This is a genomic window from Rhodosalinus sp. FB01, from assembly GCF_041365715.1.
GTDB lineage: Bacteria > Pseudomonadota > Alphaproteobacteria > Rhodobacterales > Rhodobacteraceae > Rhodosalinus.
Window position 1 is genome coordinate 272,555 of sequence record NZ_JBGFSH010000005.1, and the last position, 55,200, is coordinate 327,754.

Annotated in this window: 51 protein-coding genes and 2 pseudogenes (1 of these 53 running past the window's edge); 32 read left to right on the plus strand and 21 right to left on the minus strand. The window is 70.3% G+C overall.

Annotated features, from left to right (window positions below; translation table 11 throughout):
• Positions 1–25: 25 nt before the first annotated feature.
• Together AB6A65_RS10115 and AB6A65_RS10120 are read left to right on the plus strand one after the other, a co-directional pair.
• Entirely contained in the window at positions 26–676 is a 651-nt protein-coding gene (locus AB6A65_RS10115) for an LON peptidase substrate-binding domain-containing protein (RefSeq protein WP_371038248.1), read from the plus strand.
• Positions 673–876 (plus strand): Trm112 family protein, encoded by a 204-nt coding sequence (locus tag AB6A65_RS10120; protein ID WP_371038249.1) that lies wholly within the window; start codon positions 673–675, stop codon positions 874–876. Before AB6A65_RS10115 ends, AB6A65_RS10120 begins: the two co-directional genes overlap by 4 nt.
• A 46-nt stretch (positions 877–922) precedes the next feature.
• Here the strand turns inward: AB6A65_RS10120 and AB6A65_RS10125 are convergent, their stop codons facing one another.
• Positions 923–2,173, minus strand: a complete 1,251-nt coding sequence (locus tag AB6A65_RS10125; protein ID WP_371038250.1) for an FAD-dependent monooxygenase — start codon at positions 2,171–2,173, stop codon at positions 923–925.
• A gap of 49 nt (positions 2,174–2,222) precedes the next feature.
• Between AB6A65_RS10125 and AB6A65_RS10130 the strand changes: the two genes are divergently transcribed.
• From AB6A65_RS10130 to AB6A65_RS10145, 4 genes and pseudogenes are all read left to right on the plus strand, one after another.
• Entirely contained in the window at positions 2,223–3,554 is a 1,332-nt protein-coding gene (locus AB6A65_RS10130) for an amidase (protein ID WP_371038304.1), read from the plus strand.
• Positions 3,555–3,694: 140 nt separating this feature from the next.
• Entirely contained in the window at positions 3,695–4,873 is a 1,179-nt protein-coding gene (locus AB6A65_RS10135; protein WP_371038251.1) for an aminotransferase class I/II-fold pyridoxal phosphate-dependent enzyme, read from the plus strand.
• Between the two features lie 14 nt (positions 4,874–4,887).
• Positions 4,888–7,743, plus strand: a pseudogene (locus tag AB6A65_RS10140) (DNA translocase FtsK 4TM domain-containing protein).
• Positions 7,744–7,835: 92 nt separating this feature from the next.
• On the plus strand, positions 7,836–8,432 hold the full coding sequence (locus tag AB6A65_RS10145) for an outer membrane lipoprotein carrier protein LolA (RefSeq protein ID WP_371038252.1): 597 nt from the start codon (positions 7,836–7,838) through the stop codon (positions 8,430–8,432).
• On the opposite strand, the gene AB6A65_RS10150 is transcribed toward AB6A65_RS10145, so the two are convergent.
• Positions 8,429–9,019, minus strand: a complete 591-nt coding sequence (locus AB6A65_RS10150; protein WP_371038253.1) for a lytic transglycosylase — start codon at positions 9,017–9,019, stop codon at positions 8,429–8,431. The genes AB6A65_RS10145 and AB6A65_RS10150 overlap by 4 nt on opposite strands.
• A 196-nt stretch (positions 9,020–9,215) precedes the next feature.
• Between AB6A65_RS10150 and hspQ the strand changes: the two genes are divergently transcribed.
• Positions 9,216–9,542, plus strand: coding sequence for a heat shock protein HspQ (gene hspQ / locus AB6A65_RS10155; protein ID WP_371038254.1), 327 nt, complete (start codon positions 9,216–9,218; stop codon positions 9,540–9,542).
• A 36-nt stretch (positions 9,543–9,578) separates the two neighbouring features.
• On the opposite strand, the gene AB6A65_RS10160 is transcribed toward hspQ, so the two are convergent.
• From AB6A65_RS10160 to AB6A65_RS10170, 3 genes are all read right to left on the minus strand, one after another.
• Positions 9,579–11,156: a gamma-glutamyltransferase family protein gene (locus AB6A65_RS10160; RefSeq protein WP_371038255.1), complete on the minus strand. Its 1,578-nt coding sequence runs from the start codon at positions 11,154–11,156 to the stop codon at positions 9,579–9,581.
• A gap of 190 nt (positions 11,157–11,346) precedes the next feature.
• A complete protein-coding gene (locus tag AB6A65_RS10165) occupies positions 11,347–11,856 on the minus strand; it encodes an ATP-binding protein (protein WP_371038256.1) in 510 nt (169 codons plus the stop codon).
• Between the two features lie 28 nt (positions 11,857–11,884).
• A complete protein-coding gene (locus AB6A65_RS10170) occupies positions 11,885–12,238 on the minus strand; it encodes an STAS domain-containing protein (RefSeq protein WP_371038305.1) in 354 nt (117 codons plus the stop codon).
• A gap of 103 nt (positions 12,239–12,341) precedes the next feature.
• Here AB6A65_RS10170 and AB6A65_RS10175 point away from each other — a divergent pair, with 103 nt between their 5' ends.
• Together AB6A65_RS10175 and AB6A65_RS10180 are read left to right on the plus strand one after the other, a co-directional pair.
• A complete protein-coding gene (locus tag AB6A65_RS10175) occupies positions 12,342–13,514 on the plus strand; it encodes an acetyl-CoA C-acyltransferase (RefSeq protein ID WP_371038257.1) in 1,173 nt (390 codons plus the stop codon).
• A gap of 32 nt (positions 13,515–13,546) precedes the next feature.
• Positions 13,547–14,002 carry a GAF domain-containing protein gene (locus tag AB6A65_RS10180; RefSeq protein WP_371038258.1) on the plus strand — a complete coding sequence of 152 codons (456 nt, stop codon included), beginning with the start codon at positions 13,547–13,549 and terminating at the stop codon, positions 14,000–14,002.
• Positions 14,003–14,021: 19 nt separating this feature from the next.
• Here AB6A65_RS10180 and AB6A65_RS10185 read toward each other — a convergent pair whose 3' ends face one another.
• Together AB6A65_RS10185 and AB6A65_RS10190 are read right to left on the minus strand one after the other, a co-directional pair.
• Positions 14,022–14,840 (minus strand): phosphate ABC transporter ATP-binding protein, encoded by an 819-nt coding sequence (locus AB6A65_RS10185; RefSeq protein ID WP_371038259.1) that lies wholly within the window; start codon positions 14,838–14,840, stop codon positions 14,022–14,024.
• A 125-nt stretch (positions 14,841–14,965) separates the two neighbouring features.
• Positions 14,966–15,784: a sulfotransferase family protein gene (locus tag AB6A65_RS10190; protein ID WP_371038306.1), complete on the minus strand. Its 819-nt coding sequence runs from the start codon at positions 15,782–15,784 to the stop codon at positions 14,966–14,968.
• 177 nt (positions 15,785–15,961) lie between these two features.
• Here AB6A65_RS10190 and AB6A65_RS10195 point away from each other — a divergent pair, with 177 nt between their 5' ends.
• Both AB6A65_RS10195 and AB6A65_RS10200 read left to right on the plus strand, forming a co-directional pair.
• Entirely contained in the window at positions 15,962–17,539 is a 1,578-nt protein-coding gene (locus AB6A65_RS10195; RefSeq protein WP_371038260.1) for a DUF5928 domain-containing protein, read from the plus strand.
• A 10-nt stretch (positions 17,540–17,549) separates the two neighbouring features.
• On the plus strand, positions 17,550–17,921 hold the full coding sequence (locus AB6A65_RS10200; RefSeq protein WP_371038261.1) for a histidine triad nucleotide-binding protein: 372 nt from the start codon (positions 17,550–17,552) through the stop codon (positions 17,919–17,921).
• A gap of 12 nt (positions 17,922–17,933) precedes the next feature.
• Here the strand turns inward: AB6A65_RS10200 and AB6A65_RS10205 are convergent, their stop codons facing one another.
• Entirely contained in the window at positions 17,934–18,869 is a 936-nt protein-coding gene (locus tag AB6A65_RS10205) for an ABC transporter ATP-binding protein (RefSeq protein ID WP_371038262.1), read from the minus strand.
• Positions 18,870–18,957: 88 nt separating this feature from the next.
• Here AB6A65_RS10205 and AB6A65_RS10210 point away from each other — a divergent pair, with 88 nt between their 5' ends.
• From AB6A65_RS10210 to AB6A65_RS10225, 4 genes are all read left to right on the plus strand, one after another.
• Positions 18,958–19,146 (plus strand): zinc-finger domain-containing protein, encoded by a 189-nt coding sequence (locus AB6A65_RS10210; protein WP_371038307.1) that lies wholly within the window; start codon positions 18,958–18,960, stop codon positions 19,144–19,146.
• A gap of 124 nt (positions 19,147–19,270) precedes the next feature.
• The gene (polA, locus tag AB6A65_RS10215; RefSeq protein WP_371038263.1) at positions 19,271–22,078 is read left to right on the plus strand and encodes a DNA polymerase I; all 2,808 of its coding nucleotides are present in this window, start codon (positions 19,271–19,273) and stop codon (positions 22,076–22,078) included.
• Positions 22,079–22,163: 85 nt separating this feature from the next.
• On the plus strand, positions 22,164–22,583 hold the full coding sequence (locus tag AB6A65_RS10220) for a universal stress protein (protein ID WP_371038264.1): 420 nt from the start codon (positions 22,164–22,166) through the stop codon (positions 22,581–22,583).
• Positions 22,584–22,590: 7 nt separating this feature from the next.
• Complete coding sequence (locus AB6A65_RS10225) at positions 22,591–23,508, plus strand: cation diffusion facilitator family transporter (RefSeq protein WP_371038265.1); 918 nt, start codon at positions 22,591–22,593, stop codon at positions 23,506–23,508.
• A 39-nt stretch (positions 23,509–23,547) separates the two neighbouring features.
• Here AB6A65_RS10225 and AB6A65_RS10230 read toward each other — a convergent pair whose 3' ends face one another.
• A complete protein-coding gene (locus AB6A65_RS10230; protein ID WP_371038266.1) occupies positions 23,548–24,141 on the minus strand; it encodes a DUF1285 domain-containing protein in 594 nt (197 codons plus the stop codon).
• Positions 24,142–24,210: 69 nt separating this feature from the next.
• On the opposite strand from AB6A65_RS10230, the gene AB6A65_RS10235 reads away from it, so the two are divergent.
• The 4 genes from AB6A65_RS10235 to AB6A65_RS10250 are packed head-to-tail and all read left to right on the plus strand — an operon-like array spanning position 24,211 to position 30,891.
• Positions 24,211–25,218: an AAA family ATPase gene (locus AB6A65_RS10235; RefSeq protein WP_371038267.1), complete on the plus strand. Its 1,008-nt coding sequence runs from the start codon at positions 24,211–24,213 to the stop codon at positions 25,216–25,218.
• Positions 25,215–26,090, plus strand: a complete 876-nt coding sequence (locus AB6A65_RS10240; RefSeq protein ID WP_371038268.1) for a DUF58 domain-containing protein — start codon at positions 25,215–25,217, stop codon at positions 26,088–26,090. The genes AB6A65_RS10235 and AB6A65_RS10240 overlap by 4 nt, the downstream gene beginning before the upstream one ends.
• Positions 26,087–28,852 carry a DUF4159 domain-containing protein gene (locus AB6A65_RS10245; RefSeq protein ID WP_371038269.1) on the plus strand — a complete coding sequence of 922 codons (2,766 nt, stop codon included), beginning with the start codon at positions 26,087–26,089 and terminating at the stop codon, positions 28,850–28,852. The genes AB6A65_RS10240 and AB6A65_RS10245 overlap by 4 nt, the downstream gene beginning before the upstream one ends.
• Positions 28,849–30,891 carry a hypothetical protein gene (locus tag AB6A65_RS10250; RefSeq protein WP_371038270.1) on the plus strand — a complete coding sequence of 681 codons (2,043 nt, stop codon included), beginning with the start codon at positions 28,849–28,851 and terminating at the stop codon, positions 30,889–30,891. Before AB6A65_RS10245 ends, AB6A65_RS10250 begins: the two co-directional genes overlap by 4 nt.
• Before the next feature lie 10 nt (positions 30,892–30,901).
• Here the strand turns inward: AB6A65_RS10250 and AB6A65_RS10255 are convergent, their stop codons facing one another.
• The gene (locus AB6A65_RS10255) at positions 30,902–31,270 is read right to left on the minus strand and encodes a hypothetical protein (protein WP_371038271.1); all 369 of its coding nucleotides are present in this window, start codon (positions 31,268–31,270) and stop codon (positions 30,902–30,904) included.
• A 165-nt stretch (positions 31,271–31,435) separates the two neighbouring features.
• On the opposite strand from AB6A65_RS10255, the gene AB6A65_RS10260 reads away from it, so the two are divergent.
• The 6 genes from AB6A65_RS10260 (at position 31,436) to AB6A65_RS10285 (ending at position 37,663) form a co-directional block, all read left to right on the plus strand.
• Positions 31,436–32,884, plus strand: a complete 1,449-nt coding sequence (locus AB6A65_RS10260) for an FAD-linked oxidase C-terminal domain-containing protein (RefSeq protein ID WP_371038272.1) — start codon at positions 31,436–31,438, stop codon at positions 32,882–32,884.
• Between the two features lie 41 nt (positions 32,885–32,925).
• Positions 32,926–34,032, plus strand: coding sequence for an FAD-binding protein (locus AB6A65_RS10265; RefSeq protein ID WP_371038308.1), 1,107 nt, complete (start codon positions 32,926–32,928; stop codon positions 34,030–34,032).
• Positions 34,033–34,037: 5 nt separating this feature from the next.
• On the plus strand, positions 34,038–35,345 hold the full coding sequence (gene glcF / locus AB6A65_RS10270) for a glycolate oxidase subunit GlcF (RefSeq protein ID WP_371038273.1): 1,308 nt from the start codon (positions 34,038–34,040) through the stop codon (positions 35,343–35,345).
• 69 nt (positions 35,346–35,414) lie between these two features.
• Complete coding sequence (locus AB6A65_RS10275) at positions 35,415–36,227, plus strand: serine protease (protein ID WP_371038274.1); 813 nt, start codon at positions 35,415–35,417, stop codon at positions 36,225–36,227.
• Positions 36,224–37,051, plus strand: a complete 828-nt coding sequence (locus tag AB6A65_RS10280) for a serine protease (protein WP_371038275.1) — start codon at positions 36,224–36,226, stop codon at positions 37,049–37,051. Before AB6A65_RS10275 ends, AB6A65_RS10280 begins: the two co-directional genes overlap by 4 nt.
• A 132-nt stretch (positions 37,052–37,183) precedes the next feature.
• Positions 37,184–37,663, plus strand: coding sequence for an Hsp20 family protein (locus AB6A65_RS10285; protein ID WP_371038276.1), 480 nt, complete (start codon positions 37,184–37,186; stop codon positions 37,661–37,663).
• A gap of 81 nt (positions 37,664–37,744) precedes the next feature.
• Here the strand turns inward: AB6A65_RS10285 and truB are convergent, their stop codons facing one another.
• On the minus strand, positions 37,745–38,656 hold the full coding sequence (gene truB / locus AB6A65_RS10290; protein ID WP_371038277.1) for a tRNA pseudouridine(55) synthase TruB: 912 nt from the start codon (positions 38,654–38,656) through the stop codon (positions 37,745–37,747).
• Positions 38,657–38,773: 117 nt separating this feature from the next.
• Between truB and AB6A65_RS10295 the strand changes: the two genes are divergently transcribed.
• Complete coding sequence (locus tag AB6A65_RS10295) at positions 38,774–39,421, plus strand: pseudouridine synthase (protein ID WP_371038278.1); 648 nt, start codon at positions 38,774–38,776, stop codon at positions 39,419–39,421.
• Between the two features lie 10 nt (positions 39,422–39,431).
• On the opposite strand, the gene AB6A65_RS10300 is transcribed toward AB6A65_RS10295, so the two are convergent.
• Positions 39,432–40,376: a ring-cleaving dioxygenase gene (locus AB6A65_RS10300; protein WP_371038279.1), complete on the minus strand. Its 945-nt coding sequence runs from the start codon at positions 40,374–40,376 to the stop codon at positions 39,432–39,434.
• 99 nt (positions 40,377–40,475) lie between these two features.
• Positions 40,476–41,921 carry an aldehyde dehydrogenase family protein gene (locus AB6A65_RS10305; RefSeq protein ID WP_371038280.1) on the minus strand — a complete coding sequence of 482 codons (1,446 nt, stop codon included), beginning with the start codon at positions 41,919–41,921 and terminating at the stop codon, positions 40,476–40,478.
• 162 nt (positions 41,922–42,083) lie between these two features.
• Here AB6A65_RS10305 and AB6A65_RS10310 point away from each other — a divergent pair, with 162 nt between their 5' ends.
• Entirely contained in the window at positions 42,084–42,737 is a 654-nt protein-coding gene (locus AB6A65_RS10310; RefSeq protein WP_371038281.1) for a peroxiredoxin, read from the plus strand.
• Positions 42,738–42,898: 161 nt separating this feature from the next.
• A complete protein-coding gene (locus AB6A65_RS10315; RefSeq protein WP_371038282.1) occupies positions 42,899–43,945 on the plus strand; it encodes a succinylglutamate desuccinylase/aspartoacylase family protein in 1,047 nt (348 codons plus the stop codon).
• 99 nt (positions 43,946–44,044) lie between these two features.
• On the opposite strand, the pseudogene pnp reads toward AB6A65_RS10315, so the two are convergent.
• The 5 genes and pseudogenes from pnp to AB6A65_RS10340 form a co-directional block, all read right to left on the minus strand.
• Positions 44,045–46,182 (minus strand): annotated as a pseudogene (pnp, locus tag AB6A65_RS10320) (polyribonucleotide nucleotidyltransferase).
• A 208-nt stretch (positions 46,183–46,390) separates the two neighbouring features.
• On the minus strand, positions 46,391–46,660 hold the full coding sequence (gene rpsO / locus AB6A65_RS10325) for a 30S ribosomal protein S15 (protein WP_371038283.1): 270 nt from the start codon (positions 46,658–46,660) through the stop codon (positions 46,391–46,393).
• Positions 46,661–46,813: 153 nt separating this feature from the next.
• Positions 46,814–47,122: a DUF5665 domain-containing protein gene (locus AB6A65_RS10330; protein WP_371038284.1), complete on the minus strand. Its 309-nt coding sequence runs from the start codon at positions 47,120–47,122 to the stop codon at positions 46,814–46,816.
• Entirely contained in the window at positions 47,115–47,648 is a 534-nt protein-coding gene (locus AB6A65_RS10335; RefSeq protein ID WP_371038309.1) for a DUF1643 domain-containing protein, read from the minus strand. The genes AB6A65_RS10330 and AB6A65_RS10335 overlap by 8 nt, the downstream gene beginning before the upstream one ends.
• 178 nt (positions 47,649–47,826) lie before the next feature.
• A complete protein-coding gene (locus AB6A65_RS10340) occupies positions 47,827–49,305 on the minus strand; it encodes an NAD-dependent succinate-semialdehyde dehydrogenase (protein ID WP_371038285.1) in 1,479 nt (492 codons plus the stop codon).
• 87 nt (positions 49,306–49,392) lie between these two features.
• Between AB6A65_RS10340 and AB6A65_RS10345 the strand changes: the two genes are divergently transcribed.
• The 4 genes from AB6A65_RS10345 (at position 49,393) to AB6A65_RS10360 (ending at position 52,532) form a co-directional block, all read left to right on the plus strand.
• Positions 49,393–50,175 carry an alpha/beta hydrolase gene (locus AB6A65_RS10345; RefSeq protein WP_371038286.1) on the plus strand — a complete coding sequence of 261 codons (783 nt, stop codon included), beginning with the start codon at positions 49,393–49,395 and terminating at the stop codon, positions 50,173–50,175.
• 146 nt (positions 50,176–50,321) lie between these two features.
• Entirely contained in the window at positions 50,322–51,530 is a 1,209-nt protein-coding gene (locus AB6A65_RS10350; protein WP_371038287.1) for an aminopeptidase P family protein, read from the plus strand.
• Positions 51,531–51,632: 102 nt separating this feature from the next.
• The gene (locus AB6A65_RS10355; protein ID WP_371038288.1) at positions 51,633–51,899 is read left to right on the plus strand and encodes a hypothetical protein; all 267 of its coding nucleotides are present in this window, start codon (positions 51,633–51,635) and stop codon (positions 51,897–51,899) included.
• 12 nt (positions 51,900–51,911) lie between these two features.
• Positions 51,912–52,532 (plus strand): DUF1523 family protein, encoded by a 621-nt coding sequence (locus tag AB6A65_RS10360; RefSeq protein ID WP_371038289.1) that lies wholly within the window; start codon positions 51,912–51,914, stop codon positions 52,530–52,532.
• Positions 52,533–52,545: 13 nt separating this feature from the next.
• On the opposite strand, the gene AB6A65_RS10365 is transcribed toward AB6A65_RS10360, so the two are convergent.
• From AB6A65_RS10365 to AB6A65_RS10375, 3 genes are all read right to left on the minus strand, one after another.
• Positions 52,546–53,412: a dimethyl sulfoxide reductase anchor subunit family protein gene (locus AB6A65_RS10365; RefSeq protein WP_371038290.1), complete on the minus strand. Its 867-nt coding sequence runs from the start codon at positions 53,410–53,412 to the stop codon at positions 52,546–52,548.
• Positions 53,412–54,167 (minus strand): 4Fe-4S dicluster domain-containing protein, encoded by a 756-nt coding sequence (locus AB6A65_RS10370; protein WP_371038291.1) that lies wholly within the window; start codon positions 54,165–54,167, stop codon positions 53,412–53,414. The genes AB6A65_RS10365 and AB6A65_RS10370 overlap by 1 nt, the downstream gene beginning before the upstream one ends.
• A gap of 73 nt (positions 54,168–54,240) precedes the next feature.
• Positions 54,241–55,200, minus strand: the 3' portion of a protein-coding gene (locus AB6A65_RS10375) for a molybdopterin oxidoreductase family protein (protein WP_371038292.1). The gene runs 1,863 nt beyond the window's last position; only the last 960 of its 2,823 coding nucleotides appear in the window; its start codon lies off the right edge, out of view; its stop codon occupies positions 54,241–54,243.

Below are 55,200 nucleotides of genomic sequence, written 5' to 3' on the forward strand. Positions count from 1 at the left end.
CATGGGGCGGGCTAGCTCGATACGCATGACAAAGCCAGCCGATCTTCCGGATACGATTCCGGTCTTTCCATTGCCGGGCGCGCTGCTTGTGCCGCGCGCGCGCCTGCCGCTGCACATATTCGAGCCGCGCTACCTCGCGATGGTGGAGGACTGCCTCAAGACGCCGGAGCGGCTGATCGGCATGGTGCAACCATGCCCGGGCCCGGGAAAGCAGGATCCCGCGCCGCTGCAGAGGATCGGGTGCGCCGGGCGCCTCACCCAGTTCTCCGAAACCGAGGACGGGCGCTACATGATCACGCTGTCGGGAATGTCCCGCTACCGCGTGCTGGAAGAGGTGGAGGGCTTCACCCCCTACCGCCGCGCGCGCGTCAGCTGGACGGGGTTCGACAACGATCTCGGCAAGACGGAGCATGATCCGAACTTCGACCGCAGTCGCTTTCTCGACCTTCTGGGGCGCTACTTCGCGGCGCGGAACCTGTCGACCGCTTGGGACTCGCTCAAGGAAGCCGAGGACGAGTTGCGCGTGAACTCGCTTTCGATGCTTCTCGACTTCGAGCCAGAGGACAAGCAGGCGCTGCTGGAGGCGCCGAGTCTCAGCACCCGGCGCGAGACGCTCGTGACGCTGATCGAGTACACGCTGCGTGGCGGCGAGGGTGGCGGAGAACTGATGCAATGACCGAACCGACGCCCGCCACCGAGCGCAGCCGGGATTTCGATCGCCACATGCTGGAGGCGCTGATCTGCCCGGTGAGCCATGGCCGCCTGTCCTACGACGCCTCGCGACAGAAGCTGGTATCGGAGGCCGCGGGGCTGGCTTTCCCGATCCGCGACGGCATCCCGGTGATGCTGGTGGACGAGGCCCGCAAACTCGACTGAGCGGGCCGGGGCAGTGCTGCCGGAAGCGCGGGCCCTCCTTCCCCTCTCAGCGCATGAGGGCCGGTAACTCTCCGGTCAGGCCGGCCGCCTCCCGGATGAAGGCCCGACGCAGGCCCGGCACCGCGTTCACCGCGCCCAGCCCGAGGTCGCGGCCCAGCCGCAGGATCGGGTTGTCGTTCGAGAAGAGCCGGTTGAAGCCGTCCGTAGCCAGCGCGAGGGTCGCGGTGTCCCAGCGCCGCCAGCGCTGGTAGCGCAGCAGAACCTGGGTGCTGCCGATGTCCTCTCCGCGCCGCCGCGCCTCGGCCAGCACATGGGCCAGTGCGCCCACGTCGCGCAGCCCGGCGTTGAGGCCCTGGCCCGCGATGGGATGCACCCGGTGCGCCGCGTCGCCGGCAAGCGCCACACGCGCCGCCACGAAACTCTGCGCAAGGCTGAGTGTCAGGGGATAGGTATAGCGATCCCCGGCCAGCGCGATCTCTCCCAGGAAATCCCCGAAGCGGGGGCGAAGGACCGAAAGATATCCCTCGTCGTCCATCGACTGGATCTCGCGCGCCGTGGCGTCCTCCTCCGTCCAGACGATCGAAGAACGCCGCCCCTTCAGCGGAAGGATCGCGAGCGGCCCGGGGGGCATGAAGAACTGGTGCGCGCAGCCGCCGTGGTCGCGTTCATGGGCGATCGCGCAGACGAGCGCGGTCTGGCCGTAGCGCCAGCCGGTACGCCGGATCCCCGCCCGGGTCGCGGTCCCGCTCGCCATTCCGTCGCAGCCCACGAGCAAGGCGCCCGAGAGCGTGCGTCCCGACGCGAGCGTGACCGTCACCCCGGCCGGGCCGGACGCCTGCGCCGTGACGCTGTCCCCCTCGACATGGGCGATGCGCGGATCGGCCGCCACGGCGGCCAGCAACGCGGGCCGCAGGTGGCGATCCTCCACCATGTGGCCCATCGGGCCTTCCTCGATCTCGGCATGGTCGAAGATCAGGTGAAGGGGCGAGGCGCCCTCGCCCGCGCGCCCGTCGCTCACGGCGATTCGCTCGATGGGTTGCGCGTCCTCGGCCACCGCGTCCCAGACGCCGAGGGCCGCCAGAAGCCGCCGCGAGGCGAGGGCGAGCGCGTAGGACCGGCCGTCGAAACCGGGCGTGGCGCGCGCTTTAGCGGGGGCGGGGTCGATCAGCGCGACGGAGTGCCCGCCGCGGGCCAGCGCGAGCGCCAGCGCCGTGCCCGTGAGGCCGCCGCCGGCAACGAGGATATCCGCATCATGTGTCATGGGGGGAAATATGACCGGGCGCCCGGGATTGTCCATGCGCCGTGCCGCCGCTAGCCTCGCCTCCGAGCGCAACGGAGGGATGGCGATGGACGAGGGGCGGGGGATGAGCGCGGCGTCGCTCGGGCGTGGCATCGGGGCAGGCGAAATCGACCCCGTGGCGCTGACCGAGGTCTTTCTGGACGCGATCGAAGCGCATCCCGACAGCGGGCGCATCTATGCGCGGCTCACGACCCGTCGCGCCCGCGCCGAGGCGCAGGCCGCATCGGGGCGCGCGGCGGCGGGTCTGCGACGCTCGCCGCTCGACGGTGTGCCCGTAAGCTGGAAGGATCTCTTCGACACGGCCGGCACGGCCACGGAGGCGGGAAGCGCGCTTCTTGCCGGGCGCGTGCCCGACCGCGACGCCGAGGTGCTGGAAAACGCGACCGCGCTGGGCCTCGTCTGCCTCGGCAAGACCCACATGTCGGAATTCGCCTTCTCCGGGCTGGGCTACAACCCGGTGACCGGGACGCCGCCCTGCGTGAACGACCCCGGGGCGGCGCCGGGCGGCTCCTCTTCGGGGGCCGCGGCGTCGGTCGCCTTCGGCCTGGCGGCGGCCGCGGTGGGCTCGGACACCGGCGGCTCGGTGCGGGTTCCCGCGGCGTGGAACGACCTCGTCGGACTGAAGACGACCTCGGGGCGGCTTTCGCTTTCGGGCGTCGTGCCGCTCGCCCCGCGCTTCGACACGGTGGGGCCGCTGACGCGCACGGTGGAGGACGCGGCGCTGATGCTTGCCGCGCTCGAGGGCGGGGCGCCCGCGGACCTTGCCGGCGCTGACCTGTCGGGGCGCCGCTTCGCCGCGCTGAGCACGGTCGCGCTCGACGAGCTGCGCGAGGGGCCGGCCGCGGCCCACGCCGATGCGCTGGCCCGGCTGGAGGGCGCCGGCGCCGAGATCGTCGAGCTTGCGGTGCCGGAGCTCGAGGAGGCGATGGCGCTCTCCGGCATCCTCTACACGTCCGAGGCCTACGGCGTCCGGCGCGAGACCATAGAGGCGCGTCCCGAGGCGATGTTTCCCGAGATCCTCGCGCGGTTCCGCGGCGGGGCCGAGCACGGCGCCGCGGACTACGTCGCCGCCTGGCGGACGCTGGAGCGTCTGCGCGGGGTCTGGGCGCGCGCCACGGCGGGCTTCGACGCGGTGCTGGCGCCGACCGTACCGATCATGCCGCCCGAACTGGCGCGGCTCGAGACCGAGGACGCCTATTACCGCACCGAAAACCTGATGACGCTGCGCAACACGCGCATCGGCAACCTGATGGGGCTTGCCGCGCTCACCCTGCCCACCGGCCATCCGTCCTGCGGGCTGCAACTCCTGGCGCCGCCGACGGCCGAGCGCAGGCTCCTGCGGCTCGGCTCCGCGGCGGAGGTCGTTCTGGCCGCCTGAGCCACTCGTTTCGCGCCGCTATGGCCGCGAGGCCACAAGCCCCCGTCGTGCGGGGCTTTGGCTGGACGGGGCAGGGGGGATTTCGTATCGTGACCCGCAAACGGGGCGTCAACGATCCCGTAGCCCGAGGCAGCAAGAGCATGTTTTCCGAGAGGTTCTCGACCCTCCCTCCCTACGCGTTCCCGCGTCTGCGGGCGCTGCTCGACGGCCATGTGCCGGGCGGGGAGGTCGTGAACATGTCGATCGGGGAGCCGCAGCACCCGTTCCCGCCCTTCGTGACGGAGATCGTCGCGCGCGAGTCGGCCGGTTTCGGCCGCTACCCGCCGAACGACGGCACGCCGGAACTGCGCGCGGCCTACGCCGACTGGCTGGCGCGGCGCTTCGGCGTGCGCGCGGACCCGGAGACGCAGGTCATGCCGCTCAACGGCACGCGCGAGGGGCTTTTCGACGCCGCGCTCGCGCTGGTGCCCGAGACGAAGGCGGGCCGGCGCGCGGCGGTGCTGATCCCGAACCCCTTCTACCAGGTCTACCTGGCGGCGGCGCTGGGGGCGGGGGCCGAGCCCGTGCTCGTTCCCGCGACGCGGGAGACCGGCCATCTGCCCGACATCGCCTCGCTGCCGGCCGAGACGCTCGACCGCGCGGCGGCGGCCTATCTCTGCTCGCCCGCGAACCCCCAGGGCGCGGTGGCCGGGCGCGACGACTGGCGCGCGCTGCTGGCGCTCGCCGAACGGCACGATTTCCGCATCCTGTCGGACGAATGCTATTCCGAGATCTACCGCGACGCGCCGCCGCCCGGCGGGCTCGAGATGGCGGCGGAGATGGGCGTCGACCCCGAGCGTGTGGTCGCCTTCCACTCGCTGTCGAAGCGATCGAACCTGCCGGGGCTGCGGTCGGGGATGCTGGCCGGCGGGCCCCGGGCCGTGGCGCGGATGAAACAGCTGCGCGCCTATGGCGGCGCGCCCCTGCCGCTGCCGCTACAACGCGCCGCCGAGGCGGTCTGGGCCGACGAGACGCATGTCGAGGAGAATCGCGCCCGCTACCGCGCGAAATACGCGGTGGCCGACGAGATCCTCGGCGACATCCCCGGCTACGAAAGCCCCGCGGCGGGCTTCTTCCTGTGGCTTCCGGTGGAAGACGGCGAGGCGGCCGCGGTGAAACTCTGGCGCGAGGCGGGGCTGCGCGTCCTGCCGGGCGCCTATCTCGCGCGGGACACCGGCGCGGGCAACCCGGGGGCGGGCTTCATCCGGGTGGCGATGGTCGCCCCCGAGGATGATCTGCGGCGCGGTCTGAAAAGCCTGCGCCGGGTTCTGTGGACGTGAGGACGAGGGGTAGAATGGCGTATCAGACACGCGGACGCGATCCGTTCTTCGACAGCGACACGGCCATGGCGATCGAGCGCCGGGGCAAGGAACTTCTGGGCCTCGCCCTGGTTCTGCTCGGCGCCGCCGCGGCGGCGATGATCCTGTCCTACACGCCCGACGACCCGAGCTGGATGAGCGCGACCGACGCGCCGGTGCAGAACTGGCTGGGCCGCGTCGGCGCCACCCTCGCCGCGCCGCTGTTCATGATCGTGGGGTGGGGCAGCCTGGGCATCGCGGTGGTGCTGGGCACCTGGGGGATTCGCTTCGCGCTTCATCGCGGCGAGGACCGTGCGATCGGGCGGCTCGTCTTCGCGCCGATCTGGATCGCCTTCGCCTCGGTCCACGCCTCCACGCTGGTGCCGGGCGAGGGCTGGGCCCACCCGTTCGGCATGGGCGGCCTTTTCGGCGACACCGTGCTCGCCGCGATCCTCACGGTCGCGCCCGTTGCCGCGGGCGCGGGGCTGAAGGTCGCCTCGGCCGTGATGGCGTTGCTGCTGCTGGCGATGGGCGCCTTCGTGCTGGGCTTCACCCGCGCCGAGGTCCGTGCCGCCTTGCGCTTCCTGCTCTTCGGGCTCGTGATGACCTACGCGGCGCTCGTGGCGCTGCTGGGACGCGCGGCGCGCGGCCTGGTCGCCACGGGGCGGCAGCTGCGCGGCGCGCAGGAAGGGTGGCGCGCGCGCCGTGCCGAGACGGCGGCGCGTCGCGCGGCCGACGATCTCGTGGCGTGCGACGACGCGGAGGATCCCGCCCCGCCGCCGCGTGCGCCCGCGGGCGGGTTGCTCTCGCGGGTGCCGGCGCTGGTGCGCCGGGCCGAACCGATGCCGGAGCCCGAGCTGGTCGAGACCATGCTTCCCGGCGACGACGACGAGCCCATGCCGGGAGAGGACCGCATCCGCGCGCGTATCGCGGACGCGATCCGCGCCCGCACGCGCAAGCCCATGACGATCGCGCCCGAGGCGTCGCTCACGGGCGGGCGCGGGCGTGGCCCGGACCCGCTCGTGCTGGACACGAGCCTCCCGCGGGCGGCCCGGGCAGAGCCGCCGCTGACCTCGGGCATGCCCGTCCCGCCCGCCGAGCCGCCCCTGACGGCGCGGCCCGATCGGCATGAGACGCCGCGCACCGCCTTCGAGGACGAGCCCGATGACGGGGACGAGGCACAGGAGATGGCGGCATTCCGGTCCGAGCCCATGCAGATCCCGGCCGCGCAGCCGTCGCGGCCGAAGGTGGAGCAGCCGGTGCGCCGCGCGCCCGCCCCCTCGCGCCGCGCGCGGGAAGAGGCGCAGCCCTCGTTGCAGTTCGACGAGGCGCAAGGCTCGTCCTACGAGCTGCCGCCGCTGGGGCTGCTGGCCAACCCCGCCGCGATCGAGCGGCTCCACCTGTCCGAGGACGCGCTCGAACAGAACGCGCGGATGCTCGAAAGCGTGCTCGACGACTATGGCGTGAAGGGCGAGATCGTGAGCGTCCGCCCGGGCCCGGTCGTCACCATGTACGAGCTCGAGCCCGCGCCGGGGCTGAAGGCGAGCCGCGTGATCAACCTGGCCGACGACATCGCGCGCTCGATGTCCGCGCTGTCGGCGCGGGTCTCCACCGTGCCGGGCCGCTCGGTCATCGGCATCGAGCTTCCCAACGAGAAGCGCGAGATGGTGCTTCTGCGCGAGATCCTCGCCTCGCGCGAGTTCGGGGACGGCACGCAGAAACTGCCGCTCGCGCTGGGCAAGGACATCGGCGGCGCGTCGGTGGTGGCGAACCTGTCGAAGATGCCGCATCTGCTGATCGCGGGCACCACAGGTTCGGGCAAGTCGGTGGCGATCAACACGATGATCCTGAGCCTTCTCTACAAGCTCACGCCCGAGGATTGCCGTCTCATCATGATCGACCCGAAGATGCTGGAACTTTCCGTCTATGACGGCATTCCGCATCTGCTCTCGCCCGTGGTCACCGATCCCAAGAAGGCGGTCGTGGCGCTCAAGTGGGTCGTGGGCGAGATGGAGGAACGCTACCGCAAGATGTCCAAGATGGGCGTGCGCAACATCGACGGCTACAACTCCCGCGTGGCCGATGCACTGGCCAAGGGCGAGATGTTCTCGCGCACCGTCCAGACGGGCTTCGACGACGAGACCGGAGAGCCCGTCTTCGAGACGGAGGAGTTCGCCCCCGAGAAGATGCCTTACATCGTCGTGATCGTGGACGAGATGGCCGACCTGATGATGGTCGCGGGCAAGGAGATCGAGGCCTGTATCCAGCGGCTCGCGCAGATGGCGCGCGCGAGCGGGATCCATCTCATCATGGCCACGCAGCGCCCGTCGGTGGACGTGATCACCGGCACCATCAAGGCGAACTTTCCCACGCGCATCAGCTTCCAGGTGACCTCCAAGATCGACAGCCGCACGATCCTGGGCGAGATGGGCGCCGAGCAGCTTCTGGGCCAGGGCGACATGCTCTACATGGCCGGCGGCGCCCGCATCACGCGTTGCCACGGCCCCTTCGTTTCCGACGAGGAAGTGGAGGAAATCGTCCGCCATCTGAAATCCTACGGCGCGCCCGACTACGTCTCGGGGGTGGTCGAGGGGCCCGACGACGAAAAGTCCGGCGACATCGATGCGGTTCTCGGACTTGGCGGGCACACGGACGGGGACGACTCGCTTTACGATCAGGCCGTGCCGATCGTGGCGCGCGACAGGAAGTGCTCGACCTCCTAGGTCCAGCGCAAGCTCGGCATCGGCTACAACAAGGCCGCCCGGCTCGTGGAGCAGATGGAGGACGCGGGCGTCGTCACGGCGGCCAACCACGTCGGCAAGCGCGAGATCCTGTTGCCCGAGCCGCAGTAGCGGCCGCGGGCGACAGGCGGCGCGGCGCCGCTCGCGGCAAAGTGAGCGAGATTGCGGATGCGCGGCCTGCGCGCGATGGTTAAATGCAAATCATGAACATGCGGACCCTCCTCCTCGCCGCGGGGCTCGCCCTCGCCTCCGCGCTTCCGGCCGCCGCCGAGAAGCTGTCGCTTTCGGCGCTCTCCGGCTATCTCAACAGTTTCGAGACGGCGCGAGGCGCCTTCACGCAGATCAACGACGACGGCACGATCCAGACGGGCACCATCTATATCCGGCGGCCGGGCCGGGTGCGGTTCGAGTACGATCCCCCCGAAGAGACGCTCGTGCTGGCCTCGGGCGGCGCCGTGGCCGTGTTCGACCCCAAGGGCAATTCCGGCCCCGAAACCTACCCGCTGGACCGCACGCCTCTCAAGATCATCCTCGCGCGGCAGGTGGACCTCTCGCGGGAGCGCATGGTGACCGCGCACGATCATGATGGCAGTGCGACGACCGTCACCGCGCAGGATCCCGAAAACCCCGACTACGGGAACATCCAGCTCGTCTTCACCGGCCCGCCGGTCGAGCTGCGCCAATGGAAGGTGAACGACAGCGGCGGGGGCTCGACCACGGTGGTGCTGGGCGATCTGGAACTCGGGCCGTCGCTGCCGAACCGGCTGTTCAACATCCAGCTCAATACACGGCAGCGCTAGCGCGCGGCGGGGCAGTTCGAAAGCTGGGCCCCGTAGAGCACGGCACGCGTCTGCACGTCGTCGGCCACGCGGACGAGCCACGATTTCGCGTTGTAGCTGCCCCGCGCGAAACCTGTATGGCCCTCGTGATAGGCGAGATACTGGTTGCGCGCGTCGCTGAGCGGGATGCCGTTCCGCTCCCGGCTCTTGGTCATGTACCAGCCCATGAAGTCGGTGGCGTCGCGGATGTCGTCGCGCCGCGCCCGGCGCGCCCCGGTCTCGCGCTGGTATTCCTCCCAGGTGCCGTCGAGCGCCTGGCTGTAACCGTAGGCGGAGCTTTGCCGACCCATGGGCAGCACGCCCAGCGTGTAGCGGAACGGCGTGCGCGCATCGCCTATGAACTTGCTTTCCTGGTACATGGCCGCCATCTGCACGGAGACGGGCACGCCCCATTTCCGTTCCGTCGCGCGGAAGGCGCGGTAGTAGTGGGGTCGCTCGGTCGCGATCGCGCAGGCGTCATCCAGATTGCGCGGCGCGGCATACTGTGTTTTGGCGCCGCAGGACGCCAGGAGAAGCGCGGTCAGAAGCGCGCCGAGAATTCTGCTCATCTGCCTCGTGTCCGGTTCTGCGCCGATTGGGGCAAGTGTAACGCAACGCACCCTTGGGGGGAAACATCAATCCACGCGGCGCCGCCGGTCACGTTTCATTGTGACTGCGCGAGTCACAGTCTGTTTCCGGGGCAACGGGTTCCGGGGAATGGACAAGCCGTGCAACAAACGATTAAAAGGTTAGTGGGGCTATACCATGTTAAAAACGCGCGCCAAATATTGTATCGGTCAAGTGGTCCGACATCGAAAGCACCCCTTTCGGGGCGTGGTGTTCGACGTGGACCCCGAATTCAACAACACCGAGGAATGGTACCAGGCCATCCCCGAGGACAGCCGCCCGGCACGCCAGCAGCCCTTCTACCACCTGCTCGCCGAGAACGACGACAGCTTCTACGTGGCCTACGTGTCCGAGCAGAACCTCGTCGCCGACTACTCGGGTGAGCCGGTCGACCATCCCGACATTCCCGAACTCTTCGGGCCTTTCCAGGACGGTCACTACGATCTGCACTTCCAGTTGAACTGATGAAGGCCCGGCGCGCCTGCGCGCACCGGGACGCGATCAGTAGCCCAGCGCGCAGCCATCCTTGCGGGGATCGGAGGCGCCTTCGAGAACCCCGTCCTCGTGGATCCGGATCGCCTGAGCGCCGCCGAGCGGGCGCGCGGGCGTGACCACCTTGTGGCCCAGCTCGGCCAGCGCGGCGCGGGTGGCGTCGGGGTAGCCGCGTTCCAGCCGCAGCTCTCCCGCCTCGGAAAAGGCGCGCGGCGCGTCGAGCGCGGCCTGCGGATTGATCCCGAAGTCGATGAGGTTGGTCATCACCCGCACGTGGCCCGTCGGCTGATAGCCGCCGCCCATCACGCCGAACGGCATCGTCACGCGACCGTTCTCGCGCAGCATCGCAGGGATGATCGAGTGCAGCGGGCGCTTGCGCGGTCCCAGCTCGTTCGGGTGGCCCGCCTCCAGCGTGAAGGCCGCGCCGCGGTTCTGAAGCAGGATCCCGAACCGCTCCGAGGCGAGGCCCGAGCCGAACCCGTGGAAGATCGAGTAGATCAGCGAGACGGCCCGGCGGTCGCGGTCCACCACGGTGATGTAGACGGTCTCCTTGTGCTCGGCCCAGGCGGGCGCGGGCGGCGGCGGCAGCACCGCATCGGCCCTTATGCGCGCCGCCAGCCTGCGCGCCGTCTCCGGCGCGAGCATCGCCTCGGCCGCCGCGGCGTGGTCCGGATCTGCGATCAGGCGGTCCCGTTCCTGGTGGGCGAGCTTGGCCGCCTCGGTCTCCAGATGCGTGCGCTCGGGCCCCAGCGGATCGAGCGATGCGAGGTCGAACTCCGCCAGCATGTGCGCCATCAGGATCGCCGTCGCGCCCTGTCCGTTGGGCGGATGCTCGACAAGCTCCACGTCCTTGTAGCGCCCCGAGACCGGCGCCGCGGTCATGGATGCGGTCGCCGCGAAGTCCTCGGCGGTGTGCACGCCGCCATGGGCGTTCAGCACCGCCAGCATGTCCTCGGCGACCTCGCCCGTGTAGAAGGCATCGCGCCCGTCGCGCGCGATGCGGCGCAGCACCTCCGCCTGTCCGGGCGCGCGGAAGATCGCGCCGGGGGCGGGTGCGGTGCCGTTCACGGCGTAGATGTCGCGCGCGGCGCCTTGCAGCACCGCGGCGTCGCCCGCCCAGTCGAAGGCCACCCGCGGCGCCACCGGCACGCCGTTTTCCGCCGCCGCGATGGCGGGAGCGAGCAGCGCGTCGATGCCGAGCCGCCCGTGGCGTTCCGCCAGAGTGCAGAACGCGTCGATGGCGCCGGGCACCGTCACGGCCTGTGCGCCGTAGGGCGGGATGGTGGTCAGCCCCTCGGCGCGCAGCGCCTCCGGATCCGCGGCCGCGGGCGCGCGGCCGGAGCCGTTCAGCGCGGTCACCTCGCCGGTGGACGGATCGGACAGAAGCGCGAAGCAGGCCCCCCCGATGCCGGTCATCTGCGGTTCGCAAAGGCCGAGCATGACGGCCCCCGCGACGGCCGCATCGGCGGCCGTGCCGCCCTGGCGCAGGATGTCCACCGCCGTCAGCGCGGCGAGCGGGGGCGACGTGGCGCACATGCCCTCGGTGGAGAAGACGGCCGAGCGGCCGGGTGTCTGGAAATCGCGCATGATGCCCTCCCCGCATGACGCAAGCCGCCGGGTTTTCGCGGCTGCCGTGCCGGATTGCAAGGCTCGGGACGGTGAAGGGGGAAGACCTCGGTACCGCGCACTGGGTGGGGGCTGTTGACGACGCGGCACCGAGGGAAGCCTAAGCAGCTACAATGCTGTTGTCGCCCGGCATTCTGTCCGCCTTTGGGACTCATTGCGGCGTTTTCGGGGCAGTCGTGGCGCCGGGCGCTTTCAGGCAAAGCGCCAGCCGGAGTTCGTTGCGTCCGTATCGGCGCCTGTAGCGCACGTCCCGCGCCAGGCTGTGGATGAGCGGCCAGCCGAAGCCGCCCTCGGGCAGGGTGGCCTTCGGCCCCGCGAGGGACGGAAACTGCCCCGCGGGAAGGCGCCCGCCGGGCATTGGGCGCCCGTCATCCGAGACGGAAAGGTCGAGTCTGCCCTCGCGCACCCGGACCTCCACGCGGATGGCGCAGGGCGCGTCCGACGCATGGGCGTGTTCGACCACGTTGTTCAGCACTTCGGCAAGCACCAGTTCGGTGGCCGTCCGACCCGCGCCGTCGCCGAGTTGCGGGGCGAGCCCGGCCATCACCCGCCCGAGCGCGGTCCGGACGTCCGCCGGCCGGGCCGCGCAGCGGGCGACGACCCGGCGGTCGCCGGTCCGAGAGGGGCCACCCGACGCCTGCACACGGGGGGGCGCGCTCATCGCAGCGACCCGCCGGCGGCTGGGAGCATCAGCCGCGCGCCCCGGCGAGGGCGGTGTCGACGCTGTCGTGGATGGTGAAGATCGTGTCCATGCGGGTCAGGCGGAACACCTTGTCCACCGCCGGGGCCAGCGCCGCGAGTTCGAGCCGGGCGGCGCCGTCGAGCTGCTTCATCGCGGCGACGATGGCGCCGAGCCCGCTCGAATCGATGAACTCCACCCGCCCGAGATCGAGCAGAACGCGCCCCGGCGTGCCGCCGCCGGGGTCGGGCGCCGTGATCTCGCGCATCCTGTCCTTGAAGCGAATCGCCACGAAGGCGTCGATCCGCGGCTCGGCCACCGACACGAGCCGCACGCCGTCCCTGTCCTGCACCGAAAGTTCCATCGTCATCCCCGGCCGGCCATCCTCTCGCGAGGAGAGGCTAGACCCGATTCCTTACCATCCGGTATTGAGACGCGGGAGCCATGCCGAGCCAGGGGGAAAGAGGATGAGCGAAGTCGTGATCGCCGGGGCGGCGCGCACCGCGATGGGCGGGTTGCAGGGCGTGTTCGCCGGGATGCCGGCCGCGGAACTGGGTGGCGCCGCCATCTCCGCGGCCCTGGGCGAAGCTGCCCGCCCGGAGGTGGACGAGCTGGTGATGGGCTGCGTGCTGCCCGCCGGGCAGGGGCAGGCGCCGGCGCGGCAGGCCGGTTTCGCCGCCGGTCTCGGCGAGGAGGTGCCGGCCACCACGCTGAACAAGATGTGCGGCTCGGGGATGAAGGCGGCGATGGTGGCCTTCGACCAGATCGCGCTCGGCCAGGCGCGGGTCGTGGTGGCCGGCGGCATGGAAAGCATGTCGCGCGCGCCTTACCTCTTGCCCGCGATGCGCGGCGGGGCGCGGATCGGCCATCAGCAGGCGGTCGATCACATGTTTCTCGACGGGCTCGAGGACGCCTACGACAAGGGTCGGCTCATGGGCACCTTCGCCGAGGATTGCGCCGAACACTACCAGTTCACCCGCGAGGCGCAGGACGCCTATGCGCTGGGCTCCCTCGAAGGCGCGCTGAAGGCGCAGGAAAGCGGCGCCTTCGCGCGCGAGATCGCGCCGGTCACGGTGCGTGGCCGCAAGGGCGAGAGTGTGGTCGCCCAGGACGAGCAGCCCGGCCAGGCGCGACCCGACAAGATCCCGCAGCTCAGGCCCGCTTTCCGCGAGGGCGGCACGGTCACGGCCGCGAACGCCTCCTCGATCTCCGACGGGGCGGCCGCGCTCGTGCTCGCGGCGCGCGACACGGCCGAGGCCATCGGCATGACGGTGCGCGCGCGGGTGCTCGGCCACGCCTCGCACGCGCAGGCGCCGGGATGGTTCACGACCGCCCCGGTGCCCGCGGCGCGCAAGCTGCTGGACCGGATCGGCTGGCAGGTCGGCGATGTCGATCTCTGGGAGGTGAACGAGGCCTTCGCTGTGGTGCCCATGGCCTTCATGCGCGAGATGGGGCTGCCGCGGGACATCGTGAACGTGCACGGTGGCGCCTGCGCGCTCGGCCATCCCATCGGCGCATCGGGCGCGCGGATCATAGTCACGCTGCTCAACGCGCTGGAGACCCGCGGGCTGAAGCGTGGCGTGGCGGCCATCTGCATCGGCGGCGGCGAGGGCACGGCGATCGCGATCGAGCGGATCTGATCGCCGACACGGCAAGCGAGGGGAGGCCGCCGATGACGGTTGATTACGCGGAGCTCGCCCGCACGGTGGCGGCGCTGACGGAGGGCGAGACGGACCCGGTGGCGCTGATGGCGACGCTCGCCTGCGAGATCCACCACGCCGATGCGCGTTTCGACTGGACCGGGTTCTACCGCGTCACCGAGCCCGGGCTTCTGAAGATCGGCCCCTACCAGGGCGGGCACGGCTGCCTGACGATCCCGTTCGACCGGGGCGTCTGCGGTGCCGCGGCCCGCACCGGCGAGGTGCAGATCGTGGATGATGTGGAGGCGTTCCCGGGCCATATCGCGTGCTCTTCCTCGACCCGGTCCGAGATCGTGCTGCCGGTCCACGACGGCGCGGGCCGGCTGATCGCCGTTCTCGACATCGACAGCGACCGCCCCGCCGCCTTCGGCCCGGACGACGCGGCGGGCCTCGGCGCGATCCTCGCGGAGACGTTCGGTCGGTTCTAACGCCGTCCGGCGCCAGGGTTCAGCCGAACTTGCCCTTGATGAACGCGCGAGCCTCGGGGTCCTGCGCGGCGCTGAACATCATCTCGGTCGGCGCGATCTCGCGCAGTTCGCCCAGATGGAAGTAGGCCACGCGGTCGGCCACCCGGCGCGCCTGCATCATCGAGTGGGTGACGACCACGACCGCATGGCGCGTCTTGATCTCCAACAGAAGATCCTCGACCTTCTGGGTCGCGATCGGGTCGATGGAGCCCGTGGGCTCGTCCATCAGGAGCACGTCGGGCATGGTGGCGAGCGCGCGCGCGATGCAGAGGCGCTGCTGCTGGCCGCCCGACAGGTCGGTGGCTTCCAGGTCGCGCAGGTGATCCTTCACCTCGTCCCAGAGATGCGCGCGGCGCAGGCAGTCCTCCACATGGTCGGCGAGTTCCGCGCGACTGCCGGTCAGGCCGTGGATCTTCGCGCCGTAGGCCACGTTGTCCCAGATGCTCATGGGAAAGGGGTTGGGCTTCTGCGCGACCCAGCCGAACCGGCGCCGGTGAAGCGGCGGATCGACGTCGCGCGCGTGGATGTCGTGCCCGTCCATCAAGACGCTGCCCTCGATCCGGACGCCGCGGGTGTCGTCGTGCATCCGGTTGAGAACCTTCAGCATGGTGGACTTGCCGCAGCCCGAGGGCCCGATGAAGGCGAGGACCTCGCGCGGGTAGAGATCGAAACTCATATCTTTCAGCGCGTGCGTGCCGTCGCCGTACCAAAGGTTCAGATCGCGTATTTCGATGATCGGCGCGGCGTTGTCGCTCGCGTTTCCGCCTGGCCGCTCCGCGGCCCCGTTCTGGTCGAACATGTCGTCCTCCCGTTCGTGCATGAGCAGGAGGATGCCCGGCGCCGTCCGACGGGCGATTGATCTGGGTCACGCGCCCGCGGATTTCACAAAAGTTTCACGTTTCGCCGGAACCCGCGCCGCGCCGCTCACTCGCCGAGCTTGGCGTGCACCTCCTCGAGGTCGATCTCTCCCGTGGGCATCCGGTTGGCCGGGTTCTCGAAATCGTAGCGGAAGAGCTCGAAATCCCGCTTGTAGATCTCGTAGACGAGGTGCATCGACAGATCGTCGAAGTAGTCCTCCACCGGGTGCAGGCGCTTGGGCCCGTGGCCAGAGCTTTCATTGAAGCGGGGCACCTTCGCCAGATCGACGGGGTGGGGCGTCTCGATCGCGTCGAGCACCGCCTGCATCCCCTCGTCGAACCTTTCGGTCCAGAAGATGTGGTCGTAGCTTCCGCCGTTCAGGATGAAGGTGGAGACATGGCCTGAGACGGCGGACCAGTGGATGTCGGGCTCCATCGGGCGTTTCCAGCGGATCGTGTCGCGGGCGAAGAGCAGGAAGCGGCGGAAGCTCTTGATCTGGTCGAAGTCCTGCCGGCCGTCCGCGCCGCCTACCTCGATCCCGTATTTCTGGATCACCGTGGGCACGAGGTTGCCCCGGTAGCGCCGCCCGTTGCGCTGGATGCCGCAGATCTTGTCGAAGAAGGAGGACAGGATCCGGCTGTAGGGATTGCGCACGCAGGTGAAGGCGACCGCGCCGCGCGCCCTCACCGTCTCCTCGATGCGCGGCTGGCTTTCCGGCTGCGCCCACTTGTGCAGACCCTCGGTCGCGTCGTGGATGTCGCCGTCATGGTAACGCCCGTGATCGGAGTAGTAGAGGATCTGCCCGATCGTGGAGCATGCGCATTTCGGCACCACGCGGTAGACCACGCTGCCGCTTTCGGTCATCCATGTGCCTGGAAAGCCGATGGGTCCTGCCTCCGTCAGCCGCTTCGGGCCCTGCCTGTCTGGCGGTATACCGCGAGGCGGCGAAACAGGGAAAGAACCTATCGCGCCGAAGCGCCGGGAAACACTGTTTCTCCGGCGCGGCTTCGGCGGTATCAACGTCGGAACCGGGGGCGGACACGGGGGGGGCGGCGCGCAGGTTTGGCCAGGATCGCGTTCATACTTCTTTGCCACAAGGATCCCGACGCGATCGTCAAGCAGGCGCAGCGGCTGACGGCCGCGGGCGACTGCATCGCCATCCACCTCGACGCGCGCGCGGATCCCGGGCATTTCGCGCGCATTCGCGCCGCGCTGCGCGACAACCCCGCCGTGACCTTTGCGAAACGGCGGGTCAGATGTGGCTGGGGGGAATGGTCGCTGGTTCAGGCGACGCTCAACGCGGTCGAGGCCGCGCTCGGCGCCTTTCCCGAGGCCACGCATTTCTACATGCTGTCCGGCGACTGCATGGCGATCAAGTCGGCGGAATACGCCCATGCCTTCCTCGACGCGCGCGACACCGACTACATCGAAAGCGTCGATTTCTTCGCCTCCGACTGGATCCGGACGGGGATCAGGGAGGAACGGCTGATCTACCGGCACTGGTTCAACGAGCGCCGGCAGAAGCGGCTGTTCTACGCCTCGCTCGACATCCAGCGCCGCCTCGGGCTGGCGCGGCGCGTGCCCGCCGACCTGGAAATGATGATCGGCAGCCAGTGGTGGTGCCTGCGCCGCCGCACGGTGGAGGCGATCCTGGGGTTCCTGGCCGGGCGGCCCGACGTCGTCCGCTTCTTCCGAACCACATGGATCCCGGACGAGACGATGTTCCAGACGCTGGTGCGCCACCTCGTGCCCGAGACCGAGATCGAAAGCCGCACGCTGACCTTTCTCATGTTCTCCGACTACGGGGTGCCGGTCACCTTCTACAACGACCACTACGACCTGCTGCTGAGCCAGGATGCGCTTTTCGCCCGCAAGATCAGCCCCGAGGCGCGCGATCTGAAGCGCCGGCTCGGCCATCTCTACGCCTCCGAGGGCACCGAGTTCCAGATCTCGGACGAGGGGCGGAGCCTTTACAGGTTCCTCACCGGGCGCGGCCGCATCGGCCGGCGCTTCGCGCCGCGCTTCTGGGAGGCAGAGGGCACGCTCGGCCACGAGCGCGAGCTGCTGATCGTGGTGTGCAAGAAATGGCATGTCGCCAAGCGCCTCGTCGGGCGCATTCGGCAGATGACGAACTTGCCCTGCGCCGAGTATCTCTTCAACGAGGAGACCGCCGAACTGCCCGATCTGGGCGGCATCCAGAAAAGCATGGAAAAGCGCCATCGCCACCGCCGCGCGCTGATGCGGATGCTGTTCGACTATCACGGCGCCGACCGGCTCGTGGTGTGCATGGATCCCGCCGATCTCGATCTCCTGCTGGATTTCGGCCGCGATCGCTCGGTCACGCGGATCCTGGAGATCGAGTGCGCCTTTACCGATGCCTATCTCGTCGGACATGCGATGCGTGTCGGACTGGCCGGGCCGCGCACGCCGCGGGAGACGCTGGAACGGCTGCTGCCGACGATCCGCAACGAGATCGCCTTCGAAAGCGACCGCATCCGCGAGGCGGGCTTTGCGCATCACTACCGCCTGCGCGAGAACGACCCGCCCGAGGCCAACGCCCGGCCGCTGGCGGAATTCCTTGCGATCGGCGACGCACAGGCGCTAGAGATCGCGCGCACCCAGCATCTGTTTGCCGACTGAGGGGACGGGGATGGCCTACGCCTACGACGACCAGAACGTGTTCGCGAAGATCCTGCGCGGGGAGATCCCCAACGACACCGTGATGGAGACCGAGCACAGCCTCGCCTTTCGCGACATCCAGCCCCAGGCGCCGGTGCATGTGCTGGTGATCCCGAAAGGCCCCTACGTGTCCTTCGACCACTTCGCGCAGGAAGCGTCGGAGGCAGAGATCGTCGATTACGTCCGCACGGTGGGCGAAGTCTGCCGCATGGAGGGCGTGGAGGAGCAGGGCTTCCGCCTCATCTCGAACGCGGGCCGCGACGGCGTGCAGGAGGTGCCGCATCTCCACGTGCACATCCTCGCCGGCCGTCCGCTCGGCCGGATGCTGGCGCGCGCGGAGTAGCCGCGCGGCGCGTCACTCCGCGCGGGTGCGCGTGAGCGACAGGAACACGTCCTCCAGGTCGGGCTCTTCCGAGCGCACGTCGCGGATCGAGATGCCCGCCGCGCGCACCGCGTCCAGCACCGCCCCGGCCTGCGTGCGCCGGGTCTGGTAGCTCAGCGCGAGCGCGCCGTCGGCGCGGCGCTCTACCGTCACGCCCTCCGCTTCCGGCAGGCGCGGCACCTCGCCATCGGGTTGGACCACGAGCGTCTTGGCGTCGAAGCGCGCCAGCAGGGCCGGGGTGCTGTCATGGGCGACCACGAGGCCCTCGTGGATGATGGCGATCTCGTCGCACATCTGCTCGGCCTCCTCGAGGTAGTGGGTGGTCAGGATGATCGTCATCCCCTGCTCGTTCAGCCGCCGGACATTGGCCCAGAGCATCTGGCGCAGCTCGATGTCCACGCCCGCGGTGGGCTCGTCGAGGACGAGCACCTGCGGATCGTGGACGAGCGCCTTGCCGAGCAGGAGCCGCCGGCGCATGCCCCCCGACAGCGTGCGGGCATAGGCCTCGGCCTTGTCCTCGAGCCCGACGAGACGAAGGATCTCGGCGGTGCGGCGCTGCGATTTCGGCACGCCGTAGAGCCCGGCCTGCACCTCCAGCAGCGCCCGCGGCGTGAAGAACGGGTCGAGGTTCAGTTCCTGCGGCATCACCCCGATCGCGGCGCGCGACTGGCGCGGGTTCACGTCCTGGTCGAAGCCCCAGATCGCGACCCGGCCCGCCGTTTTCAGCACCAGCCCGGCCAGGATGTTGATCAGCGTCGACTTGCCGGCCCCGTTGGGGCCCAGAAGGCCGAAGACGGACCCTTCCGGCACCGCGAGATCGACGCCGCGCAGCGCGTGCTTGGGCGCCGCGCCGCGCCCCCCCGCATAGGTCTTCGTCAGCCCTTCGATCTCGATCGCGTTGCCGGCCATGTCGCCCTTGTCCCTGCCTCGCTCATCGCGCATATCTGCCCTTAGTCGAGGCGCCGCGCGCCTACAACCGTCAGGAGCCGTCATGCCGATGACCTTCGAGCCGCCCGAGACGAAAATCGTCGATCGCTGGCGCGTCGCCTGCGACGGCGGCGAGGGCGCGCTGGGGCATCCGCGCGTCTGGCTGCAGATCCCGCGCGACACCGGCTGGGTCGAATGCGGCTACTGCGACGCGAAATACGTTCACCGCGACTTCGCCGAGGCGCCTGGCGAGGGCTGAGCGGCCCGGCGCGGCGTTGCCGGCTCCGTCCGGTGGCGCGGGCCGGCCGCAAGGCCGCGCCACTGGCGCCCGCCCGCCCTGCGTGGCAAGACAGGGCGCGACTGCACGGGCGGGAGGCTTCCCCATGAGTTTCGGCAAGGGCCATCATCTGCATCTGATCGACGGGTCGGCCTTCATCTTCCGGGCCTACCACGCGCTGCCGCCGCTCACCCGCCGGTCGGACGGGACGCCGGTGGGCGCCGTGGCGGGCTTTTGCAACATGCTGCAGCGCTACATCTCCAACAACGAGGGGCCGGATGCCGCGACCCATCTCGCGGTGATCTTCGACAAGGGCAGCCACACCTTCCGCAACGACCTCTACGACGCCTACAAGGCCAACCGCGAGGAGATGCCCGAGGACCTGCGCCCGCAGATCCCGCTCACGCGCCGCGCGACCGAGGCCTTCAACATCCCCTGCATCGAGATGGAGGGCTTCGAGGCCGACGACATCATCGCCACCCTGGCCTGCCGCGCGCGCGACGCCGGCGCCCGCGTCACCATCGTGAGTTCCGACAAGGACCTGATGCAACTGGTGGGCGAGGGCGTGGAGATGTTCGACGCCATGAAGAACCGCCGCATCGACCGCGAGGGCGTGGAGGAGAAGTTCGGCGTGCCGCCCGAGAAGGTCGTGGACGTGCAGGCGCTCGCGGGCGACAGCATCGACAACGTGCCCGGCGCGCCCGGTATCGGGGTGAAGACCGCCGCGCTTCTCGTCAACGAGTTCGGCGACCTCGAGACGCTGCTGGAGCGGGCCGAGGACATCAAGCAGCCCAAGCGCCGCCAGACCCTGATCGAGCACGCCGACCAGATCCGGCTTTCGAAGAAGCTGGTGGAACTCGACCGCGACATGGACCTCGCGGTCGGCCCGCACGAGCTGGAGCTGCGCGACCCCGACGCCGGGACGCTTCTGGGCTTTCTCTCCGAGATGGAGTTCCGGACCCTCACCCGGCGCGTGGCCGAGGCGCTGGGCGTCGAGCCGCCGGCGATCCCCGACACCAACCCGGGGGGCGCCGACCCGTCGGAGGGCGAGGACGCGCCCGAGACCGCGGGCTTCGAGCCCGGAAGCTACGCGTGCATCCGCGATCTCGCCACCCTCTCGGCGTGGCTCGACCGCGCCCGCGCGCAGGGCTACTTGGCGCTCGACACCGAGACCACGGGCCTCGACGACATGCGCGCGGACCTTGTCGGCGTCTCGCTCGCGCTCGCCCCCGGGGAGGCGGCCTACCTGCCGCTCGCCCACAAGGCCGAGGCCTCGGGCGATCTCTTCGGCTCGGACGCGCTGGCCGAGGGCCAGGTGGAGATGGCGGACGCGCTCGCGGCGCTGAAGCCCGTCCTGGAGGACGATGCGATCCTCAAGATCGGGCAGAACATGAAGTACGACGCCAAGATCCTGGCCCGGTACGGCATCTCCGTCGCGCCCGTCGACGACACGCTGCTGATGTCCTACGCGATGAATGCCGGTCTGCACGGGCACGGGATGGACACGCTGTCCGAGCGCTACCTCTCCCACACGCCGATCCCGATCAAGGAGCTGATCGGCTCGGGCAAGAGCCAGATCACCTTCGACCGCGTGCCCATCGATCGCGCCACCGCCTATGCCGCGGAGGACGCCGACATCACGCTGCGGCTCTGGCAGCTGTTCCGGCCGCAGCTTCACACCGCCCGCGTCACCCGCGTCTACGAGCGGATGGAGCGCCCGCTCGTGCCCGTTCTGGCCGAGATGGAGATGGCGGGAATCAAGGTGGACCGCGACACGCGCTCGCGCATGTCGGGCGCCTTCGCGCAGAAGATGCCGGCGCTCGAGGAAGAGATCCACGAGCTCGCGGGCGAGCCTTTCAACGTGGGCAGCCCCAAGCAGCTGGGCGAGATCCTCTTCGACAAGATGTCGCTCGAGGGCGGCAAGCGCGGCAAGACCGGCGCCTACGCCACCGGCGCCGAGGTGCTCGAGGATCTCGCCATGGAGCACGAGCTGCCCCGCAAGGTGCTCGACTGGCGCGCCGTCTCGAAGCTGAAGAGCACCTACACCGACGCGTTGCAGGAGCACATCAATCCCGAGACCGGGCGCGTGCACACCTCCTATGTCCAGTCGGGCGCGGCGACGGGGCGGCTCGCTTCCACCGATCCGAACCTGCAGAACATCCCCGTGCGCACCGAGGAGGGCCGGCGCATCCGCGAGGCGTTCGTGGCCGAGGAGGGAAAGGTGCTGGTCAGCCTCGACTACAGCCAGATCGAACTTCGGATCCTTGCCCATGTCGCGGGCATCGGCGCGCTGAAGGAGGCGTTCCGCGACGGGCTCGACATTCACGCGATGACGGCATCCGAGATGTTCGACGTGCCGCTGGAGGACATGACCCCCGAGATCCGCCGGCAGGCGAAGGCGATCAACTTCGGGGTCATCTACGGCATCTCGGGTTTCGGGCTGGGGCGGAACCTGCGGATCCCGCGGTCCGAGGCGCAGGGCTTCATCGACCGCTACTTCGAGCGGTTTCCCGGCATCCGCGACTACATGGACGAGACGGTCGCCTTCGCCAAGGCGCACAAGCGGGTCGAGACGCTCTTCGGCCGCGTGATCCACACGCCCGAGATCGACGCGCGCGGCCCGCGGGCGGGCTTCGCCCGGCGCGCCGCGATCAACGCGCCGATCCAGGGCACCGCGGCGGACATCATCCGGCGCGCCATGGTGCGGATGCCCGGGGCGATCGAAGGACTGCCCGCGCGGATGCTCCTGCAGGTCCACGACGAGCTTCTCTTCGAGGTGGAGGCAGGCGCCGAGGCGGATCTCGTCGCCGCTGCCCGCACGGTCATGGAGGCCGCGGCCGAACCCGCCGTGCGGCTCGACGTGCCGCTCGTCGTGGACGCGGGGCAGGGGGCCAACTGGGCCGAGGCGCACTGAACGCGCGCGGCCGGTCTCGGTGGACCGCCCGCGCGCGACGTGAGACAGTCACGCTTGAAGCGTCGCCAGCCCCCGGAGCCCCGCCATGGTCAAGCCCGTCCGAAAGATCCTCTGCCCCGTCAATCTTCGCCATGTGAAGCACGAGCAAAGCGCCTACGAGGAAGCCAGCGAAATGGCCGGGCGGCGTGGCGCGGAGCTCATCGTCGCGACCATCGCGCCCGAGATGGAGCGCAACCTGAACATCTACGACGCGGAGACCTACTGGACGGGCGAGTTGCGGAAATTCGTCGCCGCCAACCGCCATCCGGGGGTGACGCCGCGCCTGATCGTGCGCAAGGGCGCGGTGCACCGGCAGATCGTGAAGCTCGCCATGTCCGAGGCGGTGGATCTCATCGTGATGGAGGCGGCCAACCCGCGCATCCGCGATTATCTTCTCGGAACGACCGCAAGCCACGTCGTGGCGCATGCGCCCTGCTCCGTCTACGTGGTGCGCCAGCTGGACTGACGCGGCCATGGGCGACCATCACGGCCACCACCATCACGGGATCGACGCCGGGGCGGGCGACCTGCGTGTCGCGCTCGCCGTCGGCGTGAACCTGTTCCTGACGCTGGTACAGATCGTCGCCGGGGCCATATCCGGAAGCCTCGCGCTCGTCGCCGACGCGATCCACAACCTGTCCGACGCGCTCTCGCTCGGGATCGCGCTCGCCGCGCGGCGCCTCGGGCGGCGGCCCGCCGACGCGGCGATGACCTTCGGCTACCGCCGCGCCGAGGTCGTCGCGGCGCTCGTCAACTACACGACGCTGATCGTCATCGCCGTCTGGCTCGGGGCGGCGGGGGTGATGCGCCTCGTCGCACCGGAGCCGGTCACCGGCTGGATCATGGTGGCGGTGGCGGGGGTCGCCCTCGCCGTGGACCTCGTGACCGCCGCGCTCACCTGGGCGATGGCGAAGAGCAGCGTGAACATCCGCGCGGCCTTCCTGCACAATCTCGCGGACGCGCTGGGCTCGCTCGGCGTCATCGTCGCGGGCAGTCTCATCCTGCTCTACGGTGCGACCTGGGTGGACGCGGCGGTGACGCTCGGGATCGCCGCCTACATCCTGTGGCAAAGCGCGGCGGGGCTGGGGCCCGTGGTGCGCATCCTGATGCTGGCAAGCCCGGAGACCCCGGACGCCCGCGAGGTTCTTTCCGCCATGCGCGCCGCGCCGGGCGTGGGCGACGTGCATCACCTGCACCTCTGGCGGATGCAGGAGCACGAGGCCGCGCTCGAGGCGCATGTGGTGCTGTCGGGAGAAATGCCCGCCCAGACCGTGCGCCTCGCACTGAAGGACATGCTCGAGGCGCGCTTCGACCTCGCGCACACGACCCTCGAGATCGAGACCGAAGAGACCGCGTGCGAGGCGCCGCAACGGCTCGGCCATCCCGACTGACATGCGGCCCGGCGCGCCGCCCGACGGCTCCCGCCGCGCTCAACCGTCCGGCAGCTCCGCCGCGGGGATCACCGGAAAGAAGGCACCGCCGGACCAGAGGCCGAACCAGCGCCCGCCGCCCACCTCTTCGCGCCCGCCGTGATCGACGAGGCGATAGAAGCTCTTGCGGTCGATGAGCGCCTCGAGCCGGTCGCGCACGAGGACGTAGGGCGCGGGCTCTCCCGTCTCGGGGTCGCGTTCCACGCGGATCGGATGGTCGGGGCCCGCCGCGACGGTGTCGCCGACATGGGTGCGGAATGTCAGCACCTGGTCCTGCCCCTTGCCTTCCGCCTCGAAATCGACGGCGACGAAAGGCGCGTCGTCCACGGTGATCCCGACCTTCTCGACCGGCGTCACGAGAAAATACCTGTCGTCATCCTTCCGCAGGATCGAGGAAAAGAGCTTCACGAGCTCGAATCGGCCGATGGGCGTGCCCAGATAGAACCAGGTGCCGTCGCGCGCGATCCGCATGTCGAGATCGCCGCAGAAGGGAGGATTCCAGTCATGCACGGGCGGGCGTCCCTTGCCCCGGGCGGCGCGCGCGGAGGCGGCGAGGCTTTCGGCGGACGGGGTCACGGGAATGTGTGCGCTCATAGTTTTTGCCTTCCTCCTGTCGCGCGATACACTTCGTCAAAGGGATATATGATGCAAGGAGCGCCTGTCATGGCCGAGGATGCGGATCTCATCGCCGGGATTGAGTCCCTCGAATCGAAGATCGCCGAAGCCCGCGCCTCCATCACGCGCCGCTTCATCGGGCAGGAACGGGTGGTGGACCTGACGCTTTCGGCGCTGCTTTGCGGCGGCCACGCACTGCTGATCGGCCTTCCGGGTCTCGGCAAGACGCGGCTCGTCGAGACGCTTTCGACCGTGATGGGGCTCGACGGCAACCGCGTGCAGTTCACCCCCGACCTCATGCCCGCCGACATTCTCGGCTCGGAGGTGCTCGAGACGGGCGAGGACGGCAGCCGCACCTTCAAGTTCATTCCCGGACCGATCTTCTGCCAGCTTCTGATGGCGGACGAGATCAACCGCGCCTCGCCGCGGACGCAGTCGGCGCTCCTGCAGGCCATGCAGGAAAAGCGCGTGACCGTCGCCGGAGAGGACCGGCCGCTCGCCAGGCCCTTCCACGTGCTCGCCACGCAGAACCCGATCGAGCAGGAAGGCACCTATCCGCTGCCCGAGGCGCAGCTCGACCGGTTCCTCGTGCAGATCGACGTGGCCTATCCCGACCGCGCGACCGAGCGCGACATCCTGCTCGCCACCACCGGCGTGGAGGAGGAGGAGGCGCACGCCGTCTTCACCGCTGCCGAGCTGATGGAGGCGCAGACGCTTCTGCGCCGCATGCCCGTGGGCGACAGCGTGGTCGAGGCGATCCTGGATCTGGTGCGCGCCTTCCGTCCCGATGACGAAAGCGCCCCCGCGCGGGTGCGCGAAAGCGTCGCGTGGGGTCCGGGCCCGCGCGCGGCGCAGGCGCTGATGCTGACCGTCCGGGCGCGGGCGCTTCTGCAGGGCCGCCTCGCGCCCTCGATCGAGGACGTGATGGAGATGGCGCGCCCGGTTCTCAGCCATCGTATGGCGCTGCGCTTCTCGGCGCGCGCCCGTGGCGACAGCCTCGCCGATCTGATCGACGAGACCTGCGACGCCATGGCGCGGCCCGAGGCCGCCGCGTGACGGAACCCCTCGTCCTTCGTTCCCTCGCCGAGGAAGAGGCCGCCCCGTTCCCGCCGCTGCTCGCACGGGCCGAGCACCTGGCCGGCACCGTGCTTCTGGGCGAGCACGGGCGCCGCCGGGCCGGGCTTGGCGACGATTTCTGGCAATACCGGCCCGTCCAGCCCGGCGACTCGCTGCGGATGGTCGACTGGCGGCGCTCGGCGCGCGGCGACGACCGCTACGTCCGCGAGCGGGAGTGGACCGTCGCGCAGTCGGTGATGCTCTGGGTGGACCAGGCCGCGTCCATGCAGTTCGCGTCCTCGAAGGACCTGCCCAGCAAGGGCGAGCGCGCCCGCGTTCTGGCGCTGGCGGCGGCGATCCTGCTGATCCGCGGCGGAGAGCGCGTGGGGCTCACCGGCGGATCGCTGCCGCCGCGCCGGGGCGAGGTGCAGATCCTGCGCCTCGCGGAGGCGTTCTCGCGCGACGGGATCGAGGAGTACGGCACGCCGGAGGCGCGGGCGATGCTGCCGATGTCGCGCGCGCTGTTCATCTCGGATTTCCTCGGCGACCCTGAGCCGGCAGAGCAGGCGCTCGCGAAAGCGGCCGATCGCGGGGTGCGCGGGGTGCTGATCCAGGTGCTCGACCCCACGGAAGAGGCGTTTCCGTTTCGCGGCCGCACCGTGTTCGAAAGCATGGGCCGCGGACTTCGCCACGAGACGCTGAAGGCCGACGACCTGCGCGGGCGCTATCTCGAGCGGCTGGCCGAGCGGAAGGAACGGCTCGGCCAGCTTTGCGCCACGACCGGCTGGCGCTTTCACGTTCACCACACCGACGCCTCGGCGCAGTCGGCGTTGCTCTGGCTCTGGCAGGCGATGGAGGCGGGCACGGCATGACGCTTTTCGGCGCGATCGGCTTCGCGAACCCCTGGCTTCTGCTGGCGCTTGCGGCGCTGCCGGTGCTGTGGCTGATCCTGCGCGCGGTGCCGCCCGCGCCGCTGCGCCGCTATTTCCCGGGCGTCGTTCTGCTTCTCGGCCTGCGCGACGAGGAACAGGTGAGCGACCGCACGCCCTGGTGGCTTCTGCTGCTGCGGATGCTCGCCGTGGCGGCGGTGATCCTTGGGCTCGCCGGGCCGGTGCTGAACCCGGAGGAGGAGCGCGCGTCCGGCGACGGGCCGCTTCTGGTCCTCCTGGACGGGTCCTGGGCGGGGGCGGGCGACTGGGCCGCCAAGCTCGACGCGCTCGAGCGCGAGCTTGCAGAGGCCGGCCGCGCGGGCCGCACCGTCGCGATGGTGCGCCTGACCGCGCCCGAGGCGCCGGTCTTCCAGTCCTCCGATGCCTGGCGCGGCCGGCTGGTCGGGCTGGAGCCGCAGCCCTGGCAGCCCTCTGCGGACGATGTCGAGACCTTCCTCGAGGGGCTGGGCGACACGCGCTTCGACACGCTCTGGGTGTCGGACGGGCTTGCGCGCGACAGCCGCGCGGAGCTGCTTTCCGCGCTCGAGGCGCGCGGGACCGTGCGCGTGCTGCAATCGCCCGGGCCGGTTCTGGGCCTCATGCCGCCCACCGTGGAGGACGGCGCGATCCGCCTTGTCGCCCGCCGCTCCGAGCCCGGCGTGCCGCGCGAGATCACCATCGCCGCCCACGGGCTGGATCCGGCGGGGGCGCCGCGGATCCTGGCGCGCGTGGGGGCGCGCTTCGCCGCCGGCGAGACGGAGGCGGAGGCCGCGCTGTCGCTGCCCGCGGAGCTTCGCGCGCGGCTGACCCGGTTCGAGGTCGAGGGCGCGCGCAGCGCGGGGGCGGTCAGCCTGCCAGACGACAGCCTGCGCCGGCGCGAGGTCGCGCTGATCGCCGGGCGCGACGACCGCGAGGGGCTCGAACTGCTGTCGCCGCTGCACTACCTCGAAAACGCCCTCGAACCGACGGCCGACCTGCTCGATGGCGCGCTGACCGACATCCTGCCCGCCAACCCCGACGTGATCGTGCTCGCCGATGTCGCCACGCTGTCGCCAGCCGAGGAGGCGGGTCTTGCCGAGTGGGTCGAAGGCGGCGGGCTGTTGCTGCGCTTCGCCGGACCCCGCCTAGCCGCGAGCGACGTGAGCCGCGCGGAAGAGGCTAGGCTGATGCCGGTCCGCCTGCGCGCGGGCGGGCGCACGGTGGGCGGCGCCATGAGCTGGGGCGAGCCCAAGAGCCTCGCGCCCTTCGACGACGACAGCCCCTTCCGCGGCCTAGAGGTGCCCGGCGACGTGACCGTGTCGGCGCAGGTGATGGCCCAGCCGGACCCGGTGCTGTCCGAGCGCGTCGTGGCGCAGCTGACCGACGGCACCCCGCTCGTCACCCGCAAGCCGCTCGGCGAGGGGCAGGTCGTCCTCTTCCATGTCACCGCGAACGCGGAATGGTCCACCCTGCCGCTCTCGGGGCTTTTCGTGCAGATGCTGGAACGCCTTGCCGTCTCCTCTGCCGTCGCGGCGCCGGAGGCGTCGGACCTCGAGGGCACGGTCTGGCAACCGCTGAAGCTGCTCGACGGCTTCGGCCAGCTTCGCGACGCGGGCGCGCTGCCCGGGGTGGACGGCGCCGTCCTGGCGGAGGCGCCGCTCGGCCCCGATCTCCGGCCCGGCCTCTACCAGGGCGAGGACCGGACGCTCGCCCGGAACGTGGTGACGCCAGCGGTGACGCTCGCGCCCGCCACATGGCCCGACCGGATCACGGTCCTGGGGCTGTCCCGCCCGGCGGAGACGCCGCTCACCGGGGCGCTTCTGACCTTCGCGCTCCTGCTGCTCGTGGCCGACGTGCTTGCCTCGCTCGCCCTTTCCGGGCGGCTTCGGGGTGCCGCGGCGGCGCTTCTTCTGGCCGCGGCCCCTCTCGCCGGTCCCGCGCCCCCGGCGGCCGCCCAGCAATCCGCCGAGGACGGCTTTGCCCAGGGCGCGACCCGCGAGGTGGTGCTCGCCCATGTGCTGACCGGCGACGCGTCGATCGACGAGATGGCGGAGGCGGGGCTGCGCGGCCTGTCGGAAACGCTCTTCTTCCGCACCTCGGTGGAACCCGCCGAGCCCTTCGGCGTGAACCTCGAGACCGACGAGCTGGCCTTCTTCCCGCTGCTTTACTGGCCTGTCACGCCGGCGCAGCCGACGCCGTCGGACGCGGCCTATGCCAAGCTCAACGCGTTCCTGCGCTCGGGCGGAATGATCGTCTTCGACACCCGCGACGCGGACGTTGCGCGCTTCGGCGCGTCGAGTCCGAACGGCCGCAAACTCCAGGAGCTGGCGCGCCCGCTCGACATCCCGCCGCTCGAGCCGGTGCCGGACGACCATGTCCTTACCCGGACCTTCTATCTTCTGCAGGATTTCCCCGGCCGCCACGCCGCCCGCGAGGTCTGGGTCGAGGCCGCGCCGCCCGACGCCGAACGGATCGAGGGGATGCCCTTCCGCAACCTCAACGACGGGGTGACGCCGGTGGTCATCGGCGGCAATGACTGGGCGGCAGCGTGGGCCGTGGACGAGCGCGGCCAGCCTCTCTACCCGGTGGGACGCGGCTACACGGGAGAGCGCCAGCGCGAACTCGCCTTCCGCTTCGGCGTGAACCTCGTAATGCATGTGCTCACGGGCAACTACAAGTCGGACCAGGTGCATGTTCCGGCGCTTCTCGACAGGTTGGGTCAATGACGGGAATGGTGCTCTTCGACCCCCTCGTGCCGCTCTGGCTGCTTGGCGCGCTGGGCGTGGCGGTGGCGGCGGCCTCCGCGCTCGCGCTCTGGCGCGGGCTGTCCGGCTGGGCGCTCCGCGGGCTTGCCGGGCTCGTCGTGCTCGCCGCGCTCGCGCAGCCCACCTGGCAGCAGGAGGAGCGCGCGGCGCTTTCCGACATCGTGATCATGGTGGAGGACGCGACGGCGAGCCAGCGCCTCGCCGAACGTGCCGCGACGACCGAGGCCGCGGCCGAGGAGCTCGCCGCCGAGATCGAGAGCCGTCCGGACACGGAGCTGCGGCGCGTGACGGTGCCCGACGCGGAGGGCGACGAGGGCACGCTTCTCATGACCGCCCTGTCCGAGGCGCTGGCCAAGGAGCCGCGCGACCGGGTGGCCGGGGTGTTCCTCTTGTCGGACGGGCGGCTTCACGACGTCGAGCGCCTGCCCGACCTGACCGCGCCGATGCATCTGCTGATGACCGGCCGGGAAAGCGACTGGGACAGGCGCCTCGTCGTCACCAACGCGCCCGCCTTCGCGATCCTCGACGAGGAGATCACCCTGACGCTCCGGATCGAGGACGAGGGCGCCGCGCCCGAGAGCGCGCGGACCGCGCCCCTCGACATCTCCGTGGACGGGGAGGCGCCGCAGCGCTTCGAGGTGCCGATCGGCCGCGACGTGGAACTGCCGATCACCCTGTCCCATGCCGGGCGCAACGTGATCCGCTTCTCCGTGCCCGAGGCGGAGGGCGAACTGACGGACCGCAACAACGCGGCGCTGGTGCAGATCAACGGGGTGCGCGACAGGCTGCGGGTGCTTCTCGTCTCTGGCCAGCCGCACCCGGGCACCCGGACCTGGCGCAACCTGCTCAAATCGGACTCCTCGGTCGATCTGGTGCATTTCACGATTCTCCGCCCGCCCGAAAAGCAGGACGGCGTGCCGGTTTCCGAACTCTCGCTCATCGCCTTCCCGACGCGGGAGCTTTTCCTCGAGAAGGTGGACGATTTCGACCTGATCATCTTCGATCGCTACAAGCGCCGGGGCATCCTGCCCTCGATCTACCTCGACAACGTGGCCAATTACGTCCGCGAGGGCGGTGCGGTGCTGGTGGCCGCCGGACCAGACTACGCCAGCGCGGACAGCCTCTACCGCTCGCCGCTGTCGGAGGTGATCCCCGCGGCGCCGACGGCCCGCGTCGTGGAAGAAGGCTTCCGCCCGGCGGTGACGGGGCTGGGAGAGCGCCACCCCGTGACGCAGGGCCTGCCCGCGCCGGAAGGCTGGGGCCGGTGGCTGCGCCAGATCGAGGTCACGCCCGCCTCGGGCGACGTCGTGATGCAGGGCACCGAGGAGCGCCCGCTTCTCGTGCTCGACCGGGTGGGCGAGGGCCGCATCGCGCTGCTCGCCTCCGATCAGGCCTGGCTCTGGAGCCGCGGCTACGAGGGCGGGGGCCCGCAGCTGGAACTGCTGCGCCGGCTGTCGCACTGGATGATGGAGGAACCTGAACTCGAGGAGGAGGCGCTGACCGCCGAGGCGACGGGCCAGCGCATGAGGATCGCCCGCCGCACGCTCGGCGACGAGGTCGGCGCGGTGACGATCACGACGCCGTCGGGCGAGGAGGAGACGATCGACCTGGAAAAGGTGTCTCCCGGCCGCTTCGAGGCGCTTTACGAGGGCCCCGAGATCGGTCTCTACCGACTCGAGCAGGGCGACCAGACGGCGGTGATCGGGCTTGGCCCGGCGGCCCCGCGCGAGTTCGTGCAGACCATCGCCAGCGGCGCCGCGCTGGAGCCGGCCATCGACGCCGTGCGGGGCGGCATGATGCGGCTGGAGGAGGGTGTGCCCGCGATCCGCACGGTGCGCGAAGGCCGGCCCGCCGCCGGGCGCGGCTGGGTGGGCATCACCCCGCGCGAGGCCTACCAGACCCTCGATGTGCGCCAGATGCCGCTTCTGCCCGCCTGGGCGGTGCTGCTTCTGGCCTCGGCACTGATCGTGGGCGCGTGGCTGCGCGAAGGGCGCCGCTGAGCCGGGGGCCTCATTCGGTCGGCAGTTCCAGCAGGTAAAGCTCCCCGCCCCAGCCCGTGACGGAGGTGCTCGCTTCGATGCGCAGCTCGGTCATGCCCTCGGGCAGCGTGATGCCTGCGAGAGAGCGGGTGAAGGGCTGCTCGGTGACATGGGGATGCAGAAGCTCGCGCGTGGCCAGCACCTCGCCCGAGGGGCCGAGCACGCGCCACGCGTCGGCGTAATCGTCCCAGCCGGTATCCCCGTGGCGCAAGGTGACGGAAATCCGCCACCCGGCGCCGTCGGGCTCGGCCCGCGCGCCCTCGATCACGGCCGGGTCCGCGGCAGCGGCCGTGGCGGCCAGCGCGGCGGTCGCCGCGATCAGGAAAACATGACGGTTCATGGAAGTTTCCTCTACCGCATGAATGCTGCTTGTCCCTCAGCCTAGCCGGAACGCCCCGCCCGGGCCACCGGGCGCGCCGGCAGTGGCGCAGCTCCGCCTGCGACGGCGCGCACCTTGCCATGGGCCGGTGCGAAGACTACCCCTTCTTGTCAGGAGGAGCCGCCGATGGACATGCCCGCACCCGATCCCGCGATTCTCGCGCGCAAGCGCGACCTGGTCGAAGGTCTTTCCCGTATCCTGCCGCCCGAGGCGGTCATTCATGATCCGGCCGAGACCCGCGCCTACGAATGCGACGCGCTCACGGCCTATCGCTGCGCGCCGCTCGCCGTGGTGCTGCCCGCCTCCACCGAAGAGGTGAGCGCGGTGCTCGCCCTCTGCCACCGCATGGGGGTGCCGGTCGTGCCGCGCGGCTCGGGCACGAGCCTTGCCGGCGGCGCGCTGCCCACCGCCGACAGCGTGATCCTCGGCGTCGCGCGCATGACCGAGGTTCTGGAAACCAGCCTCGAGGACCGCATCATCCGCGTGCAGACGGGCCGGACCAATCTTTCCGTCACCGGCGCGGTGGAGGCGGACGGCTTCTTCTACGCGCCCGACCCGTCGAGCCAGCTCGCCTGCGCCATCGCGGGCAACATCGCGATGAACTCCGGCGGCGCGCATTGCCTGAAATACGGCGTGACGACCAACAACCTCCTCGGCGTGACGCTCGTGCAGATGGACGGGACGGTGGTGGAGTTGGGCGGCGCGCACATGGACGCGGGCGGGCTCGACCTTCTGGGGCTCGTCTGCGGGTCGGAAGGCCAGCTCGGCGTGGTGACCGAGGCGACGCTGCGCATCCTGCCGAAGCCCGAGGGCGCGCGCCCCGTGCTCATGGGCTTCGCGTCGAGCGAGGTCGCGGGCGCCTGCGTCTCGGACATCATCAAGGCGGGCGTCCTGCCCGTGGCGATCGAATTCATGGACCGTCCCTGCATCCGCGCCACGGAGGCGTTCGCCCATGCCGGCTACCCTGATTGCGAGGCGCTGCTCATCGTCGAGGTGGAGGGCGCCGAGCACGAGATCGACGCCCAGCTCGGCCTCATCAAGCAGATCGCCGGCAAGCACGACCCGGTGGAGCTGCGCGAGGCGGCCGACGAGGACGAGGCCGCGCGCATCTGGAAGGGCCGCAAGTCCGCCTTCGGCGCCATGGGGCAGATGGGCGACTACATGTGCCTCGACGGGACGATCCCCGTCTCCGAGCTTCCGCGCGTCCTGGGCCGCATCGGCGAGATGTCGACGCAGTACGGCCTCGAGGTCGCCAACGTCTTTCACGCGGGCGACGGCAACATGCACCCGCTCATCCTGTTCGACGCCAACAAGCCCGGAGACCTCGAGACCTGCGAGGCGTTCGGCGCCGACATCCTGCGGCTCTGCGTCGAGGTGGGCGGCTGCCTCACCGGAGAGCACGGCGTCGGGATCGAGAAGCGCGACCTGATGGGCGAGCAGTACGCGCCGGCCGACCTGGAGGCGCAGATGGCCGTGAAGGACGTGTTCGACCCGGCCTGGCTGCTGAACCCGGCCAAGGTGTTCCCGCTGGCGGTGTCCGAGGCGCGCCGCGCCGCGCGCCTCGCGGCGGAGTAGCGGCGCGGGCGCGCCGGAGTCTGACGAAAGCGGGCAAGATGATCGCACCGGGGTCCGAAACCGAGCTGTCCGAAACGCTTGCGCAGGCGAGCGCGCCTCTGGCCGTTCGCGGCGGCGCCACGCGGAGCGGCGCGGCGGCGGGCGCGGAGGTGCTTTCCACCGCCGGGCTCGCGGGCATTTCGCTTTACGAGCCGGGGGCGCTGACCCTCGTGGCGGGGGCCGGCACGCCGCTCGGCGAGATCGAGGCGGTTCTCGGGCGGGAGGGCCAGCGCCTCGCCTTCGAGCCGATGGACCACCGCGGGCTTCTGGGCACCGAGGGCGCGCCCACCATCGGCGGCGTGGTGGCGGGAAACGTCAGCGGTCCGCGCCGGGTGGCCGTGGGCGCGGCGCGCGATTTCATGCTCGGCGTGCGCTTCGTGGACGGGGCGGGCCGTGTCGTGAAGAACGGCGGACGGGTGATGAAGAACGTCACCGGCTACGATCTTGTGCGCCTGATGGCCGGCAGCCGCGGCCGTCTCGGCGTGCTCAGCGAGGTAAGCCTCAAGGTGCTGCCCGCGCCCGAGACGCAGGGCATGATCGTCCTCGACGGGCTGAACGTGGAGCGCGCGGTGGCGGCGATGTCGTCGGCGCTGGGCTCTGCCTACGAGGTGACGGGCGCGGCGCATGATGCCGCGGCCCGGCGCACCATGCTCCGGATCGAGGGGTTCGAGACGCAGGTCGCCTACCGGCTGGGCCGGCTTGCCGAGCACCTTGCGGGATTCGGTGCGGCGGAGACGGTGGCCGACCCTGACGCCGTCCGGGACGCGTGGCGTGAAATCCGCGATGCCGCCCCGCTCCAGGGCGCCACGGGCGACGTCTGGCGCATCCATTGCCGGCCGAGCGCGGCGCCGAAGCTCGTGTCGCGGCTAGAGGCCGAGCGCGTGCTTGTCGACTGGGGCGGCGGGCTCCTCTGGGGGCTTCTGCCCGAGGGCACGGACGCCCGCGCCCGGCTCGGCACCTTCGACGGCCACGCGACGCGGGTGCGTGGCGCGCCCCGGCCGGACGTTCCGGCGCTCCCGCCCGAGGCCGGACCGGTGGCGGCGCTGACCGCCGGGCTCAAGGCGCGCTTCGATCCCCGCGGCATCCTCAACCCCGACCTCGAGGCCTGAGCGCCATGCAGACCACCTTCAGCACAGAGCAGCTCGCCGATCCGGCGATGCAGCGGTCCAACGACATCCTGCGCAGCTGCGTTCATTGCGGATTCTGCACGGCGACCTGCCCGACCTACCAGGTGCTGGGCGACGAGCTCGATTCGCCCCGCGGCCGCATCTACCTGATCAAGGACATGCTGGAGAACGAGCGGGTGCCCGACGACAGCACGGTGCTGCACATCGACCGCTGCCTCTCGTGCCTCGCCTGCATGACCACCTGCCCCTCGGGCGTGCATTACATGCATCTCGTGGACCACGCGCGGGAATATATCGAGACGACCTACGACCGCCCCTGGCGCGACCGGGCGCTGCGCTGGATGCTGGCGCGCATCCTGCCCCATCCGACGCGGTTCCGCGTGGCGCTTCTCGCCGCGAAGATCGGGCGGCCGTTCCGCGGCCTCGTGCCGGACAAGCGGCTCAGGGCGATGCTGGACATGGCGCCCGCCACCATCCCGCCCGTGAGCCGCAACGACGACCCGCAGGTCTTTCCGGCGGAAGGCGCGCGCCGCAAGCGCGTGGCGCTGATGACCGGATGCGCGCAGCGCGCGCTCAATACCGACATCAACGACGCGGCGATTCGCCTGCTCACGCGGCTGGGCTGCGAGGTCGTCGTGGCCGAGGGCGCGGGCTGCTGCGGCGCGCTCACCCATCACATGGGCAAGACCGCGGAAAGCCACGCGAGCGCGGCGGCCAACATCCGCGCCTGGACGCGCGAGATGGAGGGCGACGGCCTCGACGCCATCGTCGTCAACACCTCCGGATGCGGCACGACGGTGAAGGATTACGGCCACATGTTCGAGGGCCACGCGCTCGCCGACGAGGCGCAACGGGTGGCCCTTCGCGCCCGCGACGTGAGCGAGGTGCTCTCCGAACTCGGGCTGCCCGAGGGACCGGCGCAGGGGCTGCGCGTGGCCTATCACGCGGCCTGCTCGCTTCAGCACGGCCAGCAGGTGAAGGCCGCCCCCAAGACATTGCTGAAGCGCGCGGGCTTCGAGGTGGTCGAGCCGGCCGACAGCCATCTCTGCTGCGGCTCGGCGGGCACCTACAACCTGATGCAGCCCGAGATCTCGGGGCAGCTCAAGGCGCGCAAGGTGCGCACGCTCGAGGCGCGCGCCCCGGACGTGATCGCCACCGGCAATATCGGCTGCATGATGCAGATCGGCGGCGGGACGGAGATTCCCGTCGTGCACACCGTCGAACTTCTCGACTGGGTGACCGGCGGGCCCTGCCCGCCCCGTGTTGCGGAAACGCTGCGTTTCCGTGCCGGATAGGTTCGTGCCGTAGTTTCGCCTCAACTTTTCTCTATTCCGGGTGTGTCGCGACCGCCAAGGATAGGCCTCATGCGTCCCGTCGCCCTTTTCGCCCTTCTGGTCGCGCTCGTCGCGCCCGTGGCCTCGGCCGCGGACGGCGCGCTGCGCATGCTGGAGACGAGCGAGCAGAACCGTGGCTGGGAAGCCGTCGGCCGGCTGGAGCTCGGCGGACGGGGCTTCTGCACGGGCGCGCTGATCGCGCCGGATCTGGTGCTGACCGCGGCGCATTGTCTCTACGACCGGGAGACCGGCGCCCGGATTGAGGTGACCGATATCGAGTTCCTGGCCGGCTGGCGGAACGGCCGCGCGGAAGCCTACCGGCAGGTGCGCCGGGCGGTGGCGCATCCGAACTACCGGTTCCAGACGGAAACCTCGGCCTCGCGGGTGCGCGACGACGTGGCGCTGCTGGAACTGCACCACCCGATCCGCAATACCGGCGTCATTCCGTTCCGGACGGGCGAGCATCCGCTGCCGGGCGCGCGGATCGGCGTCGTGTCCTACGCGCGCGACCGGGCCGAGGCACCCTCTCTGCAAGAGGTCTGCGGCGTGCGCGCCCGGCAGTACGGCGTGCTCGTGATGGACTGCGAGGTGGATTTCGGGGCCTCTGGCGCGCCGGTGTTCAGCTTCGACGCGGGCGAGCCGCGCATCGTGTCCGTCGTGTCGGCCAAGGCCGAGTATGGCGGCGCGAAGGTGGCACTGGGCACCGCGCTGGCAGAGCCGCTGGCCCTCCTGCAGGCCGAGATGGCCTCCGCCCGCATGGACCTGGATCTCAGGCTGGTGCCGAGCATGGGCGCGGACGGGGCGACCCGCCCGCCGGCCGGGGCGAAGTTCGTCCGGCCATGAGGGTCCGGGCGCGTGTCGTGGCGTTCATCGCGCTTTTCGTCCTTCCGGGCCTCGTCGCTGCGGAGGCGCCGCGGCAGATGCAGCTTCGCTCCGACCTGATGGGCTGGGAGGCGGTGGGCCGCGTGGACGTGGCCGGAAACGGATACTGCACGGGCGTTCTGATCGCCGACGATCTGGTGCTGACCGCCGCGCATTGCCTGTTCTTCCGCGACACGGGCGCGCCGGTGCCGCCCGAACAGGTCGTATTTCGCGCCGGATACATGAACGGGCGCGCGCTGGCGGAGCGGCGGGGCGCGCGGCTGGCCATGCCCGAGGCCTACGAACCTTCGCGCGACGGCAGCATCCGTGGAGACATGGTGCGCCACGACGTGGCACTTCTGCGCCTTGCGGAGCCCATCGGCGCGGCCGTCGCCGATCCCTTCCGGGTGCATGTCGATCCCCGGCCCGGCGACGAGGTGAGCGTGGTCTCCTACGGCGAGGGGCGGTCCGAGGCGCCCGCGCGCCAGCGCCGCTGCCGGCTCTTGGACGAGGCTCCGGGAATCATGGTCTTCGACTGCGACGTGACCTTCGGCTCTTCCGGCGCGCCGGTGTTCGTGCGCTATGGCACCCGCGCGCGCATCCTCGCGCTGGTGTCGTCGATGGGCGGCCCCGAGGACGGGCCGCCGCGCTCCTTCGGTGCGCCGCTCGCCGAGGTGGTGCCCGAACTGCGGCGCCGCCTGCGCCACGGCGACGCGCCGGTGGCGGGCCCCTCGCCGGGCGCGCGCCGCGTCACGGTGGGCGGGGCGCCGGCCGCGGTGGGCGGGGCACGGTTCGTCCGGCCCTGAACGGGCTTGAAACGGCGCGAACGTCTTCCCAGATCCAACCATGCCGGGGGCGCCTCATGGGCTGCCGGCATGAAGCGCCTGTCCCTCCGGGGAAGGCTACCAACCGTTATCGCTCTGAAGGAGGATGACCATATGCGTACGTTCGATCTTGCACCGCTTTACCGGGCCACCGTCGGTTTCGACCGCGTCGCCGACATGATGGATCGGGTCATGGCCAGCGACATGAGCCAGCCCAGCTATCCGCCCTACAACATCGAGAAGACGGCCGAGGACGCCTACCGCATCTCCATCGCGGTGGCCGGTTTCACCGCGGACGACCTGTCGGTCGAGGTGAAGGAAAACGCGCTCGTCGTCTCGGCCCGCAAGGCCGAGAGGGAAGAGGACGAGGGCCGCACTTTCCTTCACCGCGGCATCGCCACCCGCGCGTTCGAGCGCCGGTTCCAGCTTGCCGATCATGTGCGCGTGACCGGCGCGAGCCACACCGACGGCATGCTGCACATCGACCTCAAGCGCGAGATCCCGGAGGCGCTGAAGCCCCGCCGGATCGAGATCGCGAAGGCCGAGGATGCCGCCACCGACAAGGACGTGGTGGACGCGAAAGCGGTCAACTGATCCGGAGGCCGATGGCCCGGACGCGAAAGGGGGGCGCCGAGGCGCCCCCCTTTTTCGTGCCCGGGTCGGAGCTGCCGCGCCTCAGCCGTCATCGCGGAAGACGCGTGCCGGGTGCAGCTCTCCCGCCCGGTAGCGCCCCACGGCCACCGCGCGCCCGTCGCAGGAGGCCCAGCACTCCTCGCCGTAGTCGAGCCCGTTGGCGACCACCGGGGCCGGGTTGCCGTGGCGCAGCCGCGCGGCCGCCTCGGCCGTGGCGCGGGCCTGGGGCAGTTCGGAAAGACCGGCCTCCAGCGGAAGGAGCCGCTCGTCGAGCGCTGGATCTCCCGCCAGCGCCTCCACCTCCTGAAGCGTAAGCCCGTCCTCGGCGACGAAGGGGCCGGACCAGCTGCGGCGCAGCGTCGTCACATGGGCATGGCAGCCCAGCGCGCGGCCGAGATCGCGGGCGAGCGCCCGGACATAGCCGCCCTTGCCGCACACCATCTCCAGCACCGCATGGTCGCGGTCCGGGCGGTCGGCGAGCAGCAACTCCTCCACCCAGAGGGGCCGGGGCGCGAGGTCGAGCGCCGCGCCGCCGCGCGCCAGCGTATGGGCGCGCTGGCCTTCCACCCGGACCGCCGAGTATTGCGGCGGCACCTGCATGATCTCGCCCAGGAAGGCGGGCAGCGCGGCCTTGATCTCCGCGTCGGTGGGGCGCGCGTCGCTTTCCGCGATCACCTTGCCCTCGGCGTCGTCGGTGTCGGTCGCCTGCCCGAAGCGGACGGTGAAGACATACGCCTTAAGCGCATCCGTGACATGGGGAACCGTCTTGGTGGCCTCGCCGAGCGCGACGGCCAGAACCCCTGTCGCCGCCGGGTCAAGCGTTCCCGCATGTCCCGCCTTCTTCGCGTCGAGCGCCCGGCGCACCACGTTGACCACATGGGTGGAGGTGGGTCCCGCGGGTTTGTCCACCACCAGCCAGCCGGAGATGTCGCGCCCCTTGCGCCTGCGTGCCATTTCGTCCCCCGTCCTCTTTCGGAAGCGCCGGGGCGTAACGGCTCCGGCGCGGTCCGTCAATCCGGCGCGGTCCACGCGTCTGGACACCCGCGCCGCCGGACGGTAGCAGCGCGCGACATGTCCGATGCCTACGACCCTCCGCAAGAGCCGTTGCAAATCCTCCATTCCGATCACGAGATCGTCGTGGTGGACAAGCCCGCGGGGCTTCTCTCGGTGCCGGGGCGGGGCGCGCATCTTGCCGACTGTCTGCTCGCCCGGGTCCAGGCGGTCTTTCCCGAGGCGCTGCTCGTCCACCGGCTGGACCGCGACACCTCGGGCGTCATGGTCTTTGCGCTCACCGCCCCGGCGCAACGCAATCTCGGGCTGCAGTTCGAGCGGCGGAAGACGCGCAAGACCTATGTCGCGCGGGTGGCCGGGCGGCTCGAGCCGCGCAGCGGCACGGTGGAACTGCCGCTGATCGTGGACTGGCCCAACCGCCCCCGCCAGAAGGTCTGCTTCGAGACCGGCAAGCCCGCGCTGACGGAATGGCGCGTGCAGCGCCGGGAGGAGGGGGAGACGCGGGTGAAACTGATGCCGAAGACGGGGCGGAGCCACCAGCTTCGGGTGCACATGGCCGAGCTGGGCCACCCGATCCTCGGCGATCCGTTCTACGCCGAGGGCGCGGCGCGGGACTGGCCGCGCATGATGCTCCATTCCGAGGAGTTGCGCATCCACCACCCCGATGGCGGGGCGGGCACGAGTTTCCGCGCGCCCGCGCCGTTCTGAGGGCGCCCGGTCAGGCCTCGGCGGAGGCCGGTTCCGGCAGCGGCTCGAGCGTGCGTTCGAGCTCTTCGCGCAGATGGGCGTGCTGCGCGGGCAGGCACAAGGACTGGCCCAGCGTCTCCACCGGCTCGTCGCGGGCGAAGCCGGGCTCGTCGGTGGCCACCTCGAAGAGGATGCCGCCCGGCGTCCGGAAGTAGATCGCGAAGAAGTAGTCGCGGTCGCGCAGCTCGGTCACGCGATGCCCCGCCTGTTCCAGCGCCTCGCGGATCCTCGCCTGCGACGCCCTGTCGGCGGTCCGGAAGGCGACGTGATGGACCGAGCCCGCGCCTTCCTGCGCGGGCGCCATGTCGGGGCGGTGGTCGAGCTCGACGATGTGTCCCGCGGTACCGGGCCCGTCGGCGTGGCGCGTGACGGGCCCTTCCGCGCCGGTCTCCTCGAAGCCCATGAAGCGGAGGAGCTTCATCATCGGCTCGCGTTCGGCCACGCGCAGCGAGACGGAATGAAGCCCGCGGATCGCCATGTTCGGCGGGATGCCGCCCTCGAGCCAGGGCGCGCGGTCGTCCTCGGCCTCGACCAGCACGAGGCGCTCGCCGTCGGGGCCGGCGAAGACGAGGCGGGTTTCGTCGAAGAGGCGTTCCTCCGTGCTCTCGACCCCCGCGGCGCGCAGACGTTCGCGCCAGGCCGCCGCGCTGCGCGGCGGGATCGAGAAGGCGACATGCCCGGTCTCCCCGGTGCCGGGCGTGCCGCGCGAGGCGCCCGGAAAGGGGAAATACGTCATCACCGTGCCGGGCGTTCCGATCCGGTCACCGTAATAGAGGTGATAGACGCGGGGATTGTCGAAATTGACCGTGGTCTTGATCCGCCGCAGGCCGAGCACGCGGGTGAAGAAATCGTCGTTGGCCCGCGCGCCGCTGGCCAGCGACGTCACATGGTGTAGCCCGTCGATGTCGGTGAGCATCGCGCCGCCTCCTTTCATGTTCGTCGACTTGAGAGGTAGGGGCGCGGGCGGGGAAGGGAACCGGCGCCACCGCGCCGGTTCTGTGCGCCGATGCGCGGATCAGTCCGCGTCGGGGGTCCAGCCGGAGACCGCCTTGACCTCCATGAAGTCCTCGATGCCCCAGACGCCGCCCTCACGGCCGTTGCCCGACCGCTTCATGCCGCCGAAGGGCGAGCCCGCGGCACGGGACTGGCCGTTCATCTCGACCATGCCGGAGCGGAGTTGTCGGGCGAGGCGGTTGGCCCGCGCCGGGTCGCCCGTCTGGACGTAGTTCGTGAGACCGTACTCGGTATCGTTGGCCAGCCGCACCGCGTCGGCCTCGTCCTCGAAGGCCATGATCGAGAGCACGGGGCCGAAGATCTCCTCGCGGCCGATCGTCATCTCGTGGGTCACGTCGGCGAAGACCGTGGGTCGGACGTAGAAGCCCCTGTTCATGCCTTCGGGACGGCCCACGCCGCCGGCCACGAGGCGCGCGCCCTCGTCGATGCCGGTCTGGATGAGATCCTGGATCTTGTCGAACTGGGTCTCGTTGACCACGGGGCCGATATGCTTGCCCTCTTCCGAGGCAGGCCCGACCGCCACTTTTTCGGCGATCTCGGCGGCGGCCTCCACGGTGCGGTCGTAGACCGAGCGTTCCACGATCATCCGCGAGGGCGCGTTGCAGGACTGGCCGGAGTTGTTCATCATGTGCAGCACGCCGCGCTTGACCGCCTTCTCGTCGGCGTCGGCGAAGATGAGGTTGGCGCCCTTGCCGCCGAGTTCCAGATGGACCTTCTTCAGAGTGTCCGCCGCGTTCTTCGAGATCGCGATGCCCGCGCGGGTGGAGCCCGTGAAGCTGATGATGTCCACATCCGCGTGAGCGGAAAGCTGGGAGCCCACGCCGGCCCCGTCGCCGTTCACGAGGTTGAACACGCCCGGCGGGAAGCCCGCCTCGTCGACCATCTCGGCGAAGAGAAGCGCGTTGAGCGGGCTTTCCTCCGAGGGTTTCAGGACCATGGTGCAGCCCGCCACGACCGCGGCGCCGAATTTCAGCGTGATCTGGTTCATCGGCCAGTTCCACGGCGTGATCATGGCCGCGACGCCGATCGGCTCGTAGATGATGCGGTCGTTGGGCGCGTGCTCGCCCAGCGGGCGCTCGAACGCGAACGCCTTGCCCTCGCGCACGAAGTTCTTGAGGTGACCGTAGCCCGCGCCGGCCTGCGCGCTCTGCGCCATGTCGATCGGCGCGCCCATCTCCAGGCTGATCGCCTGCGCCATCTCGTCCCAGCGGCGCTTGTAGATCTCGAGGAGCTTCTCGAGAAGCGCGATGCGCTCGGCGGGCGGCGTCGCCATCCAGCCGGGGAAGGCCGCACGCGCGGCGGCCACGGCGGCGTCGGTGTCGGCCTGACCGCCCAGCGAGATCGCGGCGCAAGGCTCTTCGGTCGAGGGGTCGATGACGTGATGGGTGCGGCCCTCGCGGGGATCGACCCACTGGCCGTCGATGTAGAACTGGTGCTTCTCGATCATTGTCGTCGGTCCTCCTCGGTGCACATTCGACCGTGCGGTCGGGCTTGTGCGGCACTCTGTCACCGCCCCCCTTCCCGTGCAAGGGGCGTGCGAATAGGCTAGAGAAGTCACATCTCAAACGTGGAATGTAATCCGCGCGATTCGAACAGAAAAGGAGACATCATGGGACTTCGCATCAACGATACCGTGCCGAATTTTACCGCCGAGACGGATCAGGGATCCATCACCTTCCATGACTGGATCGGCGACAGCTGGGCGATCCTCTTTTCTCCCCCGAAGGATTTCACCCCGGTCTGCACCACCGAGTTCGGCGCCGTGGCGCAGCTGGCCGATGAATGGGTCAAGCGCAACACCAAGGTGATCGGCCTGTCGGTGGACGATACGGAGGACCACGTGAAGTGGAAGTCCGATATCGAGACCTATGCCGAGACCACGGCCGGCTTTCCGATCATCGCGGACGTGGACCTGGCGGTGTCGAAGCAGTTCGACATGCTGCCGGCCGACGCCTACCTGCCCGACGGCCGCACCGCCGCGGACTCGGCCAGCGTGCGCTCGGTCTACATCATCTCGCCCGACAAGAAGGTGCAGCTCATCATGACCTACCCGATGTCGGTGGGCCGCAACTTCGCCGAGGTGCTGCGCGCGCTCGACGCGCTCCAGGCCACCTACCAGACCCCGATCGCGACCGGCGCGAACTGGGTGCCCGGGCAGGACGTGATCGTGGCGCTGACCGTCTCGGACGAGGAGGCCAAGGAGAAATTCGGCGACGTGGATTTCAAGCTGCCCTACCTGCGCCTGACCAAGCGCCCGGCCTGAGCCGCAGACCGCCGCCCGCAAGATCCGAAGGGCCCCGCCGCCGGGCGGGGCCCTTTTTCGTGGCCGCGCGGGGACGGCGGGCCGCGCCGCCAAGACGGCTGGACTTGTCCCGCACCGGCCCCTATCCCCGCCCCGGACGACACGGGATGGCGGAGGCGGCAATGTCAGCGAAACGCGAGAGCTTCGAACTGGGCGGCCAGACCATCGCGCCGGGCACCCGGCGCACGGTGGACCTGCCGGTCTCGATCCTCTCGGATCATACGCCGGTCACGATGTCGGCCCATGTCGTGCATGGCAGGCGCCCCGGGCCGACGCTGTTCGTCTCGGCGGCGATCCACGGCGACGAGGTGATCGGGGTGGAGGTGGTGCGCCGGCTTCTGCGCGCGAAGCCCCTCGACGCGCTGTCCGGCACGCTGATGGCGGTGCCCATCGTCAACACCTTCGGGTTTCTCAACCATTCCCGCTACCTGCCGGACCGGCGCGATCTGAACCGTTGCTTTCCCGGCCACGCCAGCGGATCGCTCGCCTCGCGCCTGGCCAACCTCTTCATGGAAGAGATCGTGGCGCGGTCCGATCTCGGGATCGACCTGCACTCGGCGGCGATCCGGCGCACGAACCTGCCGCAGATCCGGCTCAACCCGGGCAACGACCGCCTCGTCGAACTGGGCCGGGCCTTCGGCGCGCCGGTGATGATGGAGTCGAAGCTGCGCGATGGCAGCCTGCGCATGGCCGCCGAGGGCGCCGGCGTGGACGTGCTGCTTTATGAGGCGGGAGAGGGGCTTCGCTTCGACGAATACGCCGCGCGGGCGGGCGTTGCCGGGATCCTGCGCGTCATGCGCCACATCGGCATGATCGGATCGAAGGGGGTGCCGAAGCCGAAGGGCAGGCCGGTGCTCTGCCGCAGTTCGACCTGGTACCGCGCCCCGGTGGGCGGGCTCATGCGCGCCTATCGCGGCACCGGCGATCTGGTGGAGGAAGGCACGCTGCTCGCCACCATCTCGGACCCCTTCGGCGAGATGGACGCCGAGGTGACCGCCGAGGAAACGGGCATCGTCGTCGGACGCACCAACATGCCGGTGGTGAACGAGGGCGACGCGCTTTTCCACATCGCGGCGACCCACCGCGCCACCCATGCCGAAGCCGCGCTCGAGGCGATGGAAGCGGAGATCGACGCGCCGCCGCTCTTCGACGAGGACGAGATCATCTGAGCGCGCGCGACCCGTGCGGCCCCGCGAGGGCCCCCGGGGGCAAAGGCAACGGGCGCCCCGAGGGGCGCCCGTCCTGTTCCGCGAAAGCTGCGACGCGCGTCAGCCCTGCGCCGACTCCGCCTCCTTGGAGATCTCCTCGCCGGTCTCCTGATCGACGACCTTCATCGACAGCCGGACCTTGCCGCGATCGTCGAAGCCCAGAAGCTTCACCCAGACCTCCTGGCCTTCCTGAAGAACGTCGGAGGGGTGGTTGAGCCGCTTGGGCGCGATCTGGCTGACATGCACCAGCCCGTCGCGCTTGCCGAAGAAGTTCACGAAGGCGCCGAAATCGACCAGCTTCACCACCGTGCCCTTGTAGATCTTGCCCTCCTCGGGCTCGGCCACGATGGCGTGGATCATGTCATAGGCCTTCTGGATGGCCTCGGCGTTCGGCGAGGCGATCTTGATGATGCCCTCGTCGTTGATGTCCACCTTGGCGCCCGACTCCTCGACGATCTCGCGGATCACCTTGCCGCCGGAGCCGATCACTTCGCGGATCTTGTCCGTCGGGATCTGCATGGTCTCGATGCGCGGCGCGTGGACCGAGAACTCGCCCGCGGACGACAGCGCCTTGTTCATCTCGGACAGGATGTGCATCCGCCCGTCCTTCGCCTGGGCGAGGGCCTGGCGCATGATCTCGGACGTGATGCCCGCGACCTTGATGTCCATCTGCAGCGAGGTGATGCCCTTTTCGGTGCCGGCCACCTTGAAGTCCATGTCGCCGAGGTGGTCCTCGTCGCCGAGAATGTCGGTGAGCACGGCGAAGCGGCCGTCCTCCTCGAGGATGAGGCCCATGGCCACACCCGCGACCGGCGCCTTCAGCGGCACGCCCGCATCCATCATCGACAGCGACCCGCCGCAGACCGAGGCCATGGAAGAGGAGCCGTTCGACTCGGTGATCTCCGACACGATGCGGATCGTGTAGGGGAAATCCGTCGGCGGCGGCAGAACCGCCTGGAGCGCGCGCCAGGCGAGCTTGCCGTGGCCGATCTCGCGCCGTCCGGGGGGCCGACGCGGCCGGCCTCGCCCACGGAATAGGGCGGGAAGTTGTAGTGCAGCAGGAAGCTTTGCTTGAAGGTGCCGTGCAGCGCGTCGACGAACTGTTCGTCGTCGCCGGTGCCCAGCGTGGTCACGACAAGCGCCTGCGTCTCGCCGCGGGTGAACAGCGCAGAGCCGTGGGTGCGGGGCAGAAGGCCCACCTCGCTCACGATCGGGCGAACCGTTTCATGGTCCCGCCCGTCGATCCGCGCGCCGCCCTCGATGATGGTGCCGCGCAGGATGGAGGACTCGAGCTTCTTGAAGGCGTCGCCAAGGTTCTCGTGCGCGAGCTCTTCCTCGGTGAGCTGCGCCTTCACCTCCTCGCGGGCGGCCTCGATGGCGTTGCTGCGCTCCTGCTTGTCGGTGATCGCGAAGGCCGCGCGCATCTTCTCCTCGCCGAGCTCCCGCACCCGGGCCGCGATGTCCGTGTAATCCGGCGGCTGGAAGTCGAAGGGGTCCTTGGCCGCGGCTTCGGCCAGATCGACGATCAGGTCGACCACCGGCTTGATCTGCTCATGCGCGAAGGTCACCGCGCCCAGCATCTCGTCCTCGGACAGCTCGTACGCCTCCGACTCGACCATCATCACCGCGTCACGGGTGCCGGCGACCACGAGGTCGAGCCGCTGCTCGGGGTTGAGGCGCAGGTTGTGCATGTCCTCGACATCGGGATTCAGGACATACTCGCCGTCCGCATAGCCCACGCGGCAGCCCGCGATCGGTCCCATGAAGGGCACGCCCGAGAGGGTCAGCGCGGCGGAGGCCGCGATCATCGCGACGATGTCGGGATCGTTCACGAGGTCGTGGCTGAGAACGGTGCACATCACGAGCACCTCGTTCTTGAAGCCGGGCGCGAAGAGCGGCCGGATCGGCCGGTCGATCAGCCGCGCGGTCAGCGTCTCCTTCTCGGTGGGACGCGCCTCGCGCTTGAAGAACCCGCCGGGCACCTTGCCCGCCGCGTAATACTTTTCCTGGTAGTGAACCGTCAGCGGCAGGAAATCCATTCCCGGCTTGCGGGCTTTGGCGAATGTCACATTGGCCATGACCGAGGTCTCGCCCAGCGTGGCGATGACGGTCCCGTCGGCCTGACGGGCCACCTTGCCCGTCTCCAGGGTGAGGGTCTCTTCCCCCCACTGCATCGATTTCGTCGTTACGTCGAACATCACGTATCCTATCCTGGCCGCCGGGGCCCATCCCCCTTGGCCGTTTCGCGTCGGACGGCCCCATTGCCGTCCGGCCCCGTCCTTCAACCTTCCGCGCCGCAGGGGCTGGTGGCGCGGTCGAGCGGATGTTTCGCCGGCTCCGGGGGGCAGGGGCCCCGCGGAAAGCGAGAGAGGCGCGGACTTTCGCCCGCGCCTCCCGGAAACTCTCTCAGCGGCGGATGCCGAGGCGCTTGATCAGGTCCTGATAGCGCGACTCTTCCTTGGCCCTGAGGTAGTCCAGAAGCTTGCGCCGCTGGGCCACCAGCTTGAGCAGGCCGCGGCGGGAGTGGTTGTCCTTCTTGTGCGTCTTGAAGTGCTCGGTGAGCGCCTCGATGCGCGTGGTCAGGATGGCCACCTGGACCTCGGGCGACCCGGTGTCGCCCTCCTTGGTGGCGAAGTCCTTCATGACCTGCGCCTTCTTCTCGACAGTGATCGACATCGTGATCTCCTTTCCGAGAGGTTGCGTTCATGGCGCGAGCCGGGATGTCGTCCAGCAAGGCCCATGGAGACGGTCCGCCCGCGCGGGCGGATGCGGGCGTATAGGGCGAATCCGCCCGGAAGAAAAGGAGAAATCGGCCAGCCGCCGGCCGGCTCAGCGCGGCGGCACGGTGTCCCGCGACGCGGCGCCCTCCTCGATCTCCTCGATGACCTGGGTGGCCCAGTCGCCGATGATCGGCACGAATTCCACCTGGGACAGCGCCACGACCACGAAGGAGACGAGGATCGAGGCGCCGATCACCGTTCCGAAGCCGAAGGCCAGGCCGCGCATGAACTGGAACAGCAGCACCCGCCAGACGGAGTCGTGGATGCGGACGATGCGGTGCGCCACGATCTCTTCCAGCGCCTCGGCTAGGCGCTTCGCCGTGCCGCGGTCGAGGGGGGCCAGGGGCTCGTCAGCCATGTTCCGTCTCCTGCACGTCGAGATCCCAGGGGCGCGGGCATGTCGCGTAGGCGACGTAGAGCGGATGTCGCGGGAACCCGCCCTTGGTCAAGCCCAGATGATGCACCGTCACGCCCGCCTCGCGCAGAAGCGCCGCCACGGCCGCCCCGCGCCCGAGATGCGCGCCGTGCGTGCCCCACGCGGCGACGATGATGTCCGCGCCCGCGCAGGCCGCGACGATCGCGGCGTCGTTGCCGGGGCCCACGGGGTCGGGCACCCGGCGCATGGCCGCCGGGTCGGTCTCTCGCCAGGCGAAGATGTTGGTGACGGTGAAGGCGCCGAAGCCCAGCGCCCGCGTGCGCCGTTCGCAGCGTTCCACTGTCGGGTCGTTCTGCAGCTCTGTCGCGGTGGAGGGGTTCAGCATTATGAAATGCGCGCGGCCCGAGGCCGGATCCCAGACCCGCGTCAGGCTGTAGCGATAACGCTCGCAGGGCGAGTAGACGGCGCGCGAGGCCGCGTCGCCCTTGCGGTGCGCCCGTTCGATCAGACCTGCGCCCTCCATCCTGCCCCTCCGGTTCCTGTCGGGCGGTGCGCCTCGGGTGCGCGCCCTCGTCTCGCGCCGGCGCGCTCGGAGACGCCGGCGGCGGGCCTTCCGGGACCCTCATGGGATGCCCGCGCCCGCGATCCGCCGGTCCCGCACCGCCCCCGCGCCACGGCGGCGGTGTTCAGACGCTCGTGCAGACGTACTTCATCTCGAGGACCTCCTCGATCCCGTGATGGCTGCCCTCGCGCCCGAGGCCCGACTGCTTCACGCCGCCGAACGGCGCGACCTCGGTCGAGATGATGCCCGTGTTCACGCCGACGATGCCGTATTCCAGCCCCTCCTGGACGCGGGTCACGCGGCCGATGTCACGGGCGTAGAAATAGGCGGCGAGGCCGAAGATCGTGTCGTTGGCCATGGCGATCGCCTCGTCCTCGGTCTCGAAGCGGAAGAGCGGCGCGAGGGGGCCGAAGGTCTCCTCGCGGGCCACGACCATCTCCTGGGTGGCGCCGGTTACGATCGTGGGCTGCAGGAACGTGCCGGGCATCTGGTCGGTCCGCCCGCCGAGGATCACCTGCGCGCCCTTCGATTCGGCGTCGGCGATGTGGTTCTGCACCTTCTCGATCGCCTCGGTCGAGATCAGCGGGCCGAGATCGGTGCCCTCCTCCAGCCCGTCGCCGACCTTCATCTCGCCCACGCGCGTCGCGAGCTTCTCGGCGAAGGCGTCGTAGACGCCCGCCTGCACGTAGATCCGGTTGGCGCAGACGCAGGTCTGCCCGGCGTTGCGGAACTTGCACAGGATCGCGCCCTCCACCGCCTGGTCGAGGTCGGCGTCGTCGAACACGATGAAGGGCGCGTTGCCGCCAAGCTCCATGGAGCACTTCATCACCTGGTCCGCCGCCTGCCGCAGCAGGATGCGCCCCACCTCGGTCGAGCCGGTGAAGGTCAGCTTGCGCACGAGCGGGTTCTCGCAGAACTCCTTGCCGATCTCGGAGGCCGCCTCGGAGGGAACGACGGAGAGAACCCCCGCTGGCACGCCCGCGCGCTCGGCCAGCAGCGCCATCGCCAGCGCCGAAAGCGGCGTCTCGGAGGCGGGCCGCGCCACGAAGCTGCAGCCCGCTGCAAGCGCCGGGCCGGCCTTGCGCGCGATCATGGCGGTCGGGAAGTTCCAGGGCGTGATCGAGGCCGCGACGCCGATGGGCTGCTTGAGCACGGTGATGCGCTTGTCGCGCTGGTGGCCGGGGATCGTCTCGCCGTAGACGCGCTTGGCCTCCTCGCCGAAGAACTCGATGAAACCGGCGCCGTAGGCGATCTCGCCCTTCGCCTCGGCGAGCGGCTTGCCCTGCTCGGCGGTGAGGATCGTGGCCAGGTCGTCCTGGTTCTCCATCATCAGGTCGAACCAGCGGCGCAGGATGGCCGCGCGCTCCTTGCCGGTCATCGCGGCCCAGTCCTTCTGCGCGGCATGGGCCGCTTCGATGGCTTCGGCCGCCTGGGCGCGGCTTGCATCGGCCACCTCGGCGATGACGTCTCCGCGGGCGGGGTTGGTCACGCTGAAGGTCGCGCCGCCCTCTCCGTCGACCCAGGCGCCGCCGACGAAAGCCTGCGTGACCAGAAGCGAGGGGTCCTTCAGAAGTCCGGGCAGGTTGGTGGGCTGGTCGAGCATGGCGTCCTCCGCGCAAGGTTCGAGATGGCACAGGCAAAGCAATTCCGTCTAGGAATGTCCAGTTCCGCGACGAAGGAGACCCGGGCGATGCAGATGGACGCGGCCTATTCCAATTCCGATCACGTTCCCGAATCGGCCGGCTACCCGCCGCGCTGGGAAGCGGCGGCAGGGGCGTTTCGCGCGGGCCTGGGCGAACGGGCCGAACTGGGGCGCAGCTACGGTCCGTCCGAGCGGCAGCGCTTCGACCTCTTCCGCCCCGAGGGAGATGCGGCGGGCCTCGTGGTCTTCGTCCATGGCGGCTACTGGAAGTCGATGAACCGGCATTTCTGGTCGCATCTCGCCGCCGGCCCGCTTGCCCGGGGCTGGGCGGTGGCGATGCCGTCCTACGACCTCTGCCCCGAGGTGCGGATCGCCGACATCACCCGGCAGATCGCCGCCGCCGTGACCGCGGCGGCAGCCCGCGTGGCGGGGCCGGTGCGGCTCACCGGCCATTCGGCGGGCGGGCATCTCGTGGCGCGGATGTGCGCGCCGGGCATGTTGCCCGCCCCGGTGGCCGCGCGGCTTGCGCGGGTGGTGCCGATCTCGGCGCTCGCCGATCTCGCGCCGCTGATGGAAACCTCGATGCACGATATTCTCGGGATCGACGCCGCGGAGGCGGCGGTGGAAAGCCCGGTCCACCAGCCGCCGCCGCCGGTGCCGGTGACGGCCTGGGGCGGCGGCGCGGAACTCCCGGCCTTCCTCGACCAGTCGCGCTGGCTCGCCGAGGCGTGGGGCATCGCTTGGCACGCCGATCCGGGACGGCACCATTTCGACGTGATCGACGCGCTGGCCGCGCCCGAGAGCGACCTCGTGCGCGAACTTCTCGCCTGACCGCGCGCGGGCCCTTGCCGGGGCGCGCGGGGGATGGCAAGAGAGCGACGGGGCGGGGCGATGGCGTCGCCACATCCGCGGCGGCGGCTGCGCCCCCTGGCCGTCCTGCACGCCGGGACCTGTCTTTCTTCGGAGGGAGGGTCGCTATGACCGAACGTTCCCAGTTCCTGACATTCCACAACGGCGCCAAGGCGCCACTTCCCTTCGACGCCGAGGAGTACGAGGCCCGCCTTGCCGGGCTGCGGCGGATCCTCTCCGAGGCGGGGCTCGACGCGGCGGTGCTGACCTCGATGCACAACATCGCCTATTATTCGGGCTTCCTCTACTGCGCCTTCGGCCGGCCCTACGGACTCGTGGTGACGCCCGAGACCTCGGTCACGATCAGCGCCGGCATCGACGGCGGGCAGCCCTGGCGGCGCTGCCACGGCGACAACCTCACCTACACCGACTGGGCGCGCGACAATTTCTGGCGCGCCGTGCGCCATGTCGCGGGCGAAGGCCGCGCCGTCGGCATGGAGGAGGATCACCTGACGCTCGCCGAGGCGGAAAAGCTGCGCGCCTTCCTCGCCCCGCGCGAGCTGCGCGACGTGGCGCGCCCCGCCATGCGCCAGCGCATGGTGAAATCGCCCGCCGAGATCGCGCTCATCCGCGAGGGGGCGCGCATCGCCGACCTGGGCGGCTGGGCGATCCGCGAGGCGATCGCCGAGGGCGCCCGCGAGATCGACGTGGCCATGGCCGGCCGCGACGCGATGGAGCGCGCCATCGCCGACGCCTTCCCCGAGGCCGAGTATCGCGACAGCTGGGTCTGGTTCCAGTCGGGGCTCAACACCGACGGGGCCCACAACCCGGTGACGGCGCGGCGGCTGGCGGCGGGGGACCTTCTGTCGCTCAACACCTTCCCGATGATCTCGGGCTATTACACCGCGCTCGAGCGGACGCTGACGCTCGGCGCGCCGGACGCCGCGACCCGCGCGATCTGGGAGGCCAACGTGGCTGCCCACGAGCTCGGCCTGTCGCTCACCCGCCCCGGCGCGCGCTGCGACGAGATCACCGCCCGGATCAACGCCTTCTTCGCCGAGCGCGACCTCCTGCAATACCGCAGCTTCGGCTACGGCCATTCCTTCGGGATCCTGTCGCATTACTACGGCCGCGAGGCGGGGCTCGAACTGCGCGAGGATGTGGAGCCGGTGCTCGAGCCGGGCATGGTCGTCTCGATGGCGCCGATGCTGACGATCCCCGAGGGCCGGCCGGGCGCCGGCGGCTACCGCGAGCACGACATCCTCGTCGTCACCGAGGACGGCGCCGAGAACATCACGGGCTTTCCCTACGGCCCCGACCACAACGTGATCGCCTGAGCGCGCGCGGCCGCGGGGCGTTGCCCCGCGTGCCCGCGGCGCGTATCTCCTTCGGGACGGGGGCCGCTCGCTTGGCGGCAACTCGACACGGGGGAGAGAGCCATGGCGGCGCTTGCACGACTCATCATTTTCGGATTCGTCGCGCTGACGGTGATCTATGTCAGCCTCTCGCTCTGGTCCCGCGCGGTGCGCCGCGAGAAGCTGGAGGAAAGATGGGCCGAGAAGGGCCGGAAAGGCGACCGGGAGGCCTTCGTGCGCCGCGGCCTGGAGCGTTATGACGGCTCCGTCCGGCGAAAGCTCTTGCTCGGTGTCTACGTGGTGCCCATCTGCCTCGTGGCGGCGATCATCTACTTCGTGAACTACCACTGACGGGAGAATGCCATGACCTACGTGAAATGGGGGCTGATCGCGCTGTTCTGGCTCCTCGTGGCGGCGTTCTTCCATTACACGCTGCCGCAGCACGACATCGTGCGCGTCACGGACACCTACGAGAAGCGCGTCGATTTCGGCGAGAACTCGATCTTCTGGACCAACGCGAACACCGGCCAGGCGCAGGGCGTGCCCGGGCGCGACGTGTTCTTCATCCAGGCGCGCAGGCCCAACGATCGCCCGATCATCTACCGCAACGAGGACACGGGCTGGGGCTGGCCGCCCTATTTCAAGTTCGACACCGCCAATCTTCAGGCGGACGCGGCCGATCTGCGCTCCACCCAGGACGACCCGCGCTGGCTCGTGGTGACCCATTACGGCTGGCGGTCGGAAATCCTGTCGATCTATCCGAACGCCGTGGGCATCCGCGCGGCCTCGGGGCCCGACGAGCGGGTGATCCCGTGGGTCAGCATCGTGATCCTGGTCTTCGCCGCGGCGGTCTTCTGGGCGATCTGGGTGCGCTGGCGCCGCTTCCGCCGTAACCGGATCGATCCGATGCTGGAGGATGTCGGCGACAGTGTGGCCGAGCGCCGTCACCGCCTGCGGGACTGGTGGAAGGGTTCAACGGGCTGAACGGTCGCGCGCCTCACCGTGCGCCGTAGTAAAGCCCCACGACATGCTCGGCCTCGGCGAAGAAGAGCCAGCGTGACGCCGCGGCGCCGGCGAGATGCGAAAGCACCGCGACCGCGGCCCCCGCATGGCCCAGCGGCAGCAGAAGCACCGAGGCGGGCAGCAGCGCCATGAGCAGCACCGCGATGACCCGGAGCCGCCCGGCATGCCGGCGGCCCACCACGAACACCATCTCCCGCAGCAGGTAGTTGGGCCCGGTATGCGGCGGCTCGAACGCGCGCACGGCGCCGCCGAGCCCGGTGGCGGTGCCCATGTCCGTCCCGCCTTCGCCGAAGCGGCGGTCTCCGGTGATCCACCACGCGATCTGCAAGCCCGCGAGGCCCAGCATCAGAAAGCTCGCCAGCCGGGCCTCGCCCGCCAGAAGCGCCCCGCCCGCCAGCGCGAAGGCGAGGAAAAGCGCCGGCGTCAGCGCGGTGTGCCAGCGCGGCACCGTGCGCATCTGCGCGTAGATCATGGAGGTCGTGAAGACGGTTCCCAGCGCGCCCGCCGCCCCGATCCAGCCGAGCGGGACGATCCGGGCCTCGAAAAAGACGAGCCCCGCGCCGTAGATCCCCATCACGACAAGCGTGGCGACCGCCGCCCAGGCCTCGCGCGAGAGCCAGCTCGTCCGCCACTGCGTGAAGGCGAGCGCCGCGCGCTCGGGGTGGCCCAGGTGCAGCGTGGACGAGAGCAGACCGCCCCCCGCCAGCGCGTAGGCGATCGCGAAGAAGGCGAAGGCGGTCCAGCCGGTCACGCCGGGGATGCCGAGCCCGAGAAAGAAAAGCAGCCCGAACCCGGCGCCCGAAAGCGTGGTGAAGGCGATGAGCGAAGGTGCGGGATGCATCAGTCCTGGCCCCCGGGCAGTCGGTCGAGCGCCCGGTCGAGCCAGCCAAGGAACCCCCCGGGCGCGTCGGCCACCGGTTCCAGGGCCGCGGGGGGCGCAGCCTCCAGCCGGTCGCGCGGGCGCGGGGGCAGATACTTGTTCACGGGCTTCGTTCCCTGCTCGGGCATGAGATCGATCCCGCCGCGCTCGGCCACCAGCTTCGAGACGTCGCTCTCGGGGTCGCCCAGGTCGCCGAAATGCCGCGCGCCTGCCGGGCAGGTGCGCACGCAAGCGGGCTCCCGGTCCTCGGGAGCCAGGTTTTCGTTGTAGATGCGGTCCACGCAGAGCGTGCATTTCTTCATCACGCCCTCGGCCTGGTCCATCTCTCGCGCGCCGTAGGGGCAAGCCCAGGCGCAGAGGCCGCAGCCGATGCAGGCGTCCTCGTTCACCAGCACGATCCCGTCCTCGGACCGCTTGTAGGAGGCGCCGGTGGGGCAGACGGTGACGCAGGGCGCGTCCTCGCAATGCAGGCAGGATTTCGGGAAATGCACGAGCTGCGGCGCGCCGTCCGCCGGCGTGATCTCGTAGGAATGTACCCGGTTCAGGAAAGTGCCCGACGGATCGGCGCCATAGGGATCCTGATCGGAGAGCGGCGCGCCGTAGGCCTGCGTGTTCCAGCCCTTGCAGGCCACGACGCAGGCGTGACAGCCCACGCAGGTGTCGAGGTCGATCACGAGGCCGAGCTTGCGCTCGGTCCGTGCGGGCAGTTCGGTCATGCGTGCCTCCCTTCGCGCGTGCGCGGGCCGAGGCTCGCCCGGCTCATCTCCTGCGGGATCTCCGCGCCCATCCTCAGATCTTCCATTTCAGTTCCGCGGGGGGCGCGGGAACGGGCGAGGCGAGCGCGTCGAAGACCGGCAGCGCCTCTTCCGGCGGTTTCGACTTCTCGATCCTCACGCGCAGGTCGAACCATGCCGCCTGCCCGGTCACCGGGTCCGAATTCGACCAGCGCAGCCCGTCGCCGCGCTCGGGCAGAAGCTCGTGGATCAGGTGGTTGAGCAGGAAACCCTTCGTCGCTTCCGGCGCTTCGCGGTCCAGCGCCCAGGCGCCCTTGCGCTTGCCGATGGCGTTCCAGGTCCAGACCGTGTCGGGGTTGAGCGCGGCCATCGCCGCCACGGGCACGGTGATCTCGCCGTGGGGCGAGGCGAGCCGCGCCCAGTCGCCCTCTTCGAGCCCGTGCCGCCGCATCAGGTCGGGGTGCATGTAGAGCGGGTTCACCCCGTGGATCTGCCGGAGCCAGGCGTTCTGCGAGCCCCAGGAATGATACATCGCCATGGGCCTCTGGGTGAGCGCGTGGACGGGGTATTCCGCCGGATCGGCGTGCCCGTCCGAGAAGGGCGGGTACCAGGCGGGCAGCGGATCGAGCGTGGCCTTGATCCGTTCGCGCAGGGGTTCGGGCGGCTGGCGTTCGCCATGCCCCTCGGCGGCGAGCTGGAAGCGGCGCAGCGGCTCGGCGTAGAGCTGGAAGAGGTAGGGCTGCGGCGCGTCGTAGAACCCCATGGACACGGCCCAGTCCTGGTAGGCCCGGTTCCAGGGTTTCATGTAGCGCGCGCCCTCGGGCACCTCGGCCAGGAAGAACCCGCCATTGGCGATGTAATTCTCGAGCTGCGCGGCGTTGGGCGCGCCGCGCCCGTGGGAGGGGCCGTGCTTGCCCGTGCGCCAGCCCGCAAGCGGGCCCACGCCGGGGCGGCGCTCGTGGTTGACGATGTAGTCGGCGTAGTCCGCGTATTTCGGCGCGCCGTCATCGGTCAC

Excerpts from the sequence above, each read along its gene's own strand:
- glcF (WP_371038273.1), top strand. The coding sequence starts at position 34,038 with ATGCAGACCACCTTCAGCACAGAGCAGCTCGCCGATCCGGCGATGCAG.
- AB6A65_RS10300 (WP_371038279.1), bottom strand. The coding sequence starts at position 40,376 with ATGCTCACCGACATCGACGGGCTACACCATGTGACGTCGCTGGCCAGC.
- AB6A65_RS10205 (WP_371038262.1), bottom strand. The coding sequence starts at position 18,869 with ATGGCCGGCAACGCGATCGAGATCGAAGGGCTGACGAAGACCTATGCG.
- AB6A65_RS10200 (WP_371038261.1), top strand. The coding sequence starts at position 17,550 with ATGGCCTACGCCTACGACGACCAGAACGTGTTCGCGAAGATCCTGCGC.
- AB6A65_RS10330 (WP_371038284.1), bottom strand. The coding sequence starts at position 47,122 with ATGGCTGACGAGCCCCTGGCCCCCCTCGACCGCGGCACGGCGAAGCGC.
- AB6A65_RS10145 (WP_371038252.1), top strand. The coding sequence starts at position 7,836 with ATGAACATGCGGACCCTCCTCCTCGCCGCGGGGCTCGCCCTCGCCTCC.
- AB6A65_RS10170 (WP_371038305.1), bottom strand. The coding sequence starts at position 12,238 with ATGGAACTTTCGGTGCAGGACAGGGACGGCGTGCGGCTCGTGTCGGTG.
- AB6A65_RS10130 (WP_371038304.1), top strand. The coding sequence starts at position 2,223 with ATGGACGAGGGGCGGGGGATGAGCGCGGCGTCGCTCGGGCGTGGCATC.
- AB6A65_RS10365 (WP_371038290.1), bottom strand. The coding sequence starts at position 53,412 with ATGCATCCCGCACCTTCGCTCATCGCCTTCACCACGCTTTCGGGCGCC.
- polA (WP_371038263.1), top strand. The coding sequence starts at position 19,271 with ATGAGTTTCGGCAAGGGCCATCATCTGCATCTGATCGACGGGTCGGCC.
- AB6A65_RS10210 (WP_371038307.1), top strand. The coding sequence starts at position 18,958 with ATGACCTTCGAGCCGCCCGAGACGAAAATCGTCGATCGCTGGCGCGTC.
- AB6A65_RS10250 (WP_371038270.1), top strand. The coding sequence starts at position 28,849 with ATGACGGGAATGGTGCTCTTCGACCCCCTCGTGCCGCTCTGGCTGCTT.
- AB6A65_RS10230 (WP_371038266.1), bottom strand. The coding sequence starts at position 24,141 with ATGAGCGCACACATTCCCGTGACCCCGTCCGCCGAAAGCCTCGCCGCC.
- AB6A65_RS10360 (WP_371038289.1), top strand. The coding sequence starts at position 51,912 with ATGACCTACGTGAAATGGGGGCTGATCGCGCTGTTCTGGCTCCTCGTG.
- AB6A65_RS10220 (WP_371038264.1), top strand. The coding sequence starts at position 22,164 with ATGGTCAAGCCCGTCCGAAAGATCCTCTGCCCCGTCAATCTTCGCCAT.
- AB6A65_RS10280 (WP_371038275.1), top strand. The coding sequence starts at position 36,224 with ATGAGGGTCCGGGCGCGTGTCGTGGCGTTCATCGCGCTTTTCGTCCTT.
- AB6A65_RS10295 (WP_371038278.1), top strand. The coding sequence starts at position 38,774 with ATGTCCGATGCCTACGACCCTCCGCAAGAGCCGTTGCAAATCCTCCAT.
- AB6A65_RS10315 (WP_371038282.1), top strand. The coding sequence starts at position 42,899 with ATGTCAGCGAAACGCGAGAGCTTCGAACTGGGCGGCCAGACCATCGCG.
- hspQ (WP_371038254.1), top strand. The coding sequence starts at position 9,216 with ATGTTAAAAACGCGCGCCAAATATTGTATCGGTCAAGTGGTCCGACAT.
- AB6A65_RS10245 (WP_371038269.1), top strand. The coding sequence starts at position 26,087 with ATGACGCTTTTCGGCGCGATCGGCTTCGCGAACCCCTGGCTTCTGCTG.
- rpsO (WP_371038283.1), bottom strand. The coding sequence starts at position 46,660 with ATGTCGATCACTGTCGAGAAGAAGGCGCAGGTCATGAAGGACTTCGCC.
- AB6A65_RS10120 (WP_371038249.1), top strand. The coding sequence starts at position 673 with ATGACCGAACCGACGCCCGCCACCGAGCGCAGCCGGGATTTCGATCGC.
- AB6A65_RS10150 (WP_371038253.1), bottom strand. The coding sequence starts at position 9,019 with ATGAGCAGAATTCTCGGCGCGCTTCTGACCGCGCTTCTCCTGGCGTCC.
- AB6A65_RS10355 (WP_371038288.1), top strand. The coding sequence starts at position 51,633 with ATGGCGGCGCTTGCACGACTCATCATTTTCGGATTCGTCGCGCTGACG.
- AB6A65_RS10310 (WP_371038281.1), top strand. The coding sequence starts at position 42,084 with ATGGGACTTCGCATCAACGATACCGTGCCGAATTTTACCGCCGAGACG.
- AB6A65_RS10235 (WP_371038267.1), top strand. The coding sequence starts at position 24,211 with ATGGCCGAGGATGCGGATCTCATCGCCGGGATTGAGTCCCTCGAATCG.
- AB6A65_RS10175 (WP_371038257.1), top strand. The coding sequence starts at position 12,342 with ATGAGCGAAGTCGTGATCGCCGGGGCGGCGCGCACCGCGATGGGCGGG.
- AB6A65_RS10135 (WP_371038251.1), top strand. The coding sequence starts at position 3,695 with ATGTTTTCCGAGAGGTTCTCGACCCTCCCTCCCTACGCGTTCCCGCGT.
- AB6A65_RS10165 (WP_371038256.1), bottom strand. The coding sequence starts at position 11,856 with ATGAGCGCGCCCCCCCGTGTGCAGGCGTCGGGTGGCCCCTCTCGGACC.
- AB6A65_RS10305 (WP_371038280.1), bottom strand. The coding sequence starts at position 41,921 with ATGATCGAGAAGCACCAGTTCTACATCGACGGCCAGTGGGTCGATCCC.
- AB6A65_RS10345 (WP_371038286.1), top strand. The coding sequence starts at position 49,393 with ATGCAGATGGACGCGGCCTATTCCAATTCCGATCACGTTCCCGAATCG.
- AB6A65_RS10275 (WP_371038274.1), top strand. The coding sequence starts at position 35,415 with ATGCGTCCCGTCGCCCTTTTCGCCCTTCTGGTCGCGCTCGTCGCGCCC.
- AB6A65_RS10370 (WP_371038291.1), bottom strand. The coding sequence starts at position 54,167 with ATGACCGAACTGCCCGCACGGACCGAGCGCAAGCTCGGCCTCGTGATC.
- AB6A65_RS10125 (WP_371038250.1), bottom strand. The coding sequence starts at position 2,173 with ATGGACAATCCCGGGCGCCCGGTCATATTTCCCCCCATGACACATGAT.
- AB6A65_RS10260 (WP_371038272.1), top strand. The coding sequence starts at position 31,436 with ATGGACATGCCCGCACCCGATCCCGCGATTCTCGCGCGCAAGCGCGAC.
- AB6A65_RS10340 (WP_371038285.1), bottom strand. The coding sequence starts at position 49,305 with ATGCTCGACCAGCCCACCAACCTGCCCGGACTTCTGAAGGACCCCTCG.
- AB6A65_RS10350 (WP_371038287.1), top strand. The coding sequence starts at position 50,322 with ATGACCGAACGTTCCCAGTTCCTGACATTCCACAACGGCGCCAAGGCG.
- AB6A65_RS10180 (WP_371038258.1), top strand. The coding sequence starts at position 13,547 with ATGACGGTTGATTACGCGGAGCTCGCCCGCACGGTGGCGGCGCTGACG.
- AB6A65_RS10225 (WP_371038265.1), top strand. The coding sequence starts at position 22,591 with ATGGGCGACCATCACGGCCACCACCATCACGGGATCGACGCCGGGGCG.
- AB6A65_RS10185 (WP_371038259.1), bottom strand. The coding sequence starts at position 14,840 with ATGTTCGACCAGAACGGGGCCGCGGAGCGGCCAGGCGGAAACGCGAGC.
- truB (WP_371038277.1), bottom strand. The coding sequence starts at position 38,656 with ATGGCACGCAGGCGCAAGGGGCGCGACATCTCCGGCTGGCTGGTGGTG.
- AB6A65_RS10160 (WP_371038255.1), bottom strand. The coding sequence starts at position 11,156 with ATGCGCGATTTCCAGACACCCGGCCGCTCGGCCGTCTTCTCCACCGAG.
- AB6A65_RS10255 (WP_371038271.1), bottom strand. The coding sequence starts at position 31,270 with ATGAACCGTCATGTTTTCCTGATCGCGGCGACCGCCGCGCTGGCCGCC.
- AB6A65_RS10285 (WP_371038276.1), top strand. The coding sequence starts at position 37,184 with ATGCGTACGTTCGATCTTGCACCGCTTTACCGGGCCACCGTCGGTTTC.
- AB6A65_RS10115 (WP_371038248.1), top strand. The coding sequence starts at position 26 with ATGACAAAGCCAGCCGATCTTCCGGATACGATTCCGGTCTTTCCATTG.